This window comes from Burkholderia sp. Cy-637 (assembly GCF_011753175.1).
Lineage (GTDB): Bacteria > Pseudomonadota > Gammaproteobacteria > Burkholderiales > Burkholderiaceae > Burkholderia > Burkholderia gladioli.
The window spans coordinates 56731-112956 of sequence record NZ_VWWC01000005.1 but is presented as its reverse complement, the minus strand read 5'-3'; the positions used below and the strand labels follow the sequence as shown (position 1 = coordinate 112956).

The window sequence follows — 56226 nt, the reverse complement described above, 5'->3', positions numbered from 1 at the left end:
CCTGGCTGCCGAAGGCGATCTCGCGCTACATCACGAACCACAGCGTCGATCTCTACCTGACCAGCGAGGACCTGCCGGATCGCGAGAATCGCGTGAGCTACGACAGCGAGCGCGGGGCCATCCAGGTGCGCTGGCGACCCAACAACCTGGGCGCGCATCGCGAGCTGGTGCGCCGCACCGTGGCGATGATGCGCAAGGCGGGTTACCCGCTGGTGATGACCCGGCGCATGGGGATCGCGACCAACTCGCATCAGTGCGGCACCGCCGTGATGGGCACCGACCCGGGCAGCAGCGTGCTCGATACCGGCTGCCGGCTGCACGACGTCGACAATGCCTGGATCGTCGACAGCTCGTGGTTCCCCTCGTCGGCGGCGGTCAATCCGGCGCTGACGATCGCCGCCAACGCGCTGCGCGTGGCGCGGCAGTTCGGCTGAGCGATGAAACCGCGGCCGATGCCGATGCACCGTGTCGGTCGCGCGCCAGGTTCGGGTCATGCACCGGCCGCGCGCGCGGCCGGTGCATGCAGGCCGCGCCCGAACTCAGTCGCGCATCCCGGCGGCGAGGATGTCGAGCACGGCCCGGTGCAGCAGCGGATCGGCCGCCGCCACGACATCGCCCGCGGAACGCTCGGACAGCTCGCGTCCCTGCCAGTCGGTGATGCGCCCGCCCGCGGCTTCGACCAGCGGCACGATCGGCAGGTAGTCGTGCGCAGCGAGGCCCGCTTCGACCACGAGATCGCAGCGTCCCGCCACCAGCGCCGCGTAGTTGAAGCAGTCGCCGCCGTAACGATGGGTGCCCACGTGCTCGCGCAGGCGCTGGAACGCCGCGCCTTGGCGCGGCGTGAACTTGTCGGGGGTGGTGGTGGCCATGCCGGCGAGGCGGATCTCGCCGATCCGCCGCGGGCTGGCCCAGGCGCTCGCTTGCCACGAGCACAGCCGCTGGTCCAGCGCGGGAAGCTCGATCGCGCCGAGCCAGGGTCGCCCGTCTCGCAGCACGCCGATCAGCGTGCCCCACAAGGGGCTGCCGGTGGCGAAGGCGCGCGTGCCGTCGAGCGGGTCGATGATCCAGCGCGCCGCCGCCGAGGCATCGGCGGGCAGGCCGGCCGACGGGCCGCATGCCTCGCCGATCTGCTCACCGAATTCCTCGCCCAGGATCGCATCGCGCGGATGGCGCCGGCGGACCAGCTCGCGCAGCGCCAGCTCGATCTCGCGATCCAGCGCGGTGACGGGCGAGGCATCCGCCTTGCGCTCGAAGCCGACGGGCCGCTCGAGCGCGCGCAAGGCCAGCCCGCGCGCGAGCGCGCACATCCGTTCGATGGTCTGCCGGTAGGCGGCGGTATCGACCTCGCATGCTGCGGCTGGCATCGGCGCTTCCTCCGTGGTCCGGATTGCAGTATCGGCCCGCCGCCGGGCGGTTTCAACTTCGCAAACGGCCCCTGAGCGACGCAGGAATACGCAGCGAGGCATTCACCTCGACGCACTCATCCCGACGCACCCACCCCCAAGCACGGGCCTCGCCGGACCGACGCAGCGCCCGCCCCTTTCGCCAGGCCCCGCATCCGCGGCGGCCGCCCCGCCCATCGAGCATGCCCATGGACCGCTCCCGAGACCTGGCCAACCTGGCCGCCAACCTCGCCCTGCTGGTGGCGAGCTACGATTCCGTCGCCGATTTCTGCCGGCGGCTCAACATCAACCGCCAGCAGTTCAACAAGTACCTGGCGGCGCATCACGTGCCCTCGCAGAAGGTACTGCTGAAGATCGCCAAGTTCTTCCTGATGGAGCCCGCCGACCTGTTTCGCAATCCTGCCGATTTCCGCGGCTTCTACGAAGGGCTCGAGCACGAGCTGCCGATCGATCTCAAGGGCTCGCCGGGCCTGGCGCGCTTCCTGCCGCTGATCGAGTCGTCCACCACCTCGCTGCAGGACTTCCTCGGCGTCTATTACCGCTATCACCAGTCGTCGATCTACAAGGGCCGCGTGCTGCGCTCCGTCACCTGCCTGTACCAGCACGACGCGATGGTGGAATACGTCACCGTTGAGCGCTTCCCGCTGCTTGGGCAGGCGAACCGGGTCGGGTATTCGTTCACCTACCGCGGTTATTGCTTCCTGCTCGGCGACCGCATCTTCATGGTCGATTTCGAGGGCCGGCAGAAGAACGAGATGACCTTCTCCGTGCTCACGCCGCAGCATCGGCGCCCGATCCGCTTCCTCTACGGGCTGCTCACCGGCGTGGCCTCGTCCTCGTTCCGGCAGCCGTTCTCGACGCGGCTGGCCTTCGGCTTCGTCGAGCGCGGCCCGATCCGCAAGCGCCATCTGCGCCAGGCGACCATCCTCGCGCCCGGCGACGACTCGATACCGGTGGAGGTCGAGCAGTACCTGAGCGGGGAGCAAGCTCACGTGGTCTGGGGCGGGGAAGGCTGAGGCGCTGGGGCGGAAGTCGAGGCAGGGGCCGGCCCGCGCGGCCGGCGGCGAATGACGGCCGATGTCGATCGAGGGCTGCAGGTTCGGCCAACGACGAAGCACCTCGGCGATCGCCGCCGGCATCGAACCCGCCGCGAATCTCGCGCGATGGCGAGAAGACGACGCGACGAGGCGACGAGGCGACGAAGATCCGCCCTATCGCGCGCGCCGGCCGCGCGGCTTCGCGGCCGGCGGCGGCGCGGTGGTGGCGCGCACGATGCATTCGGTGGGGAAGATCGTCCGCTCGACCTGCTGCTCGCCGGGTGCCGCGCCGAGCAGGGCGTCGAGGATGCGGGCCGCCTCGCGTCCCTTGTCGATCAGCGGTTGCCGGATCGTGGTGAGCCCGGCGCCGGCGGCCTCGGGGATGTCGTCGAAGCCGATCACCGACAAGGCCGACGGCACCGCGATCCCGCTCTCGCGCGCCGCCTTCAGCACCGCCAGGGCCATCACGTCGGAGGTCGTCGCGATCGCGCTCAGGCCCGGCCTGGCGAGCAGTTGCGCGGCGGCCCAGTCGGCCGCGACCTCGTCGAAACCGCCGGCCTCGACGATCGCCACCTCGCCGAAGCCGAGCCCGACCTCCTCCAGCACCGACAGATATCCCTTGAGACGCGCCGACACCACACGCTCGGTCGAGCGCGCGAGCCGCCGCGCGCTGACTTCGCCGCGCACGCCGTCCGGGCGCAGCCGCTCCACCACGATGCCGATGCCGCGATGCCCCTGCTCCACCAGGTGGCGCATCTGCGCCCTGCCCGCCTCGAAATCGTCGATGCCGACGAAGGGCGTGCCCTCGATCAGCGGCGCGTCGACCACCACCAGCGGAATCCCCTGCCGGATCGCGACCTCGATGCCGGGGTAATGGTCGGGCAGGCTGTGCACGATCAGGCCGTCCACGAAGCCGCGCACCGCCAGGCTGGTGCCGCTGGCCGGATCGTTGGCGATCGACTTCTGCAGCGGGAACAGCGAGAGCGCCACGTTCGACTGCTCGTTGATCTCGGCGATGCCGCGCAGCAGCGCGACCGTGGAGGGATCGGTGAACGCATAGGGCAGCTCGTCCATGATCATCAGGCCGATCGCGCCGACGCGGCCCGATCGCAGGCTGCGCCCGAGCACGTTCGGGCCGGGATAACCGAGCCGCTTGGCCACGCCGAGGATGTGCTCGCGCTGCGCGTCCGAGATCTCGGAAGGTTTGTTGTAGGCATAGGACACCGCCGGCTGGGACACTCCCGCGGCCAGCGCGACGTCCTTCATCGACACTTTTCGATTCATGTAGGAATTGGGATCCTGTCGGCGCGTGCGCGCCGGATTCTGCATTCGAGGAAAGCCGCCCGGGACGACCGGGCCGCATTCGATCGGATGAATTTACATGAAAACGGGAAATTGCCGTGATTTTCGCCGGTGAAATGGCGCGAGGCGGGCCGGGACGCAGGCTCGCGACACGCCGCGCCGAACCGAGATGCGCCTTGCCCGCGCGCGGCTCGCCACCGCCGCCGGCCGGCTCAACCGCGCCGCAGCACCGGCGCCGCGCAGGCGGCGACCACCGCCAGCAGCGCGACCAGCGACAGCATGGCCGGCGCCAGCGCCGTGACGCGCGCGATCGCGCCGATCAGGGCCGGGCCGACGAACACGCCGGCATAACCGATCGTCGTCATGGCCGCGACGGCGGCGCCGGTCGGCATGCGCGATTGCCGGCCCACCGAGGAGAACAGCACCGGGGCGATGTTCGCGCAGCCCGCGCCGACCAGCGCATAGGCGGCCAGGTCGATCGGCCAGGACGGCACCAGGGCCGCGATCGCGAACCCGGCCGCCGCGCACAGGCTGCCCGCCGTCACCACCCGCGCGCCGCCCAGGCGCGCCACGATCCGGTCGCCGAACAGGCGCCCGCAGCTCATCGCCGCGGCGAACGCGGCATAACCATAACCGGCATAGGCATGCGGCATCGCGCGCGACGAGGTCAGCAGCACGCCGCTCCAGTCCAGCACCGCGCTCTCCGCGAGGAACACGATGAAGGTGCAGCCGCTGAGCAGCCAGACCACGCCGCGCGGCACCGCGAACAGGCTCGGCGGCCCGGGCGGCGCGGCCGTGCTCAGCGCCGGCACGGCCAGCGCGAGCGCCACCGCCATCAGGATCGCGGCGCAGGCCACCGCCGCGCCCGCGGACAACCCGACGGTCAGCAACACGCTCGCGCCGGCCGAGCCGGCGATGCCGCCGATGCTGTAGAACGCATGGAAGCCCGACATCACCGGCTGCCCGATGGCGCGCTCGACATCGATCGCCTCGATGTTCATCGCGACGTCGAGCACCCCCGCCGACATGCCGAACACCGCCAGCGCCAGCGCGGCCGCCGCCAGGCTGCCGGGGCCGGCCAGCGCCGCCAGCAGCATCAGCGACAGCGCGAGCAGGAGCGTCGCCGCGGCGATCACGCGGCGGCAGCCGAAGCGCGCCACCAGCCCGCCCGCGAACGGCATGGCCGTGATCGAGCCCCCGCCCAGGCACAGCATCAGCAGGCCGAGCTGTCCGTCGCCCAGGCCGATGCCGGCCTTCACGAAGGGCACCAGCGGCGCCCAGGAGGCGCGGCCGTAGCCGGCGATGAAGAACACGGCGCGCGTGGCCGACTGGCGGCGGCGCAGGGAATCGGGATACGCAAGCGAAGTGGACGGCATGATCTCGTCGAAGGGATGGTGTTGCTGGAAGCCGGAAGCCGAAGGCGACGGCCCGCGCCCGCGGCAAACATGGACCGATGCGTGGCGGCGCGACTGCCGCGCCGCGCCCGCCCTCGCGTCTCGCGTCTTGCGTCTTCGCAGGTCTTCTCGCCTGCGCGCCGACGCGAGCACGCGAGGCCCGGCCGCGAGGCGCCGCTCTATAATGCCCGCAGCCCGTTTTGCTCCTTTCCCGCCTGCTCCAGGAACCGTCGATGCTGACCTACGACGCGCTGCCCGATGAACGGCAGCAGCACATCCGCTCGCTTCTCGCCACGCACGGCAAGGTCATCGCGACCGAGCTGTCGGAGAAGTTCGGCGTATCCGAGCACACCATCCGGCGCGACCTCGCGGACCTCGCCCGGGCCGGCGCCTGCCGCAAGGTCTATGGCGGCGCGGTCGCGCTGGCCCCCGACGGCGGCACGCTGCAGCATCGCTCGGCGCAGCAGCCCGAGCGCAAGCAGGCGCTCGCGGCGGCCGCGATCTCGCTGCTGGACCGGCGCCAGAGCCTGTTCCTCGATGCCGGCAGCACCAACCTCGCGATCGCGCGCGCGCTGCCCGCCGATCTCGCGCTGACCGTCGTCACCAATGCCCCGGCCATCGCGGCGGCCCTGATCGAGCGCGAGGGCCTGTCGATCATCATGCTCGGCGGCCAGGTCGATCGCGCCGTCGGCGGCGCGGTCGGCGCCACGGCGGTCGATGCCGTCCGGCGGCTGTCCTTCGACCTGGCCTTCCTCGGCGCCTGCGCGATCGATCCTCAGGAAGGACTCACGGCCTTCGATCTCGAGGATGCCGCCTTCAAGCGCGCCGTGATCACGCGCAGCGGCGCGACGGCGGTGGCCGCGGTCAAGGAGAAGCTGCTGAGCGTGGCGACCCACAACGCGGCGCCGATCGACGAGATCACCACCCTGATCGTCGAGCACGACACGCCGGCCAAACCGCAGCGGGCCTTCGAGAAGGCCGGCGTCCAGCTGGTGCTGGCCGGCCGTTGAGGCTTCGCATCGGCGGCGCGCCGCGGCAGGACGGCCGCCCTCGCGCCGCGGCCCGCGCGGGCAAGCTCGCGTGGCTGGCGATCGGACCCGGCCCTCGCTCGACGAGGCAAACCCGCCTCGCCTCCAGCATCGACCCGACGCGCGAGCGCTAGCGCGACAGCCGCTCGGCCAGCCCCCGCACCTTCGCAGCCGCCGCCTCCAGTCGCTGCGCGTCGAGCACGCCGCGCTCCACCGCCGCCACGATCGCCTGCGCGAGCGTCTCCAGTTGCGGCACCGCGCGCGGCGACACCAGCAGCAGATCGGCCCCGGCACCGAGCGCCGCGACGACGGTATCGGCCAGCGAGCGATCGCCGAGCGTGGCCGGATGGTCGAGGTCGCAGGTCATCACCAGCCCCGTGAACCCGAGTTCGTCGCGCAGCAAGCCGATCAGGGCCGCGGACAGCGAGCCCGCGGTCGGCGGCTGCACGGCATCGAAGCTGGCGGGTCCCATCATCACCGCGCTCGCGCCGGCCGCGATGCCGGCCTGGAACGGCGCCCATTGCGCGCGCAGCGCGTCGAGCGCTAGCGGCACCCTGGCCCGCGGATCGCGCGCGGGATGCCCATCCAGCACCGGGTGCCCGGGGAAATGCTTCAGCGTGGTGGCCAGGCCCGCGCGTAGCGCGCCGCGCACATAGGCCCTCACCTGGCGCGCCGTGCCCGGCGCATCGTCGGCCAAGGTGCGGCCGCGCAGCCAGGGGTTCGGCCCGGTCAGCACGTCCGCCGTCGGCGACAGCACCAGGTTGATGCCGGTCTCGCGCACGCGCCGCGCCATCGCCTCGCAAACCCGTTCCAGCTCCGGCTCCGCGAGCGCCGCCGCGGCCTCGCGCGACGGCAGCGGACCGGCGACGCCCTCCAGCCGATGGACCGCCGCGATATCGGCATCGGCGGCCAGGATCAGGCTGCCGCCGGCACGCGAGCGCGCCGCCTCGACGCCGCGCTGCCAGGCCTCGGCCGTCTCGATCGCGAGCCGGGATGCGCTCATCCGCCCTGCCTCGTATTCGGGCCCGGTCTCGCCGAACAGCAGGCTGCGGCCGCCGCGATCGAGAAAGCGCGCGAGCGGATCGTCGATCTCGAGCGTCTCCAGCACCGGGAACAGCACCGCATGCGCCTGCCGCGAACGCTCAGTCATGTCGTGCCTCGTCCTGCGTCGCGCCCTGCGCGCCGGCATCGAGTTCGCTCGCGAGCGCGCGCACGCGCCGGGCCGCGTCGGCCAGCCGCTCGCGAGGCAAGGCCCCGCGCTCCACGGCGGCGACGATGCTGGCCGTGATCGTCGCCAGCCCGGCCTCGCTGGAGACCAGCAGCAGGTCGGCGCCCGCCGCGAGCGAGGCGACCGCGGCCGCGGCCACGCTGCGCCCGCGCAGGATGCCCGGCGCGTCGAGATCGTCGGAAATGACCAGTCCATCGAAAGCCAGGGGCCCGCGCAGGTAGGCGAGCGTCTCGCGCGAGGTGCTCGACGGCTCCACGTCGTCGATCGCGGGCACCAGGGCCGGCCCGGCCATCACCGCCTTCACTCCCGCCGCGATCAGCTCGCGGAACACGCCGATGCCCGGCTGCAGCGCCGCCAGCGAAGCCGGGACGACCGCCTCGTGCAAGGCCGGATCGAGTTCGGTGACCGGGTGCCCCGGAAAATGCTTGGCCGTCGCCGCCACGCCCGCGGCCTGCACACCGCGCACAAACGAGCAGGCCAGGTGGGCGACCCCCGCCGGGTCCGAACCGGCATGCCGGCCCTCGAGCCAGGGGTTCGCGCCGGTGACGAGATCGACGATCGGCGCGAGGAACAGGTTGACGCCCAGCTCGCGCGCGGCGCGCGCCGTGGCGGCGGCGCGGCGCTCGATTTCAGTCGACGACAACACGCGCGCCTCGCCCGCGTCGGGCAGCGCCGGCACCAGTCGATGCAGGCGCTGGATGCCGCCCGGCTCCTGGTCCACCGCGACGATCGTGGCCCGCCCGGCCCGCCGGCGCGCGGTTTCCGTCAGGCGACGGAACTGCCCGGCGGATTCGTTGGCCTGCCGCTCGGCGCTCATGCGGCGGCCCAGGTATTCCTCGCGGCGCTCGCCGAGCAGGACGGACAGGCCGCCGCCGTCGAGGTGGCGCAGCACAGCGTCGTCGAGCGACAGTCCCGCGAACGCCGGCAGCAGGACCGCGTGCGCGTCTTCGAGCAATGGGTTCAAATCGATTCTCCTGGAGGAGCGAGGCCATCGGCATGGAGCAGGCGCCGCCATGCATCACCGCGTGGCGCTCACTATAGCCGAATTATGCTCGATGTTGCTCGATTTGAACAAGTCGCTCGTTCAGGATCCAGGATCGGCCAGTCCCACCGCGCCGAAGCCGTAGCGCGGCAGCACGGCCTGCGCGGCCGGGCTCATCAGGTACATCGCGAAGCGCCAGGCGGCCTCGTCGTGACGGCCCTCGAGCACGGTCATGCCGTAGTCGGCCTGGATCGCGAGCTCGGGCGGCAGTTCCACCTGCACGAAGGCCGGGTCCGGCTGCGTGTCGTGCGAGCTGCAATACCCGACGAACACGTCAACCACATGCGTCTGCATGAAGTATTTGACGGGGTTGGCGCCGGCCGGCACCTCGGGCGCGCTGCGCCCGCCCACCAGTTGCCGCGCCTTGGCCTCCAGCGTCGCCGTGGCGCCCGCGCGCAGCGTGCCGGCCTTCTCGAACAACAGCCAGGCGTAATCGCCGCCGGGGTCGGCCTTGGGCGTGGAGGTGCCGATCTTCACGCCGGGATCGAGCAGCTTGTCGAGCAGCTTGGCGCTGGTCAGGCCCACGTCGGGGCGCGCGCTCACGCACACGCGATTGCGTGCGAACACCACGGTCGGCCCGGCCTTGCCTTCGGCCGTGAGCCGCCGCGGATGCGCGAGGTTGGCCGAGATGAACAGGTCGGCCCTGGCGCCGCCCTCGATGCGCTCCAGCAGCAGGCCCGCCGGGCCTGTCACCAGCTTGACCGGCTGGCCGGTGGCCGCGGTGTAGTCGTGCGCGATGGTGGCCAGCGCGCCGCCGGTGCTGCCGGCCGCGAACACCGTCAGCGCCTCGGCGCCGCGCGCGGCGGGGATCGTGAAGGCCAGCAGGGCCGAGGCCGCGAGCGCGGCGGCGAGCGAGCGGGATGCGGGTCGGAATGGGAGTCGGAATGCGGGTCGGAATGCGAGTCGATGCGTGAATCGGGAAGTCATAGGTCCACCTGGATGGAAGCGCGCACGGTACGCGGCGCGCCGAGCGTGCCGGTGCCGTTGTCCGTGCTGTTGAAACCGTTCTGGCCGGTCGGGGCGATGTTGGCCCAGTACTGGCGGTTGGTCAGGTTGTCGACGGCCAGGCGCAGCACCACCTTGCGGCCCGCGATGCGGGTCTGGTAGCGGGCGCCGAGATCGAGCACGGTGTAGCCGTCGACGAAATCCGTGTCGCTGTAGTTGCCCGGCCGCCGGCTCGCGTGATTGACGTTCAGGTTGAAGGCCAGGCCCGGCACGCGCGGCACGCTGTAGTCGAACAGCGCGTTGAACACCAGCTTCGAGAGCCCGAGGATCTGCTTGTCGCTGGTGGCGGCCGAGCCGGTGTCGAACAGGCGCGGATCGAGCAGCGAGAGCCCCGCGTAGACGTGAAGATCGCGGCTCACCGCGCCGTTCGCGCTCAGCTCCAGCCCGCGGTTGACCTGCTCGCCGCCATTGGCGAACACGTTGTTCGCGCCCACGTAGGCATAGGGGCGCTGGATGCGATACAGGGCCAGCCCGAGGTTCATGGTGTCGATCTCGAGCTTGTAGCCGAGCTCCCACTCGCGGCTGCGATAGGGCGCGAGGCTCTCGCCCGCGTTGGCGCTGCCGCTCGGCGCGCTGTCGCCCTGCTGCAGGCTGTCGGCGTAGGTCAGGTAGGCCGTCATGTTCGGCCGCGGCTTGTAGAGCAGGCTCGCGGTCGGGCTGATGCCGCTCGCGTCGTAGCGGCTGGTGGTCGAGCCGCTGCGGTTGAAGTTGCGCACGCTGATCCAGCTCTGGCTCGCGGCCAGCAGCGCCGACCATTGCGAATTGAAGCCGATCGTGTCGCCCAGCGTCAGCGATTGCTGGATGGTGCGCACCGCGCGGAAGCGGTTCGAGAAATCGGGCAGCGGCGGCTCGGCGAAGCTGGCCGGATCGGCGAGGTTGCCGCGGCCCAGCGTGATCGCGCCGGTCTGGAACGGCGTGTAGCGGTTCCAGAAGAAACCCGTGTTCGCGATCACCAGGTCGTGCGACATGCCCGCCAGCCAGGTCCGGCCGTTCAGCGCCAGGTTGTTGCTGACGATCGAGTCGAGGCTGAAGGTGGTGGTGGCGGTGGTCGCCGTGTAGGCGCCGGCCGCGTTGGCCAGCGTCAAGGTCGGCACCGTCGAGGCGCGATCGCTGGTTTCGCGCAGCAGGCCCGCCGTGAGATGCCAGTCCTCGCCGAAGTCGTGCTTGAGCGTGGCGCTGTAGATGTTGGTGACGTTGTCGTCGCCGGCCCAGGTCTGGCCGTAACCCTGGCGCGTCGGATCGAGCGCGCCCGGGAACGGCACGCCGCGCGCCAGCGCGAAGGTGCCGGGGAAACCCGTGTCGAGGTAGTGATAGGTGCTGAAGTTGGTTTCCAGCCGCGTGTCGCGGTTGAAGCGCACGTCGAAGGCGAGGCTGGCCAGCTCGCGGCGCAGCCGGCTGCCGGGCGCGTAGCTCTCGCCGTTCTGGTTCAGCAGGTTGAGCCGGTAGCCGAAGGTGTCGTCCTTGCCGAAATGCCCGCCCAGGTCGAGATGCTCCAGCAGCGACTGGCGCGAGGCGTAGCCGATCGTGAACTGGCGCAGCGGCGCATCGGTCGGCCGCTTGAACACGAAGTTGAAGGTGCCGGCCGGATTGGCCGGGCCATAAAGCGCGCCCGACAGCCCGCCCAGCACCTCGATGCGCTCGAATTCCTCGATCGGATAGTCGGTGGTGGCCGCCACGTTCAGGCCGTCCACGCGCGTGTTCTGCACCACGCCGGCCTGCAGGCCGCGCGTCTGCGGGCGGATGTTCTCGCCCTGCACCGAGGCAATGAAGCGGAACGCCTCGCGCACGCTTTCGAGCTGCTGGTTGGTGGCCAGCGCCGTGGGCACCACGCTGATCGAATACGGCGTGTCGAGCAGGGCCTTCTCGCCGAGCGGGCCGACGCGGATCCGCTCGACCTGGTAGGACGGCAGCGCGCTCGGCGCGGGGCCGCTGATCACGACCGGGGCGAGCAGCAGCTCGGGGTCCTGCGCATGAACGGCGAACGAAGCACTCGCGCCGGCGCAGGCCAGCGAGAGCGCCCTGAAACGGGGGCGGCGGAAAGACATGGGGCGAGAGGAAGGTGTCAGCGGATCAAGTCGTTATGCTTCGAAATATATAACGAAATAATCCGTAACACCGAACACAGTTGTGCAGAGCACAGTTGCCGCCGGCACTGTGCCCCGGGGTGAGACAAGCCTGTCTTCCGGAGCGCGAACACAAGCGTGGATCGGCAGAACTCAGTCTTCTCGATTCGCGAACGGTGCAGGGCCCAAGACGCGGCCCGGCCCGGATAAGATTCGGCACTCGCCACCCTCGCGCCGCGCCGGCCGAATCCATCGAGGACCGGACATGAACAAGCTGCAAGTCATGGAAGTGTTTGTCCAGGTGGTGGACGCGGGCGGCTTCACCCGCGCGGCGGACAACATGAAGCTGCCCAAGGCGACCGTGTCCACCCTGATCCAGTCGCTGGAGCGCTCGCTGGCGGTCAAGCTGCTGAACCGGACCACGCGCCATGTCAGCGTCACCGTCGAAGGCGCGGCCTATTACGAACGATGCACGCGCATCCTGTCGGACGTGCGCGACGCCGAGGACGCCCTGTCCCGCAACCGCCGCGAGCCGTCGGGACGCCTGCGCGTCGACGCGCCCACCGGCCTGGCCAGCGAGGTGATCATCCCCGCCCTGCCGGATTTCCTCGATCGGTATCCCGCCATCCAGCTGGAGCTGGGCTGCGGCGATCGCCCGGTGGATCTGATCGAGGAAGGCGTGGATTGCGCGATTCGCGGCGAGCGCCGCCTGCCCGATTCCAGCCTCATCGCGCGCCAGGTCGGCACCATGCACTACCTCACCTGCGCCTCGCCCGCCTATGTGAAACGCCACGGCCTGCCGGCGCATCCCGACGAGCTGGTCGATCATCGCTGCATCAGCTACTTCTCGGCGCGCACCGGGAAGATGTTCGACTGGCACTTCGTGCGTGGCGAGGAGCGGGTCCGGGTCGCGCTGTCCAGCCGGATCGCCCTGAACGACAGCCACGCCTACACGGCGGCGGGCCTGTCAGGCCTGGGCATCGTGCAGATGGCGAGCTTCCTGATGGCGCCGATGATCGAGGACGGCCGCTTCGTCCCGGTACTGGACGGTTGGCATAACGAACCGCTGCCCGTGCACGTGGTGTATCCGCGCAATCGCCATCTCCCGGCCAAGCTGCGCGTATTCGTCGACTGGATCGCCGAATTGTTCTCCCGCCATCCCGCCGTGTGCCACGGCAAGATGGCCCATCCTTCTCGAAGCGGCCTGCGCGCGCAGCCGTGAATCGCCCGCGGATCCGGCGATACGGCCGCCGCCGCGCGAGGCGACGGCCGCGCGGCCCGGCCGCTGCGCTCACTCGACCGGCAAGCCTTCGGCTTCCCGCGACGCGCGCACGCTCGGCCGCCGTGCCATGCGCGCCATGAAGGCCTGGATATGCGCGTAGCCGGAGATGTCGATGCCCACGCGCGGCGGCCAGCACAGCACGTTGTAGAGATAGGCGTCGGCCACCGAGAATCGCTCGCCCAGCAGGTAGTCGTGCCGCGCCAGATGCCGGTCGACGTAGGCGAAGTTCCGGGCCAGGTTGCCTTCGGCGAAGCGGGCCTTCGAGGCCTCGTCCACGAACGGCGAAAACATCACCGCCATGCCCTTGTGCAGGTCGGTCGCGACGAAATTCAGCCACGCCAGCGCCGTGTAGCGCTCCCGCGTGCCGGTGGACGGCAGCAGCGCGCGTTCGGGGCAGGCATCCGCGATCCATTGCAGGATCACGGCGCCTTCCGTGAGCACCTCGCCTTCGCCGATCTGCAAGGCGGGCACGAAGCCCTTTCGCGTCACCTTGAAATAGTCGCCCTCGGCGGTCTGCTTGGTGGCGAAGTCCACCTTCACCAGTTCGAAGGCCTGGTCGGCCTCCCGCAATGCGATCTGCGGGGCGAGCCCGCAGGAGCCGGGCGCAAAGTACAGCTTCATGGATGTTTCCTTTTGTCGGGACGAGGAGTCGACATCGCCGGCCGGCAGACTGTCTTCGAAACGATCTTCGTCGGCCGCGTGCCGCGAACTCGCGATCCCGGCGGAAGAAGATTCGTCGAGGAAAATTCTATCGACGCGCGGCTTGCCCATATACGGCAGCCGCCCGAATTCATCGTTCGGATTCTTGAACAATGCCGTTCCCGGCAAGCACCTCGACCTTGTCGGCGCGGCTTGCCCGGTTCAGTGGAACCGGTATGCGGGATTGGCGGGATCGAACGCCGAATCGTCGAAGTCCCGCGGCGTGATCGTCTCGAACACCACCTGCTCGAAGAGGCGGCCGTCGTTGTCATAGGATTCGGCGGTCCGGAACCACGGATGCCGCAGATCGAGCCCCAGCGTTTCCTTCTTCGCGTAGTACTCGGGCTGGCCGGTCGGCGTTTCGTAGGTGAACGCGACAACACGCACGCCGTCGATGGTCTTCACCTCGATGCGCGCCGGATGCTGGCCGCCCGCCTCCCCGAGCTTCGCGCCCTCGGCCAGGAACTGGCCCGCGATGAAGGCCGTGCCGATATCGCGCACCTGATGGCGCGACTGCGTGCGCGCCAGCGCGCCGTTCAACGAGGCCCACACGGGCAGCACGTTCAGCAAGCCGCCGAGATGGCCATACAACTGGTCGCGGCGGCGCGACTCGTCATAGATGATTTCCTGCCCGGCATGCGCGCCGTCGGGCAGCCATTTCGCGTAGATCCGCAGCGGCTTGCTGCTCAAACGCACCAGCATGTGATCGGGCCGGCTCGGCCAGGTGCCGCGGATGCGCTCCTGGCGCCGCATCGTGAATTCGTACGAGGCATAGGCGTTGGGCCCTTGCTCGATGTAGCGCGGCACCGTGGACGCATCGAGCGACTGGAACAGCGCGAGCAGCGCCGCGTCGTCGAGCTTTTCCAGCGCGCCCGTTTCGGCCGCGCGACGCAGCCAGCGCACCTGCCGATCGAGCGGCAGCGCGCCGACCTGCGCCGGCGAAACATCGGGCTGCCCGACGGGCGCGGCGGTCTCGCTCGCCGCCGCGCTCGACACCTCGCTTGCCGCTTCGCCGTGCGCGAACGGCGGCGACATGCATGCCGCGATCGCCAGCCACGCGGCGATCCTCAGGAAGGCGGGCAAGCTCATCGCGGGCTCCCGCCGCGCGGACGCGACATCACGGATCAATGCCGCCCGCCGCCATGGAAGCTGCCGCCTGCGTGGAAGCCGCCGCCATGGAAACCGCCGCCGTGATGGAACCCGTTGTGAAAACCGCCGTATCCGCCGAAGTGACCGTGGTCGACATGGTGGAAGTGGTGGACGAACACGAACGAGCCGCCGAAGCCGAAGGTCCAGGGCCCGTAGAACCAGGGGTCGTAATACGGGAAGACCGCGTAATCCGCGTAGGCGGGCAGGACCGCGGCATCCCCATCGATCGCCGCATCCGGCTGCTGGATCCGCCAACTGCCGTCGGGCTGGCGACATGCCAGGCCGGTCAGGTTCTGCGTGGCGCCGTCGATCACCGCGCTGGTGTTGACGCTCCGGCAAACGGGAGGCGCCGCGGTTCCCGCCGTGCCGAGCGAGGGATCCGCCAGGGAGGATGGCGAGGCAACCGGCGTGGTGCAGGCCGCGCAGCTGGCGAGCACGATGCCGAGTCCAATGAGAGTACGCATGATTTCGTCCTGTTCGACGGGCGGGTGGCGGGACGCGGAGCATCGCGCCGGCACCTTGAAGACGCCATCGGTTCGCCTGGCAGGACACATCGCCGAAGCATGTGTGCCTGCCCTACCAGAACAGCTTGCCGATCGGCGCTATTCCATCTTTCAGGTCGGGTTTGTTACGCGCGGTTTCGGCGCCGCGCGACGGGCCGTGCCGCGATGCAGCAGGCATCGCGTTTCCGATTCGGCCGGCCGCTTCACGCATCCGCGAGCACGGCGAACGCCCTTGCCCGCATATTGAAAACCAAGGCGGCGGCAGGCAATGCGGGCGGATCAGGCGGAAATTCGGCGCGAGAGGAATCAATCCGGATGCGCGAACACTGGCCGCCCGATGTACGCGATCACGCCCTGCTGCTCGCCACCGACGGCAGCGACTGGCGATCGGCCGGCGAACCCTAGGTCCGCGTGGGTCCGCCGGCTCGCGTCCTCGGCGCCCTCGCCTTCGCGTGGGCCGAGTCCCGCCACGCCTCGATGGAATAAAACCCGGTGCCCGGACGTTGCATCAATAGGGGCGGCCATACGTGACATTGCCGAGGGAGCATCGATCTCCCCCGGTCTTCATTGCCTGGCTTTCCCTACATTCCCGGTACCAGACAGCCCAATGAAGATCGACCAGACCGACGTCAACATCCTGCATGCGCTCCAGCGGGATGCCCATGCCAAGGCGACCGACCTCGCCACCGCGTTCAATCTCTCCGTGTCGCCGCTCTACCGACGCATCCGGCTACTGGAGGAAGCGGGCATCATCGCGAGATACGTCTGCCTGCTGGAGCAGGACAAGGTCGGATTGCCGATCAACGCCTACGTGTCGGTCAAGATGGAAAAGTCCGCGCCGCGGCTGGCCGAGTTCGAGCGCGCCATACTCGGCTGCGAGGAAGTGATGGAGTGCTACCTGATGACGGGCGCGTTCGACTACATGGTGCGCGTGGTCGCGAGCGACATCGCGGGCATCGAGCGCTTCGTCACCACGCGGCTGGCCACCATCGAGGGCGTGCGGGACGTCAGCACCTCGATCACCATGCGGCGCGTGCAGTACAAGACGATCCTGCCGGTCAGGGCCGCCGGGTAATAGCGGCCCATGCCGCGGGCTTGCGCGGGCAGGCCCGCGGCGCCTACGAGGCCGACGCGCGCATCTGATCGACGGTGCCGAGGAACAGCTGCAGCGAGGCCTGGATATACATCGGATCGAAACCGAGGAACAGATTGTCGACGCCGAGCCGCAACGCCTCGACGGCCTGGGGCGGCGTCACGGCAAACGAGGTGAGCGCCATGCCCTTCGCCTTGATCCGGCTCATCACGTGCTCGATGGCCTGCCGGACCTCGTCGTGAGCGGGGCCGTCGTTGAAGCCCATGTTGACCGCGAGATCGAAGGGCGCGGGAATCGCGCCGGCCAGGCCTTCGACATCGAGAATCGCATCGATGTCGCGCACCGCGTCGGGATGCTCGATCAGCGCGATCACGCCGGTCTCGGCATTGGCACGCTTCGAATAGTCGATCATGTTGGTCTGCCACTGGTACTGCGTGCGAAACGGTCCCCAGCCGCGCACGCCCTGCGGCGGATACTTCGCATACGACACGGCCTGCCGCGCCTCTTCCCGGCTCGTGATCATCGGCACCACGATGTTCCTGGCGCCGGCGTCCAGCGCGAGCTTGATCTGCGCCTGATCGTTGTGGCTCACGCGAATCCACGGTTCGGCGGCGGTGCCGATGGTCGCCATGACCATCCGGTAGGCGGTCTCGATCGAGATCGGGCCGTGCTCCATGTCGATCAGGATGAAATCGAAGCCGGCGGCCGCGAACATCTGCACCAGTTCCGGAGATGGCGAGGTCACGCCGACTCCGATCTTCGTGCCTTCGGGTTTGTTGAGCCGTTGTCCGACATAGGCGGACGGGTTTGCAGGACTGTTCAGCATGAAAGCTCCGTGACAGGTAGGCCAAAGCGAACATCACCGCGCGGGAAGCACGCGGCGGCCTTTGCCGCCGCGCTCCGTCAGCGATGTGTCGAGCCTTCATGCTAGGGCGCGCGCGCTCGCGACTCGGGCCAATCTTTCCCGGCGGAATCGACGTTTTTCGCACGAACCTTCGAATCCGGCGGCTTCATTGGGAAAACGAACCAATGGAACCGATCGCATCCTCGCCGCCATCCTGAAAGCGATTCGCAAGCCACCGGCATCGACGGCAAGCTGGGGCCCAGCGCCTCGAACGCGACCGTCCCCTGGCCCCGGCGCCGGCCGCGCCACCGCGCATCTGCTTCCATCCAATGGGAGATACAGCCTGTGGCGCCTCCCGTTGCCCCCATCGATCTTCCGGAAACTGGTCCTACCGGCCGTCCTCGAGGTCGCGAACAATATCGGATCCTCGCCCTTCCACGGATCGCCGCAAGGTCGCCCCGCCGAAGGTCGGCCCTATCCCTCGTCGTCGTGTCGACCCCTACCTCCTTTGCCGCAAGCGTGACACCCGCCATACGAATCCTCTGTACATGCCTCATCACGGGCGTCGGCGCCTATGCCATCGCGGCCGCCGCCCTGTACCTGCTGCAGGATTGGCTGCTGCTGCCCTCGGCGCCGCCGGCGGCCCTCTCCGATAGCCGGCAATCCACGGGCAAGCGCGTCGATCGCTGGAAAATCGGCGGAGAGTTCGCCGGATACGTGATCACGCCGCTGGCGCAAGTGCCGACCGGCACCGTGCTGCTCTATCACGGCAACGAGGAGTCCGCCGAAACCAAACTGCCACTCGCGAACGTGTTCACGTGCGCCGGCTATCGCGTCGCGATCGTCGAATATCCGGGGCACGGCAAGCGCCCCGGCGCGAGGACCATGCGCGCGGCGCTCGACGCCTCACGCGAGGCGCTGGCGGAAAGCTTCCTGCGCTGGCCGGGCAGGATCTGGGTGGTGGGCGAATCGCTCGGTGCCGGCATGGCGGCGCAAGCGGTGCGAGGCAACCGAAATCCGCTGGAAGGCGTGGTGCTGATCACGCCCTGGGATACGCTCGCCTCGCTCGCGCAGGAAAAATATCCGATCTTTCCGATCCACTGGATTCTCCACGATCCGTTCGACTCCGTGGCTGCGCTGGCTGCCTACGACGGGCCACTGGTGGTGATCGGGTCGGCACGCGACACGCTGATCCCGATTCGGCACGCACGGCGACTGGCGGATGCTCATCCGGGAAGCGAGCTGATGGTGCTGCCCGACGCGGACCGCGACAACTGGTTCGATGCGATGAGCGCGGCGCATTGGCGACAGGTTCTGCAATGGGTGAAGGCGGCCTGAATCAGGCCGTGCCCGACATCCACGCGCCGCCGCCGAGGCCCGGAGCAGGGTGATCCCGGCTGGATTGCCGCGCATCCGAATACACCGCGATTGATTCAAGATGAAACCAGGCCTCGATGCGCCGAGCCTGGATTTTCCGTTCCTGATTGGAGAAGCAGTATGGTTTCACGGCTCACCGTGCAGTCGGTCGACCGGCGAAGCGGCCCCCTCGATTCGGCACCATGGCACGCCACGGCGCTCGAGTGCCTGGTACTGACCGGCGCCACCGGCTTCATCGGCGGCACCGTGCTGGTCACCCTCGTCAATGCGGGCATCGTCGCGCCCTTGCTGTGCCTCGTGCGCGCGGCCGACCGGGCCGAAGCGCTGTCCCGCCTGCGCGCCAGCGCCGTGCGATGCGGCTTGCGCCACGAGCTGGCCCAAGCGCTGACGGAAGCGAATGTCATCGTGGGCGAGTTGGGCGATGACTTTCCCGAATCGGACCTGGCACGCCTGAGAGCAGCCTCGCACGTGATCAATTGCGCCGCGATGGCATCGTTTTCCGCCAATCCGCAAATCCTCTCGACCAATGTGGAAGACACCCTGCGCTTTGCCTCCCGCTTCGACAACAGCAGGACGCTTCGGCGCTTCCTGCATGTCGGTACGGCGATGGCATGCGGCACGCAATGCGACGAGGTGGTGTCCGAATCGACCTTCTCCGGACAGGACGCGACGCACCTCGTGCCCTACACGCGCAGCAAGCGCGATGTCGAACAACGGCTGCGCCTGCAGAATCCGGAGCTGCCGCTGGTGGTGGCACGCCCCTCGATCGTGGTCGGACACACGAGCCTGGGCACGTCGGCGTCCGCGAGCATCTATTGGGTATTTCGTATCGTCCATGCCGCCCGCCGCTTCACCGCCAGCCCGGACAGCCGGCTGGACATCGTCTCGGTGGACGATTGCGCCCGTGCGCTGATATCCCTGTCGTTCAAGGCCAGGCTCGAATACGACGTCTATCACATCTCCGCCGGCCCGAACGCCGCGTCCATCGAGCAGATCATTCGGGCCATGGACAAGGCCGCCGGCACCGCCGGGACGCGATACTCGGTATGCACGCCGCGCGAGCTGAAATCGATCGCCCGGGAACTGGCTCAGCGGCAAGGCAAGGGCGTGGCCCGCCTGATCGAACAGGCGCTGAAACTGTACGCGGGCTTCGCCGGCCTGAACTACCGGTTCGACAATCGGCGGCTGTGCCAGGAGATCGGCTTTTCTCCCCTGCCCTTCGTCGACTATGTCCAGGAGTGCATACGAACCTCGGAGCAGGTCGGGATCCTGGAGCAGATGCGCTGGGATTTCAAATGAAACTCGGCCATGCCGGGCGGTATCGATGTCGCAAGACCTTCGCGTAACGATCCCGGCATTCGCGATGGTCGCGCTGCTGCATGCGCTGGCGCTGCTGGCATTCCAGATTCCCGCTCGGCCGAGTCAAGGCCAGCGTCAGCAGGAACGCCGGGCACTGACCGTGAGGCTGATCCCGCTCGAGGCGCCGCGCCCGCAGGCCGCGCCGTCGAGCCGCGTTTCGAGCGCTTTCCGGGCTGCCGCGCCATCCCGTTGGCGCGCCGGCACGGCGTCGATTCCAGCCCGGCCGGCCGGTGTTCGCGCATCCCTTGCGCGGCCTCCCGACACGGAACACCGGCACCAAGCCTTCGCTGGCGGCGCTGCCGTAGCCAGCCAGGCGCCGCCAGCGAATCTCGACTGGCAGGCCGACCTCCGCGGTATCGGCAAACCGCCGTTCGCGCGCGGCGGCGGCGGCACGCGCGGCGATGCGGCCGCGCGCGAGCCCGTCAAACCCGCCCAGGGAACCGCCGCGCAGCTAGATCGAGACATCTCGAAGGCGGCTCGCGGCGACTGCCGAAACCGATATGCGGGCATGGGGCTGCTGGCGATTGCGATGCTCGCCGCCGACGCCATGAATCAATCCGGGTGCCGGTGGTAAGCGCCTCCCATGCTGGATTTCATTCGATGGCGATGGTGTCGCCGCCGCTCTCCCACGGCCGCGTTTTCAGGAAGGCGATGAAGGCGCGCAAGGCGGCGGTCTGGTGGCGACGGCTCGGGAAGTAGAGATACAACGCCTCCAGAGGCGTCGACCAGTCGCTCAGGACGCGCGCGAGCTTGCCGGCATCCAGCAGCGTCGCCACGCTCCCGAGCGGCGCGCAGCTGACTCCCATGCCGCTGACGGTCAGCGCGATCTGCGAGGCGAAATCGTGAACCACGGTGGCCGCCGGCGGCACCATCTGCACCGTCCGGCCGGCCGATTGCAGCACCCACGGCGTGATCAGGCCGGTGCTCTGGCTGCGGCAAGCCACGCTGCGATGCACGAGCAGGTCGTCCGGCCGCTCGGGCGTGGTTCGTGTCCGCAGGTAGCCGGGGGACGCGACCAGGATCGCCTCCGAAGCGGCGCCGACCGGCACGGCCACCATATCCTTCGCGATCAGGTTGCCGTAACGCAGCCCCGCGTCGAAGCCTTGCTCGACGATGTCGATCATGCGCCCTTCGACGGCGATCTCGATCTCCACCTCGGGACAGGCCTGCTGGAACGCGGCCAGCGACGGCGCGATGAATCGATCGAACGGCACGCGCGGCATGCTCAGGCGCAACGCGCCGGTGGGACGGCCGCCGTGCCCGGCGGCTTCCTCCGCGGCGCGCCGCAACTGCGAGAGGGCCGGTGCCGCGGCCTGGAAATAACGAGCCCCCTCGTCGGTCAGGCTGAGGCTGCGGGTCGAGCGGCGCAGCAGCGGCGTGCCGAGCCGGGTCTCGAGATTGCGGATCGCCTGGCTCGCCGCCGACGGCGAGATGCCGAGCTGCCGCGCCGCTTCCGAAAAGCTGCCGGCCTCGGCCACCGCCACGAACACCGGCACGCCATCGAGGAAATTTTTCTGTCCCACGTTGCTGGATCTTGAAGTTCGACTTCACGATTCATACGTAATTTCCGGGCTAATGGCAAGCATCGGATCGCGCCATGATTGGGCATGATCTCGAACTCATCCCACCCCGCTCAAGGCGCGATCGACCATGGCTTTCAAAAGGTGAATGGCGCCACCCTGCATATCGCCTCGACCGGCACCGGTCGCCCCTTGATGCTACTGCACGGCTGGCCGGAATTCTGGCTGACCTGGGAGCCGGTCATGACGCGCCTGGCCAGCCGCTTCCGCCTGATCGTCCCGGACCTGCGAGGCTTCGGCGACAGCGACAAGCCCGCTGGCGATTTCGGCGCCAACGACCAGGCGCGGGACCTGCTCGCGCTGCTGGACGCGCTCGACTGCCGGCGCGTCGGCCTGGTCGGACACGATATCGGCGGCGCCGTGATGCAGGCGCTGGCGCGGACCGCCCCGGAGCGCTTCGCGGGGCTGTTCTTCTTCGACTTCGTCCACCCCGGCATCGGCCCGCGCTTCGGCACGCCCGAGCGGCTGCGCAATATCTGGTACATGGCCTTTCACGAGACCGACCTCGCGCCGGCCCTGATCGGCGCCAGCCCCGAGACGATCGAGCGCTACATCAGTTATTTCCTGCGGCACTGGTCCTATCGAAGGGAGGCCTTCGACGCGGTGCTCGACCGCTTCGTCGAGAATTTCCAGAAGCCGGGCAACGTGGTGGGGGGCCTGGCGCACTATCGCGCGTCGGCGGCCTCGCGGCTCGCCATGCTGAACGGCGCCGCGCCCCTGCCGCCGCCCATCATGCTTCCCACCTGCGTGCGCTGGGCCGAGCACGATCCGATGTTCGACTACGCCTGGACCGACCGCCTTCACGAAACGTTTCCGGACCTGGACCTCGCCCTGTTCCCCAGCGTCGGGCATTTCCCGCATCGCGAGGACCCCGAGCGCGCCGCCGCGGAGATCGCGGCGTTTTTCGAGGGATTGGCCTGGTGAGCGCGCCGATCGCAAGCCAGGGCCACGGCCAGACGCCGTGCCCGCAAGCCGATCACGCCGCCGCACTGGAGGATCGCACCGTCGGCCGGCTGGCCGCGGCCTGCGCGGTGGCCGTGGCGAACGCCTATTACATCCAGCCGCTGCTCGTCGAGGTGGGCCGCGCGCTGTCGATCGCGCCGGGGATGGTGGGAATCCTGCCCGGGCTGAGCCAGGTCGGCCTGGCGCTGGGGCTGGCCTTCCTGCTGCCGCTCGGCGACATGGTCCCGGCGCGCAGGCTGCTCCTGACGATCGTTCCCTTGCAGATCGCCGCCCTGATCCTGTTCGCCGCCAGCGGGTCGGGCCCGGCCATCGCGGCCGCCTCGCTGCTGATAGGCCTGTTCGGCATCACCCCCTACGTCTTGCCGCCCTATGTCAGCCTGCGCGTACCGCCTTCGCGGCTCGGTCACGTGACGGCCAGGCTGACGCGCGGAGTAGTGATCGGCATCCTGCTGGCGCGGACCGCATCCGGCATGATCGGCACGCAGTTCGGCTGGCGCGCCGTTTATGGCCTCGCCGCACTCGGCATGACGCTGCTGCTGATCTTCCTGTCACGCGTCCTCGAGCATGAACCCGGCCTGGCGGGTCGTGGCGAGCAGCGCTATCGAGACCTGATGGCTTCGCTGCCGCGCCTGCTTCGCACCCTGCCCGAGCTGCGTATCGCCGCGCTGTGCCAGGCCCTTGGCTTCGGCTCGTTCAACGTGTTCTGGCTGGGGGCGACGCTCTATCTGCAAGGCCCCGGCTTCGGCTGGACGCCGCGCGCGGTCGGCCTGGTGGCGCTGGTCGGAGCGGCGGCGGCCGGCGTCGCGCCGTGGTTCGGCCGGGCCATCGACCGGTCCGGGCCGCATCGCATGCGGCGCCTGGCGCTGGCGGGCATGGCGCTGTCATGGCTGCTGCTCGTGCTCCTCAGGGGGCACCTGGCCTGGATGGCGCCGGCGCTGATCGCGCTCGACATCAGCGCGACCCTGGTCGACATCTCGAACCGGACCATCCTCTATGGTCTCGATGCGAACTTCAGAACGCGCCTGAACGCGATCTACCAGATCGCGATGTTCTGCGGCGGCGCCACGATGTCGGTCCTGGTCGGCTTCTGCTGGTCGCTCGGCGGATGGCCCGCGGTCTGCGCGCTCGGCGCGATTCCGGTCGCCATCGCGTGGCTCGGATGCGGACGCGGCCGGCGCTAGCAGGCCGCTTCCCCGGCTTCGCCGGTCGGCCGATACCCTCTCACTCCCGTCCCAGGTCCACCAGCGGATGCGCCTCCAGCTTCCACGGCGAGCTCAGGAAATGCCGCACCCGCTCGCCGCGCACTTCCGTCAGCGTGGCCGGCGCCCAGCGCGGACGGCGATCCTTGTCCACTAGGTGCGCGCGAACGCCCTCGACGAAATCGCCGTCCTCGATCGCGCGCGAGCCGATCGACAGTTCCATGCGGAACGATTCGGCCAGCGTCATCTGGCGCCCACGCAGCAGCGCGTCGCGCGTGACCAGCAGCATGGTCGGCGAATGGCCGGTCAGCGCATCGAGCGTGGCCTGCAGCCATTGCCGGTATTCGCGGCTGCTCTCGTCGCGGCCGAGATCGTGGCGCAGCGTGGCGACGATCCGCTCGACGCTGGAGCGCCGGTCGAAGTGCCGGACGATCCAGGGCAACTGGCCGTCCAGCGTGGCATGCGGAACGATGTTGCAGGGCGGCTCGAACACCGCGCGCAGCGCGCCCGGCAGGTCGGGCCCGCCCAGCTCGGCGCGTTCCAGGCGCTGCTCGAAGGTCTCCAGCCACGAGGCCGGCACGCAGAGATCGGCGAGACGAGCGACCAATGCATCGGCACCCGACAAGGTCACGCCGGTCAGCCCGATGTAGAGCGCCAGCTCCACCGGCAGCGCCGACAGGAAGTGCGTGGCGCCCACGTCGGGCACGAAGCCGATGCGCGTTTCCGGCATCGCCAGCTTGCTGCGCTCGGTGGTCACGCGCAGCGCGGCACCCTGGGCGAGCCCCATGCCGCCGCCCATGGTGATGCCGTCCATCAGCGCCACCACCGGCTTGGGAAAGGTGTGCAGCGCGTAGTCGAGCCGGTATTCGTCGACGAAGAAGTGCAGCCAGTCGCGTGAGCCGGCCTTCGCCTCGTGATACAGCGCGCGCACGTCGCCGCCCGCGCAGAAGCCCTTCTCGCCGGCGCCGCGCAGCACGACGGCGAGGATCTGCTGGTCCGCGCGGCAGCGCTCCACCAGCACCGCGAGCTCGCGCACCATCGCGTGCGAGAGCGCGTTCAGCGCGGCCGGCCGGTCGAGCGTGATGACGGCGACGCGATTGATCACGCGCATCGTCACGTCGGGGCCCTTGCTGGCCGCAGCAGCCGCGCCGGCCGGGGTGGACGCCGTTGACGCCTCGACCGCCGGCGCCGAGGCGGAAGAAACCATGGATGCCTGTAGCGCCATGCTCATTGCTTGTCTCCGTGATGGGCAGCGTGCCAGTCGGGGCGACGCTTGCCGAAGAAGGCGGCCACGCCTTCGCGCGGCTCGCCGGTGTCGAACAGGTCGACGAAACGTTCGCGCTCCAGCGCGACGGCGGCATCGAAGGGCACGCCCTGCCGCGCCAGCGCGATCAGCGCCTTGCTCGATTCGGTGGCGCGCGGCGCGAGAGCGGCCACGCGGCGCGCCAGCTCGATGCCGGCCTCGCGCGCGGCGCCGGTCTCCACCAGCTCCTCGACCAGGCCGATGCGCAGCGCCGTCTCGGCATCGACGCGCAGGCCGGCCAGCACGATGCGCTTGGCCCAGCCCTCGCCGACCAGCCAGGGCAGCGTCTGGGTGCCGAGCCCGCAGGGCAGCAGGCCGACCGCCGGTTCGGGCAGCGCCATCTGCGCATGCCGCTCGGCGATCCGCATATCGCAGGCCAGCGCGCACTCCAGGCCGCCGCCCATCGCATAACCGTTGATCGCGGCGATCGTCACGAAACGCGCGGCCTGCAGCTTCGCGAAGGCGGCACCGAAACGCGCCGCCATGGCACGCGCCACGGCGTGGTCGCCGCTGGCGAAGGTGTCGAGGTCGGCGCCGCCGCAGAAGAATTTCGGGCCGGCGCCGGTGATCACCAGCGCGCGCAGCGCGGGCGTCGCCTCGAGCCGCGCCACGCTGCGCTCCAGCTCGGCCAGGCCCTCGGCCGTGAAGGCGTTGGCGGGCGGCCGCGACAGCGTCAGCAGCGCGATCGCGCCGCCGTCGATTTCGGTAAGTTCGATCATCGGGAGTCCTTGGAAGCGGGCATCTGGTAGAGGCGGATCACCGCCGAGAAATCGAGCCGGCCATCGCCGCGGCTGCTCACGGTCTGGTAGAGCTGCTGCGCGAGCGCGCCGAGATAGACGGGCTGGCGCACCTGCTTCGCGGCGTCGTTGGCCAGGCCCAGGTCCTTCAGCATCAGGTCGGTTCCGAAGCCGCCGGTGTAGCCGCGCGAGGACGGCGCGGTCTCGATCACGCCCGGGTAGGGGTTGTAGGTGTCCGCGCTCCAGCAGCGGCCGGTCGAGGTGTTGAGGATGCCGCCCAGCACCTTCGGGTCGATGCCGAGCGCCACGCCCAGCGACATCGCCTCGGCCACGCCGGCCATCGAGATGCCGAGCACCAGGTTGTTGCAGACCTTGGCCACCTGCCCCATCCCGGTCGGCCCGCAATGCACCACGTTGCGGCCCATGCCGGTCAGCACCGGCGTGACGCGCTCGAACTCGGCCACGCTGCCGCCGACCATGAAGGTCAGCGTGCCGGCCGCGGCACCGCCGGTACCGCCCGACACGGGCGCATCGACGAAGGCGCCGCCGCGCTCGCGCACCAGCTCGCCGAAGGCCTGCGCGCTGGCCGGGTCGATGGTGCTCGAGTCGATCACCGTGGCGCCCGGCGCGAGCCCGGCCAGCACGCCGTTCTCGTCCGTCAGCGCGCGGCGCACGTGGACCGCGGCCGGCAGCATGGTGATCACGAACTCGGCGCCCTCGGCCGCCTCGCGCGCCGAACCCGCCAGCTTCGCGCCGCCGTCGGCCACCAGCCGCAGCGCGTCCTCGCTGAGGTCGAAGGCCCGCACCTCGTGGCCGGCCTTGACGAGATTGAGCGCCATCGGCGCGCCCATGTGGCCGAGGCCGATGAATCCGATCTTCATGACGTGTCTCCCGATGTAGCTATCGCTGTCTTGTCCCGTCTCAGCCGAGCCGGATGGTGGTGTTCACCGCGCCGGCCGTGGCGTCGTCGTCGAACCAGCGCGCGGTGACGGTCTTGGTCTGCGTGTAGAACTGCACCACCTGCTTGCCGTAGGGGCCGAGGTCGCCGAGCTTGGAGCCGCGCGAGCCGGTGAAGCTGAAGTACGGCACCGGCACCGGGATCGGGATGTTGATGCCGACCTGGCCGATGTCGATCTCGCTCTGGAACTTGCGCGCCGCCGCCCCGCTCTGCGTGAACAGGCCCACGCCGTTGCCGAACGGATTGGCGTTGACCAGGGCGATGGCCTCGTCGAGCGTGTCGGCGCTCAGCACCACCAGCACCGGCCCGAAGATCTCCCTGGTGTAGATGCTCATGTCGGTCTTCACGTCGGTGAACACCGTGGGCCCGACGAAGTTGCCGTCCTCGTAGCCGGGCACCGTCACGCCGCGGCCGTCGAGCGCGAGCGTCGCGCCGGCGGCCACGCCCTCCTCGATCAGCGACAGCACGCGCGCCTTGGCCGCCTTCGACACCAGCGGGCCGACGTCGGTGCCGGGCTCGACGCCGGCATTGACCTTGAGCGTCTTCGCACGCGCCACCAGGTCCGGCACCCAGTCGCGCGCGGCGCCCACCAGCACCGCCACCGAGGTGGCCATGCAGCGCTGGCCGGCCGCGCCGAAGGCGGCGCCCGCCAGCGCGTTGAGGGTCTGCTCGCGGTTCGCGTCGGGCAGCACCACCGCGTGGTTCTTGGCGCCCATCATCGACTGCACGCGCTTGCCGTGCTCGCCGGCGAGCCGGTAGACGTGGGTGCCGACCGCCGTCGAGCCGACGAAGGACACCGCCTTCACCAGCTCGTGCGTGCAGATCGCGTCGACCACTTCCTTGCCGCCGTGCACCACGTTGAGCACGCCCTTGGGCACGCCGGCCTCGATCGCCAGCTCGACCAGTTCCATGGTCGACAACGGATCCTGCTCGGAAGGCTTCAGCACGAAGGTGTTGCCGCAGACCAGGGCCATCGGGAACATCCACAGCGGGATCATGGCCGGGAAGTTGAACGGCGTGATGCCGGCGCATACGCCCAGCGGCTGGCGCAGCGTGTAGGTGTCGACGCTGCCGGCCACGTTCTCGGCGAACTCGCCCAGTTGCAGCGAGCCGATCGAGCAGGCATGCTCGACCACCTCGAGGCCGCGGAAGATGTCGCCCTCGGCATCGGGCAGGGTCTTGCCCTGCTCGGCCGTCAGCGTCCTGGCGATGCGCTGCTGGTTGGCGCGGATCAGGTCCTGGTACTTCAGCATGATGCGCATGCGCGCGCCGATCGGCGTGCTCTTCCATTGCGCGAACGCGGCATGCGCGGCGCGCACGGCGGCGTCCACCTCGGCGACGGTCGCGAAGGGCACGCGCGCCAGCACCTCCTGGGTGGCCGGATTGACGATCTCGCGCCATTCGCGGGTGCCCGACTCGACGAATTCGCCGTCGATCAGCAGCTTGACCGTCGGCAGGGACTGCCCCGCGCGGGGCATCGGCGTTGCGTTCATGGTTCGGCTCTCCTTGAAGGCCGTCGCGCGAAACGCGCGGCGGCCGGTGAATGACGCACGCGCGCCGTTCGATACGGCGCGCGCGACGGCGATCGGCAATCCTCGTGGGCCGGCCGGCCCCGCTTCACTCGTTGGGGAAATCCTCCTCCCAGTATTCGTCGGGCATGCGCAGCGAGGGATCGGCATCGCGCTCCAGCTCGCGGCGGCGCAGCTCGACGCGGCGGATCTTGCCGGAGATGGTCTTGGGCAGCTCGGCGAACTGCAGCCGGCGGATCCGCTTGTAGGGCGCCAGCTTCTCGCGCGAGAAGCGGAAGATCTCGCGAGCCAGCGCCGCATCGGGCTCGTAGCCCGTGCGCAGCATCACCACCGTCTTGGGCACCGACAGGCGCAGCGGATCGGGGCTCGGCACCACGGCCGCCTCGGCGATCGCCGGATGCTCGATCAGCACGCTCTCCAGCTCGAACGGGCTCAGGCGGTAGTCGGAGGACTTGAACACGTCGTCGGCGCGGCCGATGTAGAGGTAATAACCGTCGTCGCGGCGCAGCGCGATGTCGGAGGTGCGGTAGTAGCCGTCGCGCATCGCGCGCGCGGTGGCCTCGGCGTGGTTGGCGTAGCCGGTCATCAGGCCGGCGGGACGCTCGCCGTCCAGCGGCAGCGCGATCTCGCCCTCCTCCACCGGCACGCCGTCGGGATCGAGCAGGGCCACGCGGTAGCCCGGCAGCGGGCGGCCCATCGAGCCGGCCACCACCGGCTGGCCCGGCGAATTGCCGATCAGGCAGGTGGTTTCGGTCTGGCCGTAACCGTCGCGGATGGTGATGCCCCAGGCGCGGCGCACGCGCTCGATGATCTCGGGGTTGAGCGGCTCGCCCGCGCCGATGATCTCGCGCAGTTTGACCGCGTAGGAGGCCAGCGGCTGCTGCACCAGCATGCGCCAGACCGTCGGCGGCGCGCACAGCGTGGTGATGCCGTAGCGCACCAGCGCGTCGAGCGCCTGCTTGGGATCGAAGCGCGTGTAGTTGAAGGCGAACACGCAGGCCTGCGCGTTCCAGGGCGCGAAGAAGCAGCTCCAGGCATGCTTGGCCCAGCCCGGCGAGCTGATGTTCCAGTGGATGTCGCCCGGTTGCAGGCCGATCCAGTACAGCGTGGAGAGGCTGCCGACCGGGTAGGTGCGATGGGTGTGCTCGACCAGCTTCGGCTTGGAGGTGGTTCCCGAGGTGAAATAGAGCAGCAGCGTGTCGTCGACGTGGGTGGGCGCGTCGGGCGCGAATTCGGCCGGGGCGGCGTAGCCCTCGTCGTAGCGCAGCCAGCCCTCGCGCGCGCCGCCGACGATGATGCGCGTCACCTCCACGCCGGCCTGGTCGAATTTCGCAGCCTCGGCCGCGTCGATCACCGCGTAGCGCGCGCCGCCGATCGTCACGCGATCGCGGATCTCCTCGGCGGGCAGCTGGGTGGTGGCGGGCAGCACCACCGCACCGAGCTTCATCGCGGCCAGCATGGTCTCCCACAGCTCGACGCGGTTCGGCAGCATCAGCAGCAGGCGGTCGCCGCGGCCCACGCCGAGCCGGCGCAGATGATTGGCAATCCTCGACGATTGCTCCGACATGCGCGCGAACGAAACCGGCTCGCCCGCGCCTGTCGCCGCATCGACGATCCACAGCGCGGGGCACTCGTTACCCTGCGCCATCGCGTCGAAGTAGTCGAGCGCCCAGTTGAACGACTCGAGCTGCGGCCAGCGGAAATCGCGGTAAGCCGTGTCGTAGTCGGTCCGGTGCCGCAGCAGGAAATCGCGGGCATCGAGGAAAGCCTGTGCCGTCATCGTTTCGTCTCCTTCCGTCTCGTCGCGCAACGTTCTGGCGTGCGTCGTCGTGTGGTGGTGATCATACGCCGGCCTCGCGTGCCGGATCAGAGCTGCCGCGCGATCACCATGCGCTGCACTTCGCTGGTCCCTTCGTAGATCTGCGTGATGCGCGCATCGCGGTAATGGCGCTCGACTTCGTAATCGGCCAGGTAGCCGTAGCCGCCGTGGACCTGGATCGCGTCGGAGCAGACCTTCTCGGCCATCTCCGAGGCGAACAGCTTGGCCTGCGAGGCTTCCGACAGGCAGGGCAGCCCTTCGGTGCGCAGCCGCGCGGCGTGATGCACCAGCAGGCGCGCCGCGTTCAGCTGGGTGGCCATGTCGGCGAGCTTCTCGGCGATCGCCTGGTGCTCCTTGATCGGCTTGCCGAATTGGGTGCGCTCGGCGGCGTAGCGGCAGGCCTTGTCGAAGGCGGCACGCGCGATGCCCACCGCCTGCGCGGCGATACCGATGCGCCCGCCCTCGAGATTCGCCAGCGCGATCTTGAGGCCCTCGCCGCGCGCGCCGAGCAGGTTCTCCTCGGGGATCGCGCAGTTCTCCAGCGTGATCGGGCAGGTGTCCGAGGCGCGGATGCCGAGCTTCTTCTCGGGCTTGCCGACGTTGAAGCCGGGCGTGTCGGTCGGCACGATGAAGGCCGACAGGCCGCGCTTGCCCTGCTCGGGATCGGTCATGGCAAAAACGATCGCCACGCCGGCGCGCGAGGCGTTCGAGATGAACTGCTTGCTGCCGTTCAGCACCCAGCGGCCGTCCTGCAGCACCGCGCGGGTGCGCAGGTTGTTCGCCTCGGAGCCGGCCTGCGGCTCGGTCAGGCAGAACGAGCCGACCATCCGGCCCGAGGCCAGCTCGCGCAACCAGCGATCGCGCTGCGCGTCGGTGCCGTAGTTCAGGATCGGGCCGCAGCACACCGAGTTCTGCACGCTCATCAGCGTGGCGCAGGACGCGCAGCCGGCGGCGATTTCCTCCACCGCCAGCGCATAGGCGGTGTAATCGGTATACGAACCGTCCCACTCGGCCGGCACCACCATGCCGAGCAGGCCCAGCTCGCCCATCTGCGCGACCACGCGATCGGGCAGCGCGCCCTCGCGGTCCCATTGCGCCGCGTTCGGCGCGAGCACTTCGGTGGAGAAATCGCGGACGCTGTCGCGAATCATCCGCTGGTCTTCGGTATAGAGCGCATCCATGGCGGGGCCTGTCTCCTGATCCGGTGCCGCGCCGCGGCAGCCGGTAACTGATTCGTTCGTCGATGACCTCAGTGTAGGCAAGGCCGGCCGGTGTTTCGATGCTCGCCGCACTCAATTACAATGATCGTTTTTGCCATAGCATGTTCGTGCGTGCCATATCGCCCCGAATCTCGCCCCGAATCACGCCTCCAAGCGCGTGCCTCGCCGCCAGGGGCCGCGCCGCCCGCACCTCGGACCTACCCCGCATGAAAGCCGCCGACAAAGGAACCGTCTCGATCCGCCTGGTCGCCACCAGCATCGCGCTCGCGCGCCAGGGCGGCGCCGACCCCGACGCGCTGCTCGCGCAGGCCGGCATCGCGCCCGATGCGCTGGCCGATCCCGAGGCGCATGTGAGCGCGCGCCAGTACGGCGCGCTCTGGAACGCGATCGCGCGCACGCTCGACGACGAGTTCTTCGGCCAGGATTCTCACCCGATGCGCAGCGGCACCTTCATCGCCATGAGCCAGGCGGCGCTGGGCGCGCGCAGCGGGTTGAGCGCGCTGTCGCGCGCGCTCAACGTGATGCGCGGCGTGCTCGACGACCTGCATGCCGAACTCGATGTCGACGCGCAGCGCGTGCGGCTGCGCTTCGTGCATCGCGAGGCCGACGCGAGGCCGCCGGTGTTCGCCTACGCGACTTTTTTCATCGTGGTGTATGGGCTGACCTGCTGGCTGATCGGGCGGCGCATCCCGGTGCTGCGCGCGCAGCTGCGCAGCGCGCCGCCCGAGGTCGCGCGCGACTATCAACAGATCTTCTGCGAGGACCTGCGCTTCGACCAGGCCGAGTCCTGCGTCGAGTTCGATCCGGCTTTCGCGACGCTGCCGGTGGTACAGAGCGGCGCCTCGCTGAAGACCTTCCTGCGCAACGCGCCCGGCAACTTCATCGTCAAGTACCGCAACCCCGATTCGCTGGCGAGCCGCGTGCGCGCGGTGCTGCGCTCAGCCTTGCCGGCCGACTGGCCCGACGCGGCCGGCATCGCCGCGCGCCTGCACGTGGCCGAGGCCACGCTCAGGCGCAAGCTGCGCCAGGAAGGCGCCTCGTACCAGGAGATCAAGGATGCGCTGCGCTACGAGATCGCCTGCGCGGCGCTGGCCGACAGCGAGCTGACGGTGGCCGACGTGGCGAGCGCGGCCGGCTTCGCGGAGCCGAGCGCGTTCTACCGAGCCTTCAAGGGATGGAGCGGGCTGAGCCCGGCCGCCTATCGCGAGCGCGAACTGGCGGCCAGGGCTAATCGGCCCGGCTGAGTGAAGCGATGCGCGAGGAGAACGGGCCCGCGTGGCGAGCCCGTTCGATTCGGCAATGACAGGATGGACGCGCCATCACGCCTTGGCGCGAGACGGCGAAGCAGGCCGTCATGTCAGGTGCTGGCCGCCAGGCGCGGGCCGCCCTGGCCGCGCGCGGCAGCGGCCGGTGCGGGTTCCGCGGCCGGATGCGCGGCAGCGGTGACCCACGGATCGATGCCCTGCTTCTGCACCTCTTCCAGGAAGGACACGCGCGTGCGCCAGTAATCGGCCTGCAGTTTCGCGTCGATCACGCGCTGCTCGGCGGTGAACAACTCCATGCGCGCCGTGACGAGCATCGAGGCGGCGGTTTTCTCGGGAGTGGGGGCATGCCGCATCGCCCAACGACTGATCCAGTTCAACATGCTTACCTCCGTATCGACCGATGAATTCGAACGGGAATCCAGGCCACCATGGCCCGGCGAATACCGGTTTTGCCTGCTGCCGGGACGTCGACGCGGCGAATCTCGTGTCGCTGCATCGACGTCCTCAAAGTCGTCCGACCCACCATCACATCCTAGAGTCCAATCCTCTTTTTCGCGATAGCGCCTTGCAATCTTTTACATCCAAAATGCGATTCTTTCCGATCCATTGTTAATTGTCGGATGTGTAAAGCCCGTGAATCCAGGCGTGGCAAGGGATGGCTTCACGAACGCGTTTCCGGCGGGTGTCGCGTGGACGATACAGAACAGTTTTCGTGCCCGACGCGATGCACAATCGCGGTGCGAGCCGCCTGCAACGATGGACGCCGCCATTGCGGCCGCGTGAAATCCATCGCGTCTCGCGTTCAGCGGCCTTGCATCTCGTGCGGCCAGCGATAGGCGAGCAGTTCCGCGCGCGGATAGGCCAGCTCGCGCACTTCGTCGAGCTGGTTGCCGCCGAACAGCACGATCGAGTCGCCTTCGTGGCGCAGATAAAAACCGACGTGCCCTTTCCAACTGTTCGGATCGTCGCGCATCAGCACGGCGATGCAGCCGTAAACGGGTTCGGCCAGCTCGCGTCCCCAGTCGAGCCAGGAGCGCGCCAGCGCCGAGCCGGTGCCGGCCAAGCCGGCGCGCGTGATGCACCAGTTCGCGAACGAGGAGCACCAGGAGATCTTGTCGTCGTAGCCGGCCAGGTTGGTGGCGCCGTTGTATTCGACGATGCGCGGATTGCTGCGGCCGGCGCCGTAGCGCGCGATGCCTGCCTCGGCGAAGGCGACCGGCATCCATGGCGGCGCTGCGGCATCGATGCGGTGGCGTTCGGGCTTCATCGCGGGCCCTCCTCGCGTGCATCGCGTGCCAGCGCCGGTCTCGACGCCAATCGATGCGCGCGCAACGAAATCGAAAGGATCGCCGGGATGGCCGGCAACGACGCCGCGCAAGTCAACGGACGCGGCGCTCGAAACGCCTGGCGGCCGGCTCGCGGCAGCCGGCGCGCGTGCCTCGGTTCGGGATGGTTCGACATGCTCTCTCGGGTATTTTTGGCGACTTATCGTATGTCGGCGTTCGTGCGGGGCCGGGCGAGCGCGCATGAGCCGCCATCGTAGCGGGTCGGTGCCGTGCCCGGCAATCGTAGGCGCGCGCTCGTGCTGCGTTTACAATCCCGCCCGTCGCCGTCCCCAACGGGCCGTCCCCAACGGGCCGCGCGCGCGGCGCGAGCCGCCACGAAAACCAGTCACACGAACGAAACGTCGAGCAAGACGACCACCGACCGGAGAACCCTCTTCATGGACTCGATCAAACGGTATTTCGGCTTCCAGGAAGCCGGAACCGACCTGCGCACCGAACTGCTGGCGGGCGTGACCACCTTCCTTACCATGGCTTACATCATCTTCGTGAATCCGGCGATTCTCGGCGATGCCGGCATGCCCAAGGAATCGGTGTTCGTCGCGACCTGCCTGGTGGCCGCGCTCGCCTCGCTGATCATGGGTCTGTACGCCAACTACCCGGTGGCCTGCGCACCGGGCATGGGCCTGAACGCCTACTTCGCCTACGCGGTGGTCAAGGGCATGGGCTTCACCTGGGAGGCCGCGCTCGGCGCGGTGTTCATCTCCGGCTGCCTGTTCCTGCTGGTCACCCTGTTCCGGGTGCGCGAGGCGATCATCAACGGCATCCCCAAGACGCTGCGGGTGGCGATCACGGCCGGCATCGGCCTGTTCCTCGGCATCATCTCGCTGAAGACGGCCGGCGTGATCACCGGCAGCCCGGCCACCCTGGTCACGCTCGGCAACCTGCACCAGCCCGCCACCATCCTGGCGATCGTCGGCTTCTTCCTGATCGTCACGCTCGATGCGCTGCGCGTGCGCGGTGCGATCCTGATCGGCATCGTGGCGGTCACCGTGCTGTCGTTCTTCTTCGGCGGCAACCAGTTCCACGGCATCGTCTCGATGCCGCCCTCGATCGAGCCCACCCTGTTCAAGCTCGACATCAAGGCCGCGCTGTCGACCGGCGTGATCAACGTGATCCTGGTGTTCTTCCTGGTCGAGCTGTTCGACGCCACCGGCACCCTGATGGGCGTGGCCAACCGCGCCGGCCTGCTGGTGGAAGGCAAGATGCAGCGCCTGAACAAGGCCCTGCTGGCCGACAGCACCGCGATCGTGGCCGGCTCGGTGCTGGGCACCTCGTCGACCACCGCCTACATCGAGAGCGCCTCGGGCGTGCAGGCGGGCGGGCGCACCGGCATGACGGCGGTGACGGTGGCCGTGCTGTTCCTGGCGTGCCTCTTCATCGCGCCGCTGGCGGGCGTGGTGCCGGCCTATGCCACCGCGCCGGCCCTGCTCTACGTGTCCTGCCTGATGCTGCGCGACATGGTGGACGTGCCCTGGGACGACGCCACCGAGGCGGTGCCGGCCGCGCTGACCGCCCTGCTGATGCCCTTCACCTACTCGATCGCCAACGGCGTGGCCTTCGGCTTCATCGCCTATGCCGGCCTCAAGCTGCTGACCGGGCGCGCGAAGGAGGTCAAGGCGATCGTGTGGATCATCGCGATCGTGTTCCTGTTCCGCTACTTCTACCTGGGCGGCGAATAAGCCTCGCGCCCAGCCCGGCATGCGACGCCGCCTTCGGGCGGCGTCGCCGTTTCCGGCCCGGCGAAGGCCTCGCGCGGCCCGCCGGCCCCTGGATCGTGCCGATATGTTCCGGCCGGCCGGGATGGCTATACTATGCGCCCCGGTATCGTTCCCGAGATCCATGCGGCGGCTCACCTGTTCGATCGTCTTCCTGCTAGGCTGCGCGTCCACGGCGTTCGCGGATCCCGCTGCGTCCGATCGCAGCGATGCGGCCGTGCTGGCCGCCGCGCCCGCGCTGGCCTCCGCCGCCTCCGGCGTGCCCGCCTCGGGGCCGCTGGCGCAGAGCGCCGAAGCGAGCCACGGCCCCGTCACCACCTACCTGATCCGCAAGTTCGGCGTCGCCAGGCAGAAGGCCGAGCAGATCTCCGACGCCGTCACGCTCGCCTCCGCCAAGTATTCGCTGCCGCCCGCCGTGCTGCTGGCGATCATCTCGATCGAATCGCGCTTCCGGGAAAAGGCCAAGGGCGCCAACGGCGCGACCGGGCTGATGCAGGTGGTGCCCTCGGTGCATCGCGGCCTGGTGCGCAACCAGGACCTGACCGAGCCCACCACCAACATCAAGATCGGCTCGGCCATCCTCTATGGCTACATGCAGGGCGCGAACGGCGACCTCGACGTGGCGATGCGCCGTTACGGCGGCTCGCAGGCCTATGCGCAGAAGATCCGCCTGCGCGCCCAGGAGTTCGATCGCGCGCTCGACACCGACCGGCCCGCCGCCGCGGCGGCAGCCTCCTCGAGCAGCGCGGACGGCGGCGAGCGCCGCTCGATGTCGCGCTCGCGCTAGGCGCGCTTGCCCCGCCGAAGCGGCCGAGCCGGCCGTCTGCAATCCGAAGGAATGAAAACGCACGCTTCTCGCGACCCGCGAGAAGCGCCGGCCCCGCGCGCCTCATTCAGCGCTGGTGGGCCTCGTGGAAGCGGACGTAGCCGCTGCGCAGCGTCACGCAGCGCGCGTGCGTATCGGCCAGCAGCCGCCGGGCGGCGGCCTCGATGCGCGGGCGGTGGTTCGCGAAGGCGCCCAGCATGTCCTCGAAGCTCGGCGACGCCGCGCCGAAATGCGATTCGAGCGCCTCGGCGGTGATCTCGCACCACACCCGCTCGCCGTCGACCAGCGCCGCGAAGGCCAGCGTCAGTTCACGCCCCGAATACTCGGGGGCTTCGTTCGGGAAATGGATCTGCATGGCGCCGCCTCTGCCGTGACGAGAATGCAAAAGGCCGCGCACACCAGGACGGCCTCCGGGGCCAGGGGTGAACGCGGGACGGCCGGCAGGCGGCGCGCGAGTCATGAGGGGCGCGCCCGGAACGAGCCGGTTGCATTCACTGTAGACGCTTTGCGCCGACACGCAAGGTCGGCTCGGAGAAACCCCGAGCCGTGCCCCGCGGTGGTGCCGGGCAGCGTCGCGGGGCGCCCCAATTCAGCAGCCGCTGCTTAATGCGCGCGTGCCGCAAGCCGCGTGGCAGCCGTGCCGCGATCGCCCTTGCGCGCCGGGCCGGTCGCCTCATCTTGCGGTGCAAAAAAACCGTTCGGCGCCGCTCGCCTCGCGAGGGCGCGGGCATCGCACGCCGAGGCGAATCGCCGTCGCGCCGGCCCGTTCGCGCTTGTATGATGGGCACCTGCGGCGCCTCGGCCAAGGCCCGCGAACCCAACAAGGGCGCGCCGAGTGCGCCCCAGGAGACACGACATGCCGCAATCCTCCGTGCTGCCCGCCGCGGACAGCCGACTCGACGTCCTCGCGCAGGCCCATGCGCGCTCGGCCTCGGTCGGGCTGCGCGTGTCGGACCGGCCCGACTACACGCCGCTGTCGGCCGGCGCGCTGCGCGAACTGATCGACGGCAGCCGCTCGCTCTACACGCACGCGCGTCCCGTGATGGAGGCGCTCCACGCGCAGATCGCCGATACCCAAAGCCTCGTACTCCTGACCGACCAGGACGGCATGATCCTGCACAGCATCGGCGACGCGGATTTCGTCGAGAAGGCCAACCGCGTCGCGCTGCGCCCCGGCGCCTCCTGGGCCGAACAGGCGCGCGGCACCAATGCGATCGGCACCGCGCTGGCGGCGCAGCAAGCCATCACCGTGCACGGCGGCGAACACTTCCTGCGCGCCAACCACGTGCTGTCCTGCTCCTGCGCGCCGATCGCCGATCCCTTCGGCCGCCCGCTCGGCGCGCTCGACGTGAGCGGCGACCCGCGCGGCTTCGGCCCGCACACGCTGGCGCTGGTGAAGATGTCGGCGCAACTGATCGAGAACCACCTGTTCGCGAACGCCTGCGAGGCGGCGCTGCGCGTGCAGTTCCATGCCCATGCCGAGTTCGTCGACTCGCTGTTCGGCGGGCTGGTGGCGTTCCGCGCCGACGGCAGCCTGCTGGCCGCCAACCGCAGCGCGCAGTTCCAGCTCGGCGCGCCGCTCGAGGCGCTGCAGGATCGCGCTTGCGACGAGCTGTTCGGCCTGCCCTTCGCGCGGCTCGCCGACCAGGCCGCGCGCGAACCGGGCGCCAGCTTCGCGCTGACGCTGGCCAGCGGCGTGCGCGTGATCGCGCGCTGCGACTATGCCGATGCGCGCAAGACCCGCATCGCGCCGCGCGCGCCGTTGGCGACGCCGGCCCGCCCGCCGGCGCCGGCGCCCGCCGCTCGCGAGGAGAGCCCCGACGCGATCACGCTGGCCACGCTCGACACCGGCGACGCGCGCATGGCGACGATCCTGCAGCGTGTCGCCAAGATCCGCGGCCGCGACCTGCCGGTGCTGATCCTCGGCGAGACCGGCACCGGCAAGGAATGGCTGGCGCGCGCGCTGCATCACGCCTCGCCGCGCCGCGACGGGCCCTTCGTGGCCGTCAACTGCGCGGCCCTGCCCGATTCGCTGATCGAGGCCGAGCTGTTCGGCTACGAGGACGGCGCCTTCACCGGCGCGCGCCGGCGCGGCAGCGCCGGGCGCATCGTGCAGGCCGACGGCGGCACGCTGTTCCTCGACGAGATCGGCGACATGCCGCTGGCGCAGCAGGTTCGGCTGATGCGGGTGCTGCAGGAGCGCGCGGTGGTGCCGCTGGGCGGCGGGCGCGCCCAGCCCGTCGACGTGCGCGTGGTCTGCGCGACCCATCGCGACCTGCGCGCGATGATGGCCGGGCAGGACTTCCGCGAGGATCTCTACTACCGCATCAACGGGCTGTCGGTAACGCTGCCGCCGCTCGCGCAGCGCGGCGACCTGGAGGAACTGGTGCGGCGCATGCTGGCCCGGCTGGCGCGCACCGACGCGCTGCCGGGGCGGGTCTCCCCGGCCGTGCTGGCCGCCTTCGCGCGCTGCCGCTGGCCGGGCAATCTTCGGCAGATGGCCAACGTGCTGCGCACCGCCGGCATGCTGGCCGACGACGCGCCCGAGATCGACCTGGAACACCTGCCCGAGGATTTCTGGCTCGACTGCCCGCGGCAGGCCGACGAGCCGGGGCCCTCGATCGCCGAGGCGCCGCCGGCAGGCGCCCTCGCCGAGCGCGCAGCGACCACGCTCGACGCGCATCAGGCCGCGCTGATCGACGGCACGCTGGCCCGCCATCATGGCAATATCTCGGCCGCCGCGCGCGAACTGGGCCTGGCGCGCAATACCGTCTACCGGCATCTGCGGCGGCGGCGCGGCGAGGCCTGAGCGCATCGCCGGACCGGGCGCGCATCGGGTATGCTGGCGATCCCGCCCCAAACCCTCTGCCGCCCCTGATGAGCGAATCCGAATCCGCGTTCCAGGTCCGTATCGAGCCGATCGGCCTCAGCTTCGAGTCGCCCGATTCGCTGTCGCTGCTCGAGGCGGCCGGCTTCGATGGCATCTCGCTGCCGCGCTCCTGCCGCAACGGCACCTGCCGCAGTTGCCTGTGCCGGCTGCGCGAAGGCCGGATCCGCTACCGGATCGAATGGCCGGGGCTCAGCGCCGAGGAAAAGCGCGAGGGCTGGATCCTGCCCTGCGTGGCGATCGCCGAATCGGATTTGGTGATCGAATACGAGGCCGATGCCGAGCTGTCCCGATCGTCCTCGCGCTAGCCACTGTTTCGGTTTCCTCAGCGACTCTTCCTCACCGACCGACATGGATTTCGACGATATCGTTCTGGGCGCCGGCATCGTCGGCGTGTCGATTGCCCGCCATCTGCGCGAGCGCGGCCGCCGCGTCGCGCTGGTCGATCACCAGCAGCCCGGCCAGGGCACCAGCTTCGGCAATGCCGGGCTGATCGAGCGCTCGTCGGTGATGCCCTATGCGTTTCCGCGCAGCCCGCTGGCCCTGCTGCGCTACGCGGCCAACCGCGCCACCGAGCTGTACTGGCATCCGCGCTCGCTGCCGGCCTTCGCGCCCTGGCTGCTGCGCTTCTGGCACGAATCGGCGCCGGCCCGCCATGCCGCGGCCGCGCGCGACCTGCGCCCGCTGATCGAGCGCAGCGTGATCGAGCACGAGGCGCTGGCCGCGCGCAGCCCCGGCGCTGCCGAGCTGATCCACGGCAGCGGCTGGCTCGAGGCGTTCCGCTCGCCGCGCGCGCTCGAACGCGGCGTCGCCGAGGCCGCCGAACTGGCGCGCAGCCACGGCCTGCGCTACACGGCGCTCGACGCCGCGGCGCTGCGCTCGCGCGAAGCCTCGCTCGGCGAAGGTTTCGCGGGCGCCATCCATTGGCTCGATCCGAAGGCCGTGTCGAATCCCGGCGCGCTGGTGGCCGCCTATGCCGCGCAATTCGAGCGCGACGGCGGCACCCTGCTGCGCGGCGACGCGGCCACGCTGGCCCAGGTGGATGGCGGCTGGCGCGTGAACACCGCCGACGGCGAGGCCTCGGCGCGCCAGGTGGTGATCGCGCTCGGCCCCTGGTCGGACCTGGTGTTCTCGCGCTTCGGCTATCGCATCCCGCTGCGCGACAAGCGCGGCTACCACATGCATTACGCGCCGCCGGCCGGGCTGCCGCGCCTGTCGGCGCCGGTGGTCGACATCGAGCATGGCTACGTGATCGCGCCGATGCAGCGCGGCCTGCGCCTGACCACCGGCATCGAGCTGGCGGCCCGCTCGCTGCCGCCCACGGGCATCCAGCTGGCGCGCGCCGAACGCATCGCGCGCCCGAGCTTCGGCCTGGGCGCGCGGCTCGACTCGGCGCCCTGGCTCGGCTTTCGCCCCTGCACGCCCGACATGCGGCCGGTGATCGGCGCGGCGCCGCGCCATCGCGGCATGTGGTTCGCGTTCGGCCACAACCATCACGGGCTGACGCTCGGCCCGATCACGGGCCGGCTGCTCGCGCAGGCGATTTGCGGCGAGACGCCGGAGATCGATCTCGCGCCGTTCAGCGCGACACGCTTCACGCGCTGAGGCAATGCCGATTCGAATCGGCATTCGTCACCGCGCGATTAACCGGCATATAAAGCATTGCAAATCCATTGCGTCGCGCCGTGAATAGCGTCAAATGCGCAACGCAGTGTTCAGGAAATGAGGACACTGCGTTTCGATCGTCCAAGCGCTTAGCCGTCGTATCCATTCCCGACCTGCCTTTCCTGACAGGACTGCCATCCACGCGTCACGCTGCTAGCGGCTTGCGCATTGCATCATTGCGCCTGTTGTCCGGAAACGTTCGACGGCAGGCGCGGTGGAAACAGCCGGTCGCCCGCCGACCTTTCGCAAGGAGCCGATCATGATGCGCAAGCCTTATTCGATCCTCGCGGCGTCCGCCCTGCTGGCATTCGCCTCGTCGGCCTTCGCGGCCGGCGATGACGCGCAGGCCCCGTCGCAATCCGCCGGCGCCACCGCCCAGCAGGCGCGGGCGCAGGACAGCGAGAACGTGAATTCCGGCTATGGTGCACAGCCTCGTTACACGGCCGAAGCAGGAAAACGGGCCCAAGACCCGTTCACGATCAACGGCCGATCGATGTACGACGTGCACTGAACCGTCTCCAAGGGCGAGCTACCTCAACACGGTCCTCACCCCAGATGCCTATGCGAGTAAGGCGTCTGCCGTGTGGCTCGCTCCTTTTTCCACCCCGGATCCCCTCCGGGGTTTTTTCTTTGTGCGCCCGACAGGGCTCGTCGATTGTTTCTAAATCGGCAAAATGTAATTCGAGCCAGACAGGATGTTTTTTCTTGTCGCAGGCGCTTACATTTAGCCCCAGATTCTTATTGGAAACCGCTACGGAATCGACAAATCGCAGTTGCAAATACTGCCTAGGCCGATACCGCACGAGCTTTAGGAAACGGCAAATGAAGTCTTCCCAATCAAGGCCAGTGCTCGACGCCTCCGACGTTCACGTCGAAATTCTCGAACAATCCGATACGCTGCTGGTGGTTCGCTGGGTCGAACCCGGCCGCTGCCACTACGGCGAGCAGCGCTGGCGGCGCCGCTTCGCGCAGCGCACCGGCACCTGCGCGCTGTCGCGACAGACCATCCAGCGCGGCGAAGAGGTGTTTCGCCCTGCCGAGCGTCCCGCCCCCGCGAACGCCGGCGCGATGATCTCCGCCGCCCAGGTGCTGGGCCTGCACAGCGGCAAGTAAGCCGCCCCCAGCCAGACGCCGCGATCCACTCGCGGCGTTTCCTTTTGCGGCGCCCGCCCGCCGCAGGCGTTTCCACACGCGCTCCATGCCCCGCCATGCCCGAAAGCCCCTGCGATTCGCGGGGCTTTCGCTTTTACGCCTGCCGCTTCCTCACCCCGCTGGTCCTCTGCCTCGGTCGCTCGAATCGAGTTGCCGCGCGCGCCTTCGGGCGACGTCCCGGCATCGTTGCCGCCCATGCATTCCTCCGACCATTGACAACCCGCGATTTTATCGATTTAAGCAACGATCTATCACCGAAACCAGTATTTACCCTAGGTATCGCGAGGACTACGATTCACATCACTCGCTGACGACATCCAGTCGAAGGCGACACACCAAACAAAGATACGGAGGTCATATCATGAAGTCGCTCACTCAAGCAGTCGTTGCCGCTCTTGCCCTTACCGCCTCGGTCGCCGCGTTCGCGCAAACGAACCAGCCCGTGACCCGCGCCGAAGTGCGCGCGCAACTGGTTCAACTCGAGAAGGCCGGGTATCATCCGGGCGTCGCGAGCCCGTACTACCCGGAAGACATCCAGGCCGCCGAGGCCCGCGTGGCGGGCACGGACACCAGCGGCTACGGCTCGCAGGCAGCGCCGGTGGTGCGTTCGGGCAGCGCGGTGGTACCGGCTGCCACGGCACGTGACTCGATCTACTTCGGTCACTAAGCAGTAGCTGCGAGGCTGCCCCGGCGGCAGCCCGTTTCGACGACGAGCCCGCCACGGGCTCGTTGCCGTTTTCAGGCCCCAAACCTCCGCCGCCCCATCAGGGACGGCTTAGCCCGGGCGCCTGGCGCCCGGGCCTTTTTTCGATCCGGGAGCACCCGTCCCGATCGGAACGAGCTGGAGAAGGCCCGCATCATCGTTGCCGGTGGTGCAACAATGTGTTTCTCGGGGATCGTGGAATACGGCGGCGCGAGCAGCGTTTCGCCGCGCCGGATTCCAGCATGATCCCGAGCCATGACGAACGGCACGATCCTCGACGAGGTCGTGCCGTTTTTCATTTCGGGCTCGGTGGATCCTCCGACGATTTCCAGGCCCGGGAAGGCGATTGTTTCCTCGAGCCAAGGGCAATCTCACCAGCGCGAGCCTTTATTCGCCGGCGCTCTCGCAATATCGGCAAATCGACGTTTTGCCAGTCGAATCGCAGAAGATTCCTTCTGTTTTTCATTTTGAAAGCCGTCGAACGGCTTTCTATACTCGACTCGCAGCTGTTCTCGTGCCAACAGACGGCGTGCACTCCACCTCGGTCCGGCTTCGGTCCGGGGTATTTTTTTGGCAGGAACGAGACGGCACCGCTCATCGGGATGCCGCGTGCCGGTCGATACCGGCTTCCAGGAATTCGCAGATCGTCGCGTGCATCCGGGCCGCGCCCGGGCTGAGGTCGAGCGCGCGCCAGCAGCCATGCACGAGGCCGGTGCCGAAGTGGAAATGCGCCTCGCCGCCGGCCGCGACGATGCGCTCGACGTAGACGCGCGCGTCGTCGCGCAGGGGATCGTGCTCGGCGCCCACCGCCAGCAGCGGCGGCAAGCCGTCGAAGCGGGCCGCGAACAGCGGCACGGTGCCGGCCGGCGGCGCGGCATCGCCCCAATAGAGACGCCGGTACAGGCGCACCTCGTCGAGCGTCAGCATCGGCGCATGCGCCTCGGTTTCGGCGGCGGGCGATTCGGGTTCGAGGCCGAGCATCGGGTAAGCCAGCGCGACGGCCGCGAGCTCGGCGCCGAACCAGGCGGCCACGCTGGCCGCCAGCGTGCCGCCCGCGCTATCGCCGGCAACGGCGACCGGCAGCGCCGTCGGTCCGAACGGCAGGCTGCGGTCCAGCGCGGCGCGCGTCACGGCACGCACGTCCTCGTGCGCGGCCGGGGCGCGATGCTCGGGCGCCAGCCGGTAATCGACGGCGATCACGTCGAGGCCGGTATCGGCCGCGATCCGCGCCGTGATCGACGCGTGGCTGTCGAGCGAGCCGAGCACGAAACCGCCGCCATGGAAGAACAGCACCGTGCCGCGCGGCTGCTCGCGGGCCCGGTAGCGCCGCAAGGCAAGGCGATGTCCCGCCGGCGCGAACATCACGGCATCCTCGGCGACCACGCCGGGCGGCAGCCGGGCCGGCGTCCAGCGCGCGGCGAACGCCTCGTAGCCGCCGCGCAGCGCCTCGATCGACAGCGCGCGCGGATCGCCCCCATCGCCGCCCTCGGCCGTCACGCGCGCGACGAAGGCGGCGATTCCCGCTTCCAGCGCCATCGCCCGCGCCTCGCTCAGCGCGCGGGACGCGCCGGCGGCAAGCCGATCACGCGCCCCGCATGAGCGGGCGCCGGCAGCCCCTGCTGCCGCGCCACCATCCCGGCCAGCCGCTCGGCCACGTCGGCATCGAAGGGCGCGGCCTTCGGGCCGCTGGTGTCGATGTGCATCAGCATCTGCTCGCTGGCCGACACGGGCCCCGCCACGCCTTCGGCGAACATCTCCAGGTACAGATGGATGCGCTTCGCGTCGACCGCCAGCACGCGCGCGTCGACATGCACCGCCGTGCCGAGCTTGATCTCGTGCAGGTAGTTCAGGTGCGCCTCGAGCGTGTAGATCGAGCGCTGCCGCGCGCGGCGCGTGGCGTCGTCGAGGCCGATCCGCTCGATCAGCGCATCGCTCGCGTAGCTGAAGATCAGCAGGTAGAACGCATCGCGCAGGTGCCCGTTGTAGTCGACCCATTCCTCGCGCACCTGGTCGCGATACACGGTGAAGCCGCTGGCCGTTGCCGTCGTCATGCTCAGTCCTCGTAGCGCATGCCGTGGCGCGCCTTGACGCGCGAGATCGCCTCGATCACCTCGGTGATGCACTCGTCGCGATAGCGTTCCAGCGCCTTGATGCTGCGCTCGCCCTGCTGCTCGGCCGTGCCTTCCACCACGCGGTCGATCAGCTCGTCGGTCAGCGTGGGCGCCACCAGCTTGGTCCAGGGCAGCTCCAGCGCCGGACCGAACTGCTTCATGAAGTGGCGCATGCCGGCATCGCCGCCCGCCAGCGTGTAGGTCAGGAAGGTGCCCATGAAGGACCAGCGGATGCCGGCGCCGAAGCGGATGGCGTCGTCGATCTCGCCGGTGGTCGCCACGCCCTCGTTGACGAGGTGCAGCGCCTCGCGCCAGAGCGCCTCCAGCAGCCGGTCGGCGATGAAGCCCGGCACTTCCTTGCGCACCCGCAGCGGCCGCATGCCGAGCGCGGCGTAGATGCCGATCGCCGCGTCGACGGCCTCGGCCGAGGTGCGCTCGCCGCCCAGCACCTCGACCAGCGGCAGCAGATAAACGGGGTTGAACGGGTGGCCGACCAGGCAGCGCTCGGGATGCGTGGCGCGCGCGTAGAAATCGGTGGGCAGCAGGCCCGAGGTGGACGAGGCGATGATCGCGCCCGGCTTGGCCGCGCGGCTCACCTGCTCGTGCAATTCGAGCTTCAGCGCCTCGCGCTCGGGCGCGCTTTCCTGGATGAAATCGGCATCGGCCACGCAGGCCTCGATGGTCGCGACGAAGCGCAGCCGCTCGGGCGAGGCGCCCGGCTTCAGCCCGACGCGCTCCAGCGCGGGCCAGGCATTGGCGATGTTCGCGCGCAGTTGCTGCTCGGCGCCCGGCGCCGGGTCCCAGACGACCACGTCGAGCCCGTGGGCGAGCGCGCGCGCCACCCAGCCGCTGCCGATCACGCCGGTGCCGATCGCGGCGAAGGTCTTGATATCGGTGATCACAGTCATGTCGAATCCTTGGCTTTCCTGAATGTCTGGCGGCGCGGCGCCTGGTACGCGCGCCGCCGCTCGTGATGTCACGCGAATTCGGCGATCGCGCGGCGCTCCAGCAGGCGCTGGCCGCGCGGCGGCAGGCCCAGCTTGGCACGGCCCTCGGCGGGCGTCAGCACGCGGGCGCCGAGGCGCTCGATGATCTCCCGCGCGCGCTGCACAAGCGAGCCGTTCGAGGCCGGCACGCCGCGATCCAGCCAGATGTTGTCCTCCAGGCCCACGCGCACGTGGCCGCCCAGCAGCATCGCCTGCGCCACCATCGGCATCTGCATGCGGCCGATGCCGAAGCCGGCCCAGTGCGCGCCGGGCGGCAGGTTGTCGACCATCGCCTTCATGGTGCCGGTATCGGCCGGCGCGCCCCAGGGAATCCCCATGCAGAGCTGGAACAGCGGCGGATCGTCGAGCAGGCCTTCCTTGAGCAACTGCTTGGCGAACCACAGATGGCCGGTATCGAAGATCTCCAGCTCGGGCTTCACGCCGAGCTGCTGGATGCGCTTCGCGCCGGCGCGCAGCTGGGCCGGCGTCGACACGTAGATATAGTCGCCGTCGCCGAAGTTGAGCGTGCCGCAGTCGAGCGTGCAGATCTCGGGCAGCAGCTCCTCGACGTGCGCCAGGCGCGTCAGCCCGCCCACCAGGTCGGTGCCCTGGCCGAAGCGCATCGGCTCCTCGCCGGCGCCGATCTCAAGGTCGCCGCCCATGCCGGCCGTCAGGTTGATGATCACGTCCACGTCGGCCGAGCGGATCCGGTCCACCACCTCGCGGTACAGGCTCGGGTCGCGGCTGCCGCGCCCGGTTCGCGGGTCGCGCACATGGCAGTGCGCGACCGTCGCGCCGGCGCGGGCCGCCTCGATCGCCGCCTCGGCGATCTGCTTGGGCGTGACGGGGATCGCCGGATGCTTGCCGACCGTGTCGCCGGCGCCCGTCACGGCGCAGGTGATGATCACTTCATGGTTCATTGCGATTGCCTCGTTGCTTGCATGGACGCCCTCGCGTCCGGTTGATCGATGTCGCGTGCCGGGCGGCGGCCTTACATGCCCAGCGCCGCCTTGACGGTGGCCACGCCGTCCTTGCCGTCGAAGCTCTTCACGCCGGACAGCCAGCCGTCGAGCACCTGCGGGTGCTTGCGGATGTAGTCCTTGGCGGCGTCGGCAGGGCGGGTCTTGTTCACCACGGCCAGCATCAGCTGGTTCTCCATGTCGGTGGTGAAGCGCAGGTTCGAGACCAGCTTGCCGGCGTTCGGGCAGCGCTCGGCGAAGCCGTTCGCGGTCAGCGTGTAGACGCGCGCCTCGCCGTAGTTCGGCCCGAACGAGGCGTCGCCGCCCGACAGGTAGTTCATCTGCAGCTGGATGTTCATCGGGTGCGGTTCCCAGCCGAGGAACACCACCCACTTCTTGTCGCGCACCGCGCGCTCGACCGTCACCAGCATGCCGGCCTCGCTCGACTCCACCAGCTTGAAGCCGCCCAGGCCGTATTGATTGGTGTCGATCATCTTCTGGATGGTCGCGTTCGCGCTGCTGCCGGGCTCGATGCCGTAGATCTTGCCGTCGAGCTCGGCACGGTGCCTGGCGATGTCGTCGAAGGTCTTCAGGCCGGCCTGGTACTCATAGGCCGGCACCGCCAGGGTGGCCTTGGCGCCCGACAGGTTGGGCGGCTCCAGCACCGTGATCGACTTCGAATCGAGGAAGGGCTGCAATTGCTTCTGCTGCACCGGCCACCAGTAGCCGAGCGAGACGTCGATCTGCTTGGCCTTCAGGCCGGCGAACGAGATCGGCACCGAGGAGATGGTGGTGGTCGGCTTGTAGCCGAGCGAGTCGAACAGCATCGAGGCCAGGGCCGTGGTGGAGGTGATGTCGGTCCAGCCGATATCGGAGAAACGCACCGTGCGGCAGGCGGCGGCATCCTGGGCAAACGACGGCAACGGCAAGGCGGATGCCGCGGCCAAGGCCACGACCAGCGCGAGGGTCTTGCACGACTTCATGTTGGCTCCCTGTTCGGCGGTTGTCTCGCAGGCGGATGATGGGGACGACGAGGCCTGCACCGTGGAAGCAAAAATAACGGGCCATATTCGGCCCGAGGCGACCGCCGGCGACGTTTTGTTGACTGCCAGCGACCTTGGGGGGAAACCATGAGGCCGGGGCTCGCGGCTTGGAGGGCGGGGGTTCGGGGGACATCGCGGGCGCGGCGCGGTTGTCCCGATGCGGCACGGCGGCCGGCGCCGGGATGATCCAGCCCAAGCCGGCCGGCCCGCGCCGGCGTCGAAGCGAGGCGGCGCACGTAGAATACCTACCGCGCCGCTGCCCCGAACCCCTTCGACATGCCCTTTTCCTATACCCGCAAGCAGATCACCAACTGGTTGAGTCCCGCCACGATGGCCAAGGCCCGCAGCTATGAGAACGCCGTCTCGGACCTGCAGTGGCAGGAGGATCGCGGCACGCTGAGCGCCAAGGTGCAAGGCACCCACTCGCGTCCCTACGAGGTGAGGATCAGCTTCCGCGAGGGCGACGAGGAGGGGGACACCTGGATCGACAACGAATGCACCTGCCCGGTCGGCTATCTGTGCAAGCACGTGGCGGCGGTGCTGGTGGCCGGCCTCGATCAACAGCCCAAGCGCGCGGCCACGGGCGTGCGTCCCGAACTGCTGACCTGGCTGGAAGGCTTTCGCACGGCCCGCGTGGCGTCGAAGGGGCGCGGCGCCAAGCCGGCGGCGGCCAAGGCCACGCAGGGGCTGGCCTATGTGATCGCCGGCACCTACCAGGGCAAGCCGGAAATCTTCCTCTACAAGGCGCGCATCGGTGCCGACGGCGCGATCCGCTCGTTCGGCGATCCCTGGCGCAACCTGGAAAACGCGCTGGTCCAGCCGCCGAAGTTCGTCGTGGAGGACGACCTGGCGATCCTGCGCGGCCTGTGGCTGGAACGCAGCCGCTCCTACATCGGCGGCTTCCGGCTGAATGGCAGCAACGGCGCCGCCATCATGGACAAGATGATCGCCACCGGCCGCGCCTTCGTCTCGTCCACGGCGCAGTTCGCCTCGTCGAGCGAGCCGCGCGCCCTGCAACTCGCCGCGACGCGCCCGGGCCGGATCCACTGGCACACGCTGTCGGACACGCGGATCCAGCCGATCCTGCAGGCCGAGCCGCCCGCCACCCTGCTGCTGACCACCACCGAGCCCTGCTGGTACCTCGACGCGCAAACCGGCGAGGCCGGCCCGATCGAGCTGCCCTGGCCGGCCGACGAACTCGCGGAATTCCTGGCCATGCCGCCCGTCACGCTCGACGAGGCCGTGCTGGTGGGCAAGGTGATGCAGGAGGTGGCACCCGACTTTCCCCCACCGCCCGCGCCCGTCTCGGCCAGCGTGCAGGTGATCGACACCGAGCCGCTGCCGCGGCTGTCGCTCGACACGCTGCCGGTGTGGACTTTCGGCCGCTCCTCGCCCAACACGCAGAACGCCCTGGATTTCGCCACCGTCAGCTTCGAGTACGACGGCCACGCGCTGGCCGCGCAAGGCAACACCACCCTGGTGCGCAGCGCGAGCGGCGAGGTGGTGCAGGTGCGCCGCCGGCTCGAGGCCGAGCAGAAACGCCTGGCGGAACTGCACCGGCTCGGGCTCGGCAAGATGCCCTCGAAGCTGGTGCATGGGCCCAAGCCGTTCCCTGACGGCATGCTCACGCCGCGTTATCCCGACGACTGGCCCGACTTCGTCAGGAACCTCGTGCCGGCCTTGCGCCGCGACGGCTGGCAGGTGGTGATGAGCGACGCGTTCCGCCACAACGTGGCCGAGGTCGAGTCGATCGACGGCGTGCTCAGGCAGGCCGGCGAAGGCTGGTTCGAGCTGGAAATGGGCATCAGCGTGAACGACCGGATCGTGCGCCTGGAGCCGCTGCTGGCCGAGCTGTTCCGGCGCGACACGCGCTGGCTGTCGGGCCGGCTCGAGGCGATCGACGACGACGAGATCATCGAGCTGCTGACCGACCGGCGCGAACGGCTGCACCTGCGCGCCGCCCGCCTCAAGCCGGTGGTGCGCGTGCTGATCGACCTGTTCGACACGATCGGCGCCGGCAGCCTGCGCCTGTCGGCCTGGGACGCGGCCCGGATCGAGGCGCTGAACCAGACGGGCCGCTGGCAATTCCACGGCGACGCCTCGATCCGGCAGCTCGCGCAACGGCTGGCGAGCGGCCAGGGCGTCGACGAGGCGCCGGTGCCGCGCGGGCTGCAAGCCGAATTGCGCGCCTACCAGCGCCAGGGCCTGAACTGGATGCAGTTCCTGCGCGAGCAGAACCTGTCGGGCGTGCTGGCCGACGACATGGGGCTCGGCAAGACCGTGCAGGCGCTGGCCCACATCCTCGCCGAGAAGGAAGCCGGGCGGCTCGACCGGCCGGCCCTGGTGGTGGCGCCCACCACGCTGATGCACAACTGGCGCGAGGAGGCGCGACGCTTCGCGCCGGACCTGCGCGTGCTCGACCTGCATGGGCCTCAGCGGCGCGAGCGCTTCGACGAGATCCCCCGGCACGACCTGGTGCTGAGCACCTACGCCCTGCTCTGGCGCGACCAGGCGGCGCTCGCCGAGCACGACTACCACCTGCTGATCCTCGACGAGGCCCAGTACGTCAAGAACGCCGCCACCAAGGCGGCCGCCACCATCCGCGAGCTGCGCGCGCAGCATCGGCTGTGCCTGACCGGCACGCCGCTCGAAAACCACCTGGGCGAACTCTGGGCCCAGTTCGATTTCCTGCTGCCCGGCTTCCTCGGCACGCAGCGCGATTTCTCGCGGCGCTGGCGCACGCCGATCGAGAAGCACGGCGACACGATCCGGCGCGAGCTGCTGGCGCGGCGGATTCGCCCCTTCATGCTGCGCCGTCGCAAGGACGAGGTCGCCACCGAGCTGCCGCCCAAGACCACCATCCTGCGCAGCGTGGAACTCGACGGCGCCCAGCGCGACCTCTACGAAACCGTGCGCGCCGCGGTGCACGAGAAGATGCGCAAGGCCGTCGCCGAGAAGGGGCTGGCGCGCAGCCATATCGTGGTGCTCGAGGCGCTGCTCAAGCTGCGCCAGGTGTGCTGCGATCCGCGCCTGGTCAAGCTAGAACGGGCCGCGCGCGTCGAGGAATCGGCCAAGCTGGCGCTGTTGATGGAGATGCTGCCGGAACTGATCGAGGAAGGGCGCCGCGTGCTGCTGTTCTCGCAGTTCACAGGCATGCTCGAGCTGATCGCCGAGGCGCTCGACGCCGCCGGCATCGCCCACGTGATGCTGACCGGCGACACCACCGACCGCGTCACGCCCGTGCAGCGCTTCCAGCAAGGCGAGGTGCCGCTGTTCCTGATCAGCCTGAAGGCCGGCGGCGTGGGCCTGAACCTGACGGCCGCCGATACCGTGATCCACTACGACCCGTGGTGGAACCCTTCCGTCGAGAACCAGGCGACCGACCGCGCGCATCGGCTCGGGCAGGACAAGCCGGTGTTCGTCTACAAGCTGATCGTGGCCGGCAGCGTGGAGGAGAAGATCCTGGTGCTGCAGGAGCAGAAGGCGGCGCTGGCCAGCGCGATCCTGTCGGAGGATGCCGCCGGCGCCGTCAAGTTCTCGGCCGACGACCTCGATGCCCTGTTCGAGCCGATCCCGGCCGCGCCCGCCTCGGCGGCACCGCGCCGGCGCGGCAGGAAGGAACCCGCCGCCGGCTGATGGCTCGGGCGACCGATCGGCGGGATAGGCCGCGCGCCGACTTCCGCCCCCGAATTCCCGTAATATCGCGCTGGAAGAATGCCTCGCGCGAGCGCATTCGCCTATCGCCCCTCCCGGAGACAACATCCATGGCAAAAGCATACTGGCTCAGCATCTACCGCAATATCTCCGATCCCGACAAGATGGCGGCCTACGCCAAGCTGGCCGCGCCGGCCGTGACCGAAGCCGGCGGCCGCTACCTGGTGCGCAACACGCCGGCCGAAGTGTTCGAGTCGGGCCTGCAGCAGCGCGCGGTGGTGATCGAGTTCGACAGCCTCGAAGCCGCACTGGCCGCGCGCAACAGCCCGGCCTACCAGGCCGCGCTGAAGGAGCTCGGCGACGGCGCCGAGCGCGATTTCCGCGTGGTCGAAGGCGTCTGAGGCCTTGACACGCCAGGCTCCGGCGCCCGCCGGAGCCTGGTGGTCCTAGCGCCTGCTTTCGTATCGCCTTCAGCCATCTTCCGTTTCACCCGCCTCGGCAAGTCGTTCTCGCCAACCTGCTCCTCGCCACACGATTTCCGTCCCGACGCTAAGCAAATAGAAAAATCTTCTATGCAAACGCGGAATCACGGCGGAATTTGGAGCCTTTTTCTTGATGGCTCCCCGTATCATTTCCGCATTCCACGGCGGCAATGAACGAACGACCATGAGCGAGAACCTCCACCTCCACTACCTCGACTACGCAGCGACCACCCCGGTGGATCCGCGCGTGATCGCCTCGATGGCCGAGTGCCTCGGCGCCGACGGCATCTTCGGCAATCCGGCCTCGAGCTCGCATCTGGCGGGCCGGCTGGCGCGCGAGAAGGTGGAACAGGCTCGCGCGCAGGTGGCCGCGCTGATCGGCGCCGACGCCGACGAGATCGTCTGGACCTCGGGCGCCACCGAATCGAACAATCTCGCGCTGAAGGGTTATGCCGACAAGGCCAGCGAGCGGCGCCACCTGATCACCAGCCGCATCGAGCACAAGGCCATCCTCGACACCATGGCCAGCCTCGCGAAGCACGGCTTCGCGGTGAGCTACCTGAGCCCCGCGCCCAACGGCGAGATCGGTGCCGAGGCGGTGGCCGAGGCGATCGGCCCCGATACGGGCCTGGTCTCGCTGATGCTGGTCAACAACGAGATCGGCACGCTCAGCGACATCGCCGCGATCGCGCGCGTGGTTCATGCGGCCGGCGCCCTGCTCCACGTCGACGCGGCGCAGGCGCTCGGCAAGACCGCGATCGACGTGCGCGCGCTCGGCATCGACATGCTGTCGATGTCGGCGCACAAGGTGTATGGCCCGAAGGGGATCGGCGCGCTGTATGTGCGGCGCGAGATCGCAGAGCGGATCGCCCCGCAGATGCACGGCGGCGGACACGAGCGCGGGCTGCGCTCGGGCACCCTGGCCACGCACCAAATCGTCGGCATGGGCACCGCCTGCGAAGTGGCGGCCGCCGCGCTGGAGAGCGATACGGCGCGCATCGCCACCTTGAGCGAGGGCTTGCGCGATGCGATCCTCGCGATCGGCGATGTCACGCAGAACGCGCGCGAGGCGCGCCGCATTCCGCACACGCTGAGCCTGACCGTCAACGCGCCGGGCTTCCAGCCCTTCATGCTCGGCGAGGCGCTGGCCGTGTCGTCCACCTCGGCCTGCAATTCGGCCGCCGGCACGCCCTCGCATGTGCTCACCGCGATCGGCCTCGATGCGCAGGCGGCGGCACGCACCGTGCGCATCAGCGTCGGGCGCTTCACCACGGAGCAGGACATCGAGTTCGCGATCGCCCGTTTTCGCGAGGCGATCGAGCGATGTCGCGAGGCGGCTGAAAGTGGGTTTACCGCTTCGGGGCAGGTCCAGCCGGAGGACCTGAAGGCGATCCGCAATGCGGGCTTCCGCTCGGTGATCTGCAATCGGCCCGACGGCGAGAGCGCCGATCAGCCGCGTTTCGCGGAGATCGAGAAGGCGGCGCGCGAGTTGGGGATCGAGGCGCGCTACCTGCCGGTGGCTGCCGGGCAGCCGATCGGCGATGAGCAAGCCGAAGCATTCGGCGCGCTGCTCGACGAACTGCCGAAGCCGGTGCTGGCCTATTGCCGCAGCGGGCGCCGGGCGAGCCTGCTGAGGGAGCGGCTGGCGGCGCTGCGCGTCGCCTGAGCCGCTCACGCCATTCCCGGCCCGGCATGCTGCCGGGGCCACGCGCCGCCGTCCCGCCACGAGGCAGGCAGCGGCAGGTTTCCCCACGGCACACTCAGAAACGCGTATGCAGGCCGATTCGCAATACCGTCTGGTTGTTGCTGCTCGAGCCTGGCCCCGGGTCGGTGATCCCGCTGATCTGCGCCGAGGCGCCCGCATTCGCGCGCTGGTAGATCGACGATACGTACACGGTGGTGCGCGCGGACAAGATATAGAACAGCGTCGCGCCGACCTGGTTCGCGTGATTGTTGTCCAGGAAGCCGTTGCCCTTCATGTACATGTACTCGCCGCTGAGCATCAACGCCGGCGCGAAGCGCCAGCGAATCCCACCTGACATCTGGTAGGCTGCCGCGCCGTTGCCCATGTTGTGCACGGTCGACAGCACCGCATGCAGGATCAGCTTGCCGAACTCGTACTTGGCGCCCGCGCCCCAGTTGCGCACGCTGACCTGCGGGCTGCCCGTCACCAGGTACTTCACGTCCGTGTAGGCCGCGCCCAGGCCGAGATTGCCCGACACGTAGTTGAGGCCGAAACTCGACGAATTCCCCGCCCCCACCGAGCCGGCCACGTTGCCGAAGCCGTACATCGCGCCGAACGACAGGCCCGCGATCACCGGGCTCTGGTATTTGGCGGTATTCGCGATCGGGGTGCCCTCGCTGCGGTCCCAGTCCAGCTCGCCGGTAGGGTTGTTAGGAATACCGAGTTTCTGGAACGGACCGGCGGGAAAGCCGAAGAAAAACCCGCCGTCGTCCGCGGTATCGATGCCCGAAGCCCACAACGAGGTGGCCATGAAGTCGTACTGACTACCCAGCGTGAGCGTCCCGTATCGATCGTCCGACAGCCCGATGATCGAGGTCTTCGAGAACAGCGACTGCCCCGGCGTGATATTGCCGGTATTCACCTGGAACTGGTTGGTCAGCTGGAAAATCGCCTTCAGCCCGTTGCCCAGATCCTCGCTGCCCCGGATGCCCCAGAGATTCGGCGTAAACACGCCGTCGTTCGCTTTCACCAGCCCATGGCCATGCTCGTTGCTGATGAAGCTCACCCCGTTATCCATCACCCCGTACAGGGTCACGCTGCCCTGCGCCTGCGCCGCCGCGGACACCACCAGGCCCAGCGCCGCGCACATCCTCCACATGCACCTTCTCATGCTGCCTATCTCCTCCCGTTATTGTCGATTCGACGTCAGCCGGGAACGCATTGGCAATTCTCAAGCTCTCGCCATTCGTTCCTTTATATGGAACGCCGTTCCTTAATTGACGCGGTTCGTATTTGGCAATTTCCCCTCATCGGTGTCAAGAAATACCGCCTCAGGGTATGCACGGATGAGCGATGAAAATATGCCTGTCACAGGAAAGCTCGCCAGAAACCACGTGAAAGCCGGGAGAAATCGCGTTTCACCAGGGACCGGCCGGAGAACTGGCTATGATCGTGGATGGCGTCGCGATGCCCGCCGCGCCCACAACCCGGCGCGATCTGGACAAGGTGGGCAAAATTCGCGAGAATGTTCCTCTATACAGAACGTTGTTCCAATTTATAACTTTTGAGGTAAAGTCCATGGTGACGAAAGCACCGGAACCCCAGGCCACGGAAAACACAACGGACGAGGCACCGGCGGAAGGCAGGCTGTCCTCGGTGACGGCGGCGATCCGGGTCTTGAAGACCTTTTCGGAGGAGGAGCCCGAAATCGGCATCAGCACGCTGGCCAAGCGGCTGAAGCTGGCGAAGAGCACGGCGCATCGGCTTGCGACGACGCTGCTCGCGGAAGGTCTCCTCGAGCAGAACCTGGAAAACGGTCGCTACCGGCTCGGCATCGAACTGTTCGCGCTCGGCACCTTGGTGCGGCGCCGGCTCGATGTCTCGAAGCAGGCGCTGCCCTTCCTGCATGAATTGCGTGAAAAGACCGACGAGACCGTGCACCTGGCGATTCTCGACGGCACCAGCATCATTTATCTCTTCAACCTAGAGAGCAATCAGGCGATCCGCATGCGCTCCTATATCGGCGACCGCAAACCCGCGTTCTGCACCTCGGAAGGCATGGTGCTGCTCGCCCACGGCGCGCCCGAGACGCTGGCGCGGGTGATCCGCGAGGGCCTGGTGGCACGCACGCCGAAGACCAACACCAGCTCGGCGGCCTTGATGAAGGTGCTGGACCAGGTGCGCGTGGACGGTTACTCGACCGACGACGAGGAATCCGAGATCGGCATGCGCGGCATCGCCGCTCCGGTGCGCGACCTGAACGGCCAGGTGATCGCGGCGATCAGCGTCGGCGGCCCGACGCAGCGCCTGACCAAGAAAGCCTTGCGTGGCTTCACGCCGGAACTCATCACCGCCGCCGAAGGCATCTCGACCCGGCTCGGGTACCGGCGGCCCTGAAACCTACCGCGTCCCTGAAGGAGAGAACGCGAACTCATGTCAACATCGACTCGTCATATCACCCTCGAAGGGACCGGCACCCGGTTTCCATGCAAGCCGGACGACACGATCCTGCGCGCCGCGCAACGCGCCGGCATCGCCTTCCCCTACGAATGCAATGTCGGCGCCTGCGGCAACTGCAAGTTCCAGCTCGTCGAGGGCGAACTCCACGAACACTGGCCCGAAGCACCGGGCC

The 56226-nt window shown here is 69.1% G+C and carries 52 protein-coding genes (2 of these 52 cut by a window edge); 25 read left to right on the top strand and 27 right to left on the bottom strand.

The features are described 5' to 3' along the window. Positions 1-434: the end of a GMC family oxidoreductase gene (locus F3J10_RS03160; RefSeq protein WP_167240994.1), read on the top strand. Its footprint begins 1165 nt before the window's first position; the window shows 434 of its 1599 coding nt (coding positions 1166-1599); the start codon falls outside the window, past its left edge; its stop codon occupies positions 432-434. Positions 435-539: 105 nt separating this feature from the next. Here the strand turns inward: F3J10_RS03160 and F3J10_RS03155 are convergent, their stop codons facing one another. Continuing rightward, entirely contained in the window at positions 540-1364 is an 825-nt protein-coding gene (locus tag F3J10_RS03155; protein WP_167240992.1) for an inositol monophosphatase family protein, read from the bottom strand. 227 nt (positions 1365-1591) lie between these two features. Here F3J10_RS03155 and F3J10_RS03150 point away from each other — a divergent pair, with 227 nt between their 5' ends. Continuing rightward, positions 1592-2419, top strand: a complete 828-nt coding sequence (locus tag F3J10_RS03150; RefSeq protein ID WP_025099887.1) for a helix-turn-helix transcriptional regulator — start codon at positions 1592-1594, stop codon at positions 2417-2419. Between the two features lie 195 nt (positions 2420-2614). Here the strand turns inward: F3J10_RS03150 and F3J10_RS03145 are convergent, their stop codons facing one another. Beyond that, a complete protein-coding gene (locus F3J10_RS03145) occupies positions 2615-3724 on the bottom strand; it encodes a LacI family DNA-binding transcriptional regulator (protein WP_167240990.1) in 1110 nt (369 codons plus the stop codon). A gap of 230 nt (positions 3725-3954) precedes the next feature. Continuing rightward, complete coding sequence (locus F3J10_RS03140; protein WP_167240988.1) at positions 3955-5118, bottom strand: MFS transporter; 1164 nt, start codon at positions 5116-5118, stop codon at positions 3955-3957. Positions 5119-5369: 251 nt separating this feature from the next. Between F3J10_RS03140 and F3J10_RS03135 the strand changes: the two genes are divergently transcribed. Beyond that, positions 5370-6146, top strand: coding sequence for a DeoR/GlpR family DNA-binding transcription regulator (locus tag F3J10_RS03135; RefSeq protein WP_029950876.1), 777 nt, complete (start codon positions 5370-5372; stop codon positions 6144-6146). A 148-nt stretch (positions 6147-6294) separates the two neighbouring features. Here the strand turns inward: F3J10_RS03135 and F3J10_RS03130 are convergent, their stop codons facing one another. The 4 genes from F3J10_RS03130 to F3J10_RS03115 all read right to left on the bottom strand — a co-directional run bounded on the left by F3J10_RS03130 (position 6295) and on the right by F3J10_RS03115 (position 11484). Then, positions 6295-7314, bottom strand: coding sequence for a glycoside hydrolase family 3 N-terminal domain-containing protein (locus F3J10_RS03130; protein WP_167240985.1), 1020 nt, complete (start codon positions 7312-7314; stop codon positions 6295-6297). Further along, positions 7307-8356: a glycoside hydrolase family 3 N-terminal domain-containing protein gene (locus F3J10_RS03125; RefSeq protein ID WP_240155349.1), complete on the bottom strand. Its 1050-nt coding sequence runs from the start codon at positions 8354-8356 to the stop codon at positions 7307-7309. Before F3J10_RS03125 ends, F3J10_RS03130 begins: the two co-directional genes overlap by 8 nt. Before the next feature lie 120 nt (positions 8357-8476). Beyond that, entirely contained in the window at positions 8477-9361 is an 885-nt protein-coding gene (modA, locus tag F3J10_RS03120) for a molybdate ABC transporter substrate-binding protein (protein ID WP_167240981.1), read from the bottom strand. After that, the gene (locus tag F3J10_RS03115; RefSeq protein ID WP_167240979.1) at positions 9358-11484 is read right to left on the bottom strand and encodes a TonB-dependent siderophore receptor; all 2127 of its coding nucleotides are present in this window, start codon (positions 11482-11484) and stop codon (positions 9358-9360) included. The genes modA and F3J10_RS03115 overlap by 4 nt, the downstream gene beginning before the upstream one ends. Positions 11485-11767: 283 nt before the next feature. On the opposite strand from F3J10_RS03115, the gene F3J10_RS03110 reads away from it, so the two are divergent. Then, entirely contained in the window at positions 11768-12724 is a 957-nt protein-coding gene (locus F3J10_RS03110; RefSeq protein WP_167240977.1) for a LysR family transcriptional regulator, read from the top strand. A gap of 69 nt (positions 12725-12793) precedes the next feature. Here F3J10_RS03110 and gstA read toward each other — a convergent pair whose 3' ends face one another. The 3 genes from gstA to F3J10_RS03095 form a co-directional block, all read right to left on the bottom strand. Then, positions 12794-13405, bottom strand: a complete 612-nt coding sequence (gstA, locus tag F3J10_RS03105) for a glutathione transferase GstA (RefSeq protein WP_167240975.1) — start codon at positions 13403-13405, stop codon at positions 12794-12796. A 240-nt stretch (positions 13406-13645) separates the two neighbouring features. Beyond that, complete coding sequence (locus F3J10_RS03100) at positions 13646-14572, bottom strand: DUF1571 domain-containing protein (protein WP_205200136.1); 927 nt, start codon at positions 14570-14572, stop codon at positions 13646-13648. Positions 14573-14607: 35 nt separating this feature from the next. Then, the gene (locus F3J10_RS03095) at positions 14608-15096 is read right to left on the bottom strand and encodes a hypothetical protein (protein ID WP_166911510.1); all 489 of its coding nucleotides are present in this window, start codon (positions 15094-15096) and stop codon (positions 14608-14610) included. Positions 15097-15742: 646 nt separating this feature from the next. On the opposite strand from F3J10_RS03095, the gene F3J10_RS03090 reads away from it, so the two are divergent. Continuing rightward, positions 15743-16210, top strand: a complete 468-nt coding sequence (locus F3J10_RS03090) for an Lrp/AsnC family transcriptional regulator (protein WP_025100506.1) — start codon at positions 15743-15745, stop codon at positions 16208-16210. 43 nt (positions 16211-16253) lie between these two features. Here F3J10_RS03090 and F3J10_RS03085 read toward each other — a convergent pair whose 3' ends face one another. Next, entirely contained in the window at positions 16254-17054 is an 801-nt protein-coding gene (locus F3J10_RS03085) for an aldolase/citrate lyase family protein (RefSeq protein ID WP_167240973.1), read from the bottom strand. Between the two features lie 507 nt (positions 17055-17561). Here F3J10_RS03085 and F3J10_RS03080 point away from each other — a divergent pair. The 3 genes from F3J10_RS03080 to F3J10_RS03070 all read left to right on the top strand — a co-directional run bounded on the left by F3J10_RS03080 (position 17562) and on the right by F3J10_RS03070 (position 20382). Further along, positions 17562-18410, top strand: coding sequence for an alpha/beta hydrolase (locus F3J10_RS03080; RefSeq protein ID WP_345791184.1), 849 nt, complete (start codon positions 17562-17564; stop codon positions 18408-18410). Between the two features lie 159 nt (positions 18411-18569). Further along, a complete protein-coding gene (locus F3J10_RS03075) occupies positions 18570-19748 on the top strand; it encodes an SDR family oxidoreductase (protein WP_166911506.1) in 1179 nt (392 codons plus the stop codon). 25 nt (positions 19749-19773) lie between these two features. Beyond that, the gene (locus tag F3J10_RS03070) at positions 19774-20382 is read left to right on the top strand and encodes a hypothetical protein (RefSeq protein WP_167240971.1); all 609 of its coding nucleotides are present in this window, start codon (positions 19774-19776) and stop codon (positions 20380-20382) included. 19 nt (positions 20383-20401) lie between these two features. Here F3J10_RS03070 and F3J10_RS03065 read toward each other — a convergent pair whose 3' ends face one another. After that, positions 20402-21331, bottom strand: a complete 930-nt coding sequence (locus F3J10_RS03065) for a LysR family transcriptional regulator (protein WP_167231631.1) — start codon at positions 21329-21331, stop codon at positions 20402-20404. Positions 21332-21472: 141 nt separating this feature from the next. On the opposite strand from F3J10_RS03065, the gene F3J10_RS03060 reads away from it, so the two are divergent. Together F3J10_RS03060 and F3J10_RS03055 are read left to right on the top strand one after the other, a co-directional pair. After that, the gene (locus F3J10_RS03060; RefSeq protein WP_205200135.1) at positions 21473-22312 is read left to right on the top strand and encodes an alpha/beta hydrolase; all 840 of its coding nucleotides are present in this window, start codon (positions 21473-21475) and stop codon (positions 22310-22312) included. Further along, positions 22309-23532 (top strand): MFS transporter, encoded by a 1224-nt coding sequence (locus F3J10_RS03055; protein WP_025100513.1) that lies wholly within the window; start codon positions 22309-22311, stop codon positions 23530-23532. Before F3J10_RS03060 ends, F3J10_RS03055 begins: the two co-directional genes overlap by 4 nt. A gap of 40 nt (positions 23533-23572) precedes the next feature. Here F3J10_RS03055 and F3J10_RS03050 read toward each other — a convergent pair whose 3' ends face one another. From F3J10_RS03050 to F3J10_RS03025, 6 genes are all read right to left on the bottom strand, one after another. After that, complete coding sequence (locus F3J10_RS03050) at positions 23573-24781, bottom strand: enoyl-CoA hydratase/isomerase family protein (RefSeq protein WP_167240967.1); 1209 nt, start codon at positions 24779-24781, stop codon at positions 23573-23575. Beyond that, positions 24778-25572 carry an enoyl-CoA hydratase gene (locus tag F3J10_RS03045; protein WP_046580346.1) on the bottom strand — a complete coding sequence of 265 codons (795 nt, stop codon included), beginning with the start codon at positions 25570-25572 and terminating at the stop codon, positions 24778-24780. Before F3J10_RS03045 ends, F3J10_RS03050 begins: the two co-directional genes overlap by 4 nt. Next, entirely contained in the window at positions 25569-26471 is a 903-nt protein-coding gene (gene mmsB, locus F3J10_RS03040) for a 3-hydroxyisobutyrate dehydrogenase (protein ID WP_013689685.1), read from the bottom strand. Before mmsB ends, F3J10_RS03045 begins: the two co-directional genes overlap by 4 nt. 40 nt (positions 26472-26511) lie before the next feature. Next, complete coding sequence (locus F3J10_RS03035; protein ID WP_167240965.1) at positions 26512-28041, bottom strand: CoA-acylating methylmalonate-semialdehyde dehydrogenase; 1530 nt, start codon at positions 28039-28041, stop codon at positions 26512-26514. A gap of 124 nt (positions 28042-28165) precedes the next feature. Further along, positions 28166-29857 carry an AMP-binding protein gene (locus F3J10_RS03030; RefSeq protein ID WP_167240963.1) on the bottom strand — a complete coding sequence of 564 codons (1692 nt, stop codon included), beginning with the start codon at positions 29855-29857 and terminating at the stop codon, positions 28166-28168. 86 nt (positions 29858-29943) lie between these two features. Beyond that, positions 29944-31077, bottom strand: a complete 1134-nt coding sequence (locus tag F3J10_RS03025) for an acyl-CoA dehydrogenase (RefSeq protein WP_017920455.1) — start codon at positions 31075-31077, stop codon at positions 29944-29946. Positions 31078-31322: 245 nt separating this feature from the next. On the opposite strand from F3J10_RS03025, the gene F3J10_RS03020 reads away from it, so the two are divergent. Then, on the top strand, positions 31323-32360 hold the full coding sequence (locus tag F3J10_RS03020) for an AraC family transcriptional regulator (protein ID WP_167240961.1): 1038 nt from the start codon (positions 31323-31325) through the stop codon (positions 32358-32360). 113 nt (positions 32361-32473) lie between these two features. Here the strand turns inward: F3J10_RS03020 and F3J10_RS03015 are convergent, their stop codons facing one another. Further along, the gene (locus F3J10_RS03015) at positions 32474-32761 is read right to left on the bottom strand and encodes a hypothetical protein (RefSeq protein ID WP_025100837.1); all 288 of its coding nucleotides are present in this window, start codon (positions 32759-32761) and stop codon (positions 32474-32476) included. A gap of 422 nt (positions 32762-33183) precedes the next feature. Beyond that, complete coding sequence (locus F3J10_RS03010) at positions 33184-33648, bottom strand: TIGR02594 family protein (protein WP_167240959.1); 465 nt, start codon at positions 33646-33648, stop codon at positions 33184-33186. Positions 33649-34104: 456 nt separating this feature from the next. Here F3J10_RS03010 and F3J10_RS03005 point away from each other — a divergent pair, with 456 nt between their 5' ends. Together F3J10_RS03005 and F3J10_RS03000 are read left to right on the top strand one after the other, a co-directional pair. Further along, positions 34105-35406 carry an NCS2 family permease gene (locus F3J10_RS03005; protein ID WP_167240957.1) on the top strand — a complete coding sequence of 434 codons (1302 nt, stop codon included), beginning with the start codon at positions 34105-34107 and terminating at the stop codon, positions 35404-35406. A gap of 160 nt (positions 35407-35566) precedes the next feature. Continuing rightward, complete coding sequence (locus F3J10_RS03000) at positions 35567-36229, top strand: transglycosylase SLT domain-containing protein (protein ID WP_167240955.1); 663 nt, start codon at positions 35567-35569, stop codon at positions 36227-36229. Between the two features lie 106 nt (positions 36230-36335). On the opposite strand, the gene F3J10_RS02995 is transcribed toward F3J10_RS03000, so the two are convergent. Next, a complete protein-coding gene (locus tag F3J10_RS02995) occupies positions 36336-36623 on the bottom strand; it encodes a DUF1488 domain-containing protein (protein WP_025100833.1) in 288 nt (95 codons plus the stop codon). 501 nt (positions 36624-37124) lie between these two features. Here F3J10_RS02995 and F3J10_RS02990 point away from each other — a divergent pair. The 7 genes from F3J10_RS02990 (at position 37125) to F3J10_RS02960 (ending at position 43146) form a co-directional block, all read left to right on the top strand. Continuing rightward, the gene (locus F3J10_RS02990) at positions 37125-39077 is read left to right on the top strand and encodes a sigma-54-dependent Fis family transcriptional regulator (protein ID WP_167240953.1); all 1953 of its coding nucleotides are present in this window, start codon (positions 37125-37127) and stop codon (positions 39075-39077) included. A 68-nt stretch (positions 39078-39145) separates the two neighbouring features. Next, entirely contained in the window at positions 39146-39463 is a 318-nt protein-coding gene (locus F3J10_RS02985; protein WP_025100831.1) for a 2Fe-2S iron-sulfur cluster-binding protein, read from the top strand. 43 nt (positions 39464-39506) lie between these two features. Then, positions 39507-40760: an FAD-binding oxidoreductase gene (locus tag F3J10_RS02980; RefSeq protein ID WP_167240951.1), complete on the top strand. Its 1254-nt coding sequence runs from the start codon at positions 39507-39509 to the stop codon at positions 40758-40760. A gap of 319 nt (positions 40761-41079) precedes the next feature. Next, positions 41080-41331 (top strand): hypothetical protein, encoded by a 252-nt coding sequence (locus F3J10_RS02975; protein ID WP_152554501.1) that lies wholly within the window; start codon positions 41080-41082, stop codon positions 41329-41331. Positions 41332-41642: 311 nt separating this feature from the next. Further along, the gene (locus F3J10_RS02970; RefSeq protein WP_013689672.1) at positions 41643-41933 is read left to right on the top strand and encodes a DUF3331 domain-containing protein; all 291 of its coding nucleotides are present in this window, start codon (positions 41643-41645) and stop codon (positions 41931-41933) included. A gap of 400 nt (positions 41934-42333) precedes the next feature. After that, the gene (locus F3J10_RS02965; protein ID WP_167240949.1) at positions 42334-42639 is read left to right on the top strand and encodes a DUF4148 domain-containing protein; all 306 of its coding nucleotides are present in this window, start codon (positions 42334-42336) and stop codon (positions 42637-42639) included. 291 nt (positions 42640-42930) lie between these two features. Next, positions 42931-43146, top strand: a complete 216-nt coding sequence (locus tag F3J10_RS02960) for a hypothetical protein (protein ID WP_166911484.1) — start codon at positions 42931-42933, stop codon at positions 43144-43146. A 123-nt stretch (positions 43147-43269) separates the two neighbouring features. Here the strand turns inward: F3J10_RS02960 and F3J10_RS02955 are convergent, their stop codons facing one another. The 5 genes from F3J10_RS02955 to F3J10_RS02935 form a co-directional block, all read right to left on the bottom strand. Continuing rightward, on the bottom strand, positions 43270-44211 hold the full coding sequence (locus tag F3J10_RS02955; RefSeq protein ID WP_167240947.1) for an alpha/beta hydrolase: 942 nt from the start codon (positions 44209-44211) through the stop codon (positions 43270-43272). Positions 44212-44225: 14 nt separating this feature from the next. Further along, entirely contained in the window at positions 44226-44726 is a 501-nt protein-coding gene (locus tag F3J10_RS02950) for a thioesterase family protein (protein WP_025100825.1), read from the bottom strand. A 2-nt stretch (positions 44727-44728) separates the two neighbouring features. Then, positions 44729-45694 (bottom strand): L-carnitine dehydrogenase, encoded by a 966-nt coding sequence (locus F3J10_RS02945; RefSeq protein WP_025100824.1) that lies wholly within the window; start codon positions 45692-45694, stop codon positions 44729-44731. A gap of 68 nt (positions 45695-45762) precedes the next feature. Beyond that, positions 45763-46692, bottom strand: a complete 930-nt coding sequence (locus F3J10_RS02940; RefSeq protein WP_025100823.1) for a 3-keto-5-aminohexanoate cleavage protein — start codon at positions 46690-46692, stop codon at positions 45763-45765. Positions 46693-46763: 71 nt separating this feature from the next. Next, positions 46764-47714 (bottom strand): choline ABC transporter substrate-binding protein, encoded by a 951-nt coding sequence (locus F3J10_RS02935; protein ID WP_167229776.1) that lies wholly within the window; start codon positions 47712-47714, stop codon positions 46764-46766. Positions 47715-48050: 336 nt separating this feature from the next. Here F3J10_RS02935 and F3J10_RS02930 point away from each other — a divergent pair, with 336 nt between their 5' ends. The 3 genes from F3J10_RS02930 (at position 48051) to F3J10_RS02920 (ending at position 53576) form a co-directional block, all read left to right on the top strand. After that, the gene (locus tag F3J10_RS02930) at positions 48051-51410 is read left to right on the top strand and encodes a DEAD/DEAH box helicase (RefSeq protein ID WP_167240944.1); all 3360 of its coding nucleotides are present in this window, start codon (positions 48051-48053) and stop codon (positions 51408-51410) included. 128 nt (positions 51411-51538) lie between these two features. Continuing rightward, entirely contained in the window at positions 51539-51829 is a 291-nt protein-coding gene (locus F3J10_RS02925) for a DUF1330 domain-containing protein (RefSeq protein WP_013689664.1), read from the top strand. Positions 51830-52094: 265 nt separating this feature from the next. Further along, entirely contained in the window at positions 52095-53576 is a 1482-nt protein-coding gene (locus F3J10_RS02920; protein ID WP_167240942.1) for an aminotransferase class V-fold PLP-dependent enzyme, read from the top strand. A gap of 94 nt (positions 53577-53670) precedes the next feature. Here F3J10_RS02920 and F3J10_RS02915 read toward each other — a convergent pair whose 3' ends face one another. Continuing rightward, positions 53671-54765, bottom strand: coding sequence for a porin (locus tag F3J10_RS02915; protein WP_103691792.1), 1095 nt, complete (start codon positions 54763-54765; stop codon positions 53671-53673). Positions 54766-55040: 275 nt separating this feature from the next. Here F3J10_RS02915 and F3J10_RS02910 point away from each other — a divergent pair, with 275 nt between their 5' ends. Further along, entirely contained in the window at positions 55041-55991 is a 951-nt protein-coding gene (locus F3J10_RS02910; protein ID WP_238145870.1) for an IclR family transcriptional regulator, read from the top strand. 36 nt (positions 55992-56027) lie between these two features. Then, a protein-coding gene (locus F3J10_RS02905; RefSeq protein ID WP_103691790.1) for a 2Fe-2S iron-sulfur cluster-binding protein crosses the window boundary here: on the top strand, positions 56028-56226 show its 5' end (the start). The gene runs 830 nt beyond the window's last position; the window shows 199 of its 1029 coding nt (coding positions 1-199); its start codon is at positions 56028-56030; its stop codon lies beyond the right edge, outside the window.

Coding starts and splice junctions, on each gene's coding strand:
- F3J10_RS02960 (WP_166911484.1), top strand. CDS start 42,931: ATGACGAACGGCACGATCCTCGACGAGGTCGTGCCGTTTTTCATTTCG.
- F3J10_RS03030 (WP_167240963.1), bottom strand. CDS start 29,857: ATGACGGCACAGGCTTTCCTCGATGCCCGCGATTTCCTGCTGCGGCAC.
- F3J10_RS03135 (WP_029950876.1), top strand. CDS start 5,370: ATGCTGACCTACGACGCGCTGCCCGATGAACGGCAGCAGCACATCCGC.
- F3J10_RS03100 (WP_205200136.1), bottom strand. CDS start 14,572: ATGAGCTTGCCCGCCTTCCTGAGGATCGCCGCGTGGCTGGCGATCGCG.
- F3J10_RS02980 (WP_167240951.1), top strand. CDS start 39,507: ATGGATTTCGACGATATCGTTCTGGGCGCCGGCATCGTCGGCGTGTCG.
- F3J10_RS03075 (WP_166911506.1), top strand. CDS start 18,570: ATGGTTTCACGGCTCACCGTGCAGTCGGTCGACCGGCGAAGCGGCCCC.
- F3J10_RS02920 (WP_167240942.1), top strand. CDS start 52,095: ATGAGCGAGAACCTCCACCTCCACTACCTCGACTACGCAGCGACCACC.
- F3J10_RS02965 (WP_167240949.1), top strand. CDS start 42,334: ATGAAGTCGCTCACTCAAGCAGTCGTTGCCGCTCTTGCCCTTACCGCC.
- F3J10_RS03010 (WP_167240959.1), bottom strand. CDS start 33,648: ATGAAGCCCGAACGCCACCGCATCGATGCCGCAGCGCCGCCATGGATG.
- F3J10_RS03115 (WP_167240979.1), bottom strand. CDS start 11,484: ATGTCTTTCCGCCGCCCCCGTTTCAGGGCGCTCTCGCTGGCCTGCGCC.
- F3J10_RS02950 (WP_025100825.1), bottom strand. CDS start 44,726: ATGACGACGGCAACGGCCAGCGGCTTCACCGTGTATCGCGACCAGGTG.
- F3J10_RS03155 (WP_167240992.1), bottom strand. CDS start 1,364: ATGCCAGCCGCAGCATGCGAGGTCGATACCGCCGCCTACCGGCAGACC.
- mmsB (WP_013689685.1), bottom strand. CDS start 26,471: ATGAAGATCGGATTCATCGGCCTCGGCCACATGGGCGCGCCGATGGCG.
- F3J10_RS03000 (WP_167240955.1), top strand. CDS start 35,567: ATGCGGCGGCTCACCTGTTCGATCGTCTTCCTGCTAGGCTGCGCGTCC.
- F3J10_RS02935 (WP_167229776.1), bottom strand. CDS start 47,714: ATGAAGTCGTGCAAGACCCTCGCGCTGGTCGTGGCCTTGGCCGCGGCA.
- gstA (WP_167240975.1), bottom strand. CDS start 13,405: ATGAAGCTGTACTTTGCGCCCGGCTCCTGCGGGCTCGCCCCGCAGATC.
- F3J10_RS02940 (WP_025100823.1), bottom strand. CDS start 46,692: ATGAACCATGAAGTGATCATCACCTGCGCCGTGACGGGCGCCGGCGAC.
- F3J10_RS02925 (WP_013689664.1), top strand. CDS start 51,539: ATGGCAAAAGCATACTGGCTCAGCATCTACCGCAATATCTCCGATCCC.
- F3J10_RS02915 (WP_103691792.1), bottom strand. CDS start 54,765: ATGAGAAGGTGCATGTGGAGGATGTGCGCGGCGCTGGGCCTGGTGGTG.
- F3J10_RS03050 (WP_167240967.1), bottom strand. CDS start 24,781: ATGAGCATGGCGCTACAGGCATCCATGGTTTCTTCCGCCTCGGCGCCG.
- F3J10_RS02945 (WP_025100824.1), bottom strand. CDS start 45,694: ATGACTGTGATCACCGATATCAAGACCTTCGCCGCGATCGGCACCGGC.
- F3J10_RS03110 (WP_167240977.1), top strand. CDS start 11,768: ATGAACAAGCTGCAAGTCATGGAAGTGTTTGTCCAGGTGGTGGACGCG.
- F3J10_RS02910 (WP_238145870.1), top strand. CDS start 55,041: ATGATCGTGGATGGCGTCGCGATGCCCGCCGCGCCCACAACCCGGCGC.
- F3J10_RS02995 (WP_025100833.1), bottom strand. CDS start 36,623: ATGCAGATCCATTTCCCGAACGAAGCCCCCGAGTATTCGGGGCGTGAA.
- F3J10_RS03145 (WP_167240990.1), bottom strand. CDS start 3,724: ATGAATCGAAAAGTGTCGATGAAGGACGTCGCGCTGGCCGCGGGAGTG.
- F3J10_RS03015 (WP_025100837.1), bottom strand. CDS start 32,761: ATGTTGAACTGGATCAGTCGTTGGGCGATGCGGCATGCCCCCACTCCC.
- F3J10_RS03150 (WP_025099887.1), top strand. CDS start 1,592: ATGGACCGCTCCCGAGACCTGGCCAACCTGGCCGCCAACCTCGCCCTG.
- F3J10_RS03085 (WP_167240973.1), bottom strand. CDS start 17,054: ATGCTGAACAGTCCTGCAAACCCGTCCGCCTATGTCGGACAACGGCTC.
- modA (WP_167240981.1), bottom strand. CDS start 9,361: ATGACTTCCCGATTCACGCATCGACTCGCATTCCGACCCGCATTCCGA.
- F3J10_RS02955 (WP_167240947.1), bottom strand. CDS start 44,211: ATGGCGCTGGAAGCGGGAATCGCCGCCTTCGTCGCGCGCGTGACGGCC.
- F3J10_RS03035 (WP_167240965.1), bottom strand. CDS start 28,041: ATGAACGCAACGCCGATGCCCCGCGCGGGGCAGTCCCTGCCGACGGTC.
- F3J10_RS02990 (WP_167240953.1), top strand. CDS start 37,125: ATGCCGCAATCCTCCGTGCTGCCCGCCGCGGACAGCCGACTCGACGTC.
- F3J10_RS03045 (WP_046580346.1), bottom strand. CDS start 25,572: ATGATCGAACTTACCGAAATCGACGGCGGCGCGATCGCGCTGCTGACG.
- F3J10_RS03020 (WP_167240961.1), top strand. CDS start 31,323: ATGAAAGCCGCCGACAAAGGAACCGTCTCGATCCGCCTGGTCGCCACC.
- F3J10_RS02970 (WP_013689672.1), top strand. CDS start 41,643: ATGAAGTCTTCCCAATCAAGGCCAGTGCTCGACGCCTCCGACGTTCAC.
- F3J10_RS03130 (WP_167240985.1), bottom strand. CDS start 7,314: ATGACTGAGCGTTCGCGGCAGGCGCATGCGGTGCTGTTCCCGGTGCTG.
- F3J10_RS02975 (WP_152554501.1), top strand. CDS start 41,080: ATGATGCGCAAGCCTTATTCGATCCTCGCGGCGTCCGCCCTGCTGGCA.
- F3J10_RS03090 (WP_025100506.1), top strand. CDS start 15,743: ATGAAGATCGACCAGACCGACGTCAACATCCTGCATGCGCTCCAGCGG.
- F3J10_RS03025 (WP_017920455.1), bottom strand. CDS start 31,077: ATGGATGCGCTCTATACCGAAGACCAGCGGATGATTCGCGACAGCGTC.
- F3J10_RS03095 (WP_166911510.1), bottom strand. CDS start 15,096: ATGCGTACTCTCATTGGACTCGGCATCGTGCTCGCCAGCTGCGCGGCC.
- F3J10_RS03005 (WP_167240957.1), top strand. CDS start 34,105: ATGGACTCGATCAAACGGTATTTCGGCTTCCAGGAAGCCGGAACCGAC.
- F3J10_RS02985 (WP_025100831.1), top strand. CDS start 39,146: ATGAGCGAATCCGAATCCGCGTTCCAGGTCCGTATCGAGCCGATCGGC.
- F3J10_RS03070 (WP_167240971.1), top strand. CDS start 19,774: ATGTCGCAAGACCTTCGCGTAACGATCCCGGCATTCGCGATGGTCGCG.
- F3J10_RS02930 (WP_167240944.1), top strand. CDS start 48,051: ATGCCCTTTTCCTATACCCGCAAGCAGATCACCAACTGGTTGAGTCCC.
- F3J10_RS03140 (WP_167240988.1), bottom strand. CDS start 5,118: ATGCCGTCCACTTCGCTTGCGTATCCCGATTCCCTGCGCCGCCGCCAG.